Here is a 56,192-nt window from a genome sequence, read left to right as displayed (position 1 = left end):
CAGCACCGATATGGCCGCGGGCCGGGAGAAGGCGCTGGCATTCATCGCGGGCCGCCCGACCGCCGAACTGGCCGCCCTCGGCGAGGAGATCTACGACGAGATCATCGCCGACAAGATCTGGCCCGGCACAAGGGCTTTGGCGCAGATGCACCTGGACGCCGGACAGCAGGTATGGCTGGTGACCGCGACGCCGGTCGAGCTGGCACAGGTGATCGCGAAACGGCTCGGGCTCACCGGCGCGCTCGGCACGGTCGCCGAGAGCGTCGACGGAAAGTTCACCGGGCGATTGGTCGGCGACATCCTGCACGGACTCGGCAAGGCGCATGCGGTGCGCACGCTGGCGGTCCGAGAAGGCTTGAACCTCAAGCGTTGTACGGCCTACTCCGACAGCCACAACGATGTGCCGATGCTGTCGCTGGTCGGCACCGCGGTGGCGATCAATCCGGATTCGGACCTACGTGAGGTGGCGAAGAATCGCGGCTGGGAGATCCGTGATTTCCGCACCGGACGCAAGGCAGCCAAGATCGGCGTGCCGACCGCGCTGGCACTCGGCGCCGCCGGTGGCGCGGTCGCCGCGGCAGTCACCCGGCGCCGCGAACATTAACCGGTGAACGGGTTGCGGCGCTTGGTGAGCAGTTTGTAGAGGGTCTGCTGAATGGTTTCGCGGACCTGGTCGGTGACCTCGAACATGGTCATCGGATCGTCCGCGTCCTCGGCCTCGTAGCCGGTGGTCGCGATGGGCTCGCCGAATTCGATGTACCACTTCGACGGCAGTGGCAGCGCACCGAGCGGACCCAGATGCGGGAACAGCGGCGTCACCGGGAAATACGGCACATTGAGCAGCCGGGCGAGCGGCTTGATATCGGCCAGCTTCGGATAGATCTCCTCCGAGCCGACGATCGAGCACGGAATGATCGGCGTGCCGGTGCGCACCGCCGCCGCGACGAATCCGCCGCGACCGAAGCGCTGTAGCTTGTAGCGGTCGGTGAACTGCTTGCCGACGCCCTTGAAGCCCTCCGGGAACACGCCGGTCAATTCGCCTGCGCGCAAAAGCCTTTCGGCATCCGGATGGCAGGCCAGGGTGTGCCCGGCCTTGCGGGCGAGCACGCCGAGCACCGGCGTCTCGAAGAGGAGATCGGCGGCTAGCAGGCGTAGCGCACGTTCCTTCGGATGCCGGTCGTGGATCGCCAGTTGCAGCATCAGCCCGTCGAGCGGGATGGTGCCCGCATGGTTGGCGACGATCAGCGCACCGCCGGCCTCCGGAATGTTCTCGATCCCGTTGACCTGCACCCGGAACCAATAATCCGAGAGCGGGCGCAGCGCGGGCAGGATCAACGATTCGAGCAGATGCTCGTCGAAGCCGAATTCGTCCACCTGGTAGTCGCCGGTGACCCGACGGCGCAGGAAATCCGCGGTGGTGCGGATCTGCTTGCCGATGGCGCCGCGCAGCATGTCCGACACCGAATGTGGCGCCGGGGGTTCGGCGGCCGCGAGACGTTCGGTCAGCGACGTCACCACCTGGCTCGGCGCGACCTCGCCGCCCACCGGCTCCGGCCAGCGCCGCGGCGTGTTCCGCTGACGCGTTTCGATATTCAGATCGTGGAGTTGGATGACCTTCGCTACGTCATTCATGTATGTGCTCCCGTAGCGGCCCCGAGCAGGCCGAGCAGTTTATGTTCTGCGGCATCGATCCACGCTGGATCGATGACGGGCCGCGACGCTGCGCCCCCGATGAAGTCGTCGAATGCCTGCACCGTCGTCCAGCGCGGGACGAAACCGAGTTCGGTGCGCATACGGGTGGTGTCGAGGCCACAGCCGAAGTGGAAATAGTCGATCTGCTCACTGGTGAAGTCCCGCATGATCGGGCCCATGATCGCGCGGCCCGCGGTACGGAAGACCGACCACGGGATCGGCAGCTCGATCCGGCCCGCGCGCCGGATCGCCTGAGATAACACCAGTGCGCCGTCCCCGGCGATGTTGTAGGTGCCACCGGGCGCCTGCCGTGCCGCGTGCGCCATCGCGGCGATGGCGTCCTCCTCGTGCAGCAACTGCAGCCTGGCATCGCGGCCGAGAACCGTCGGAGCGACCGGCGAACGCAGATACTGCACACCGCGCCGGGCCAACCGCGGGCCGACAATGGGCGCCAAACGCAAAATCGAAGCGGCGATATCGGGACGCCGCCGCGCGAGTCCGCGGACGAATCCTTCGATTTCGATCATGTCGCGAGCAAACCAACCACTCGGTGGGGTTCGCGCGCTCATTTCTTCGGTGAATTTCGCGGGATCCTTCGCGCTGCATCCGTAGACCGCTGAGGTCGAGCGCACCACCACGCGCCGCACCGAAGGCGATTTCTGACAGACCGCGAGCAGCTGCATGGCGCCGAGCACGTTGAGATCCTTCATCACCGCCCGGCCACCACCGGCCGGTGGATGCGTGAGCATCGCGGCGTGCACGACGGTATCGACCTCATTGCCGCCGATCACCTTGCGAATCAAGGGATTTCGAATATCGGCGCGAACGAATTCGGCGCGGCCCATGCGTCGTTGCAGTTCACGACTCGGGGTCATGGTGTCGACGGCCAGGATGTGTTCGACGGTCTGATCCTGGGCCAAACGCGCGACCACATTGCCGCCGAAGAATCGGCTGGCACCGGTCACCATCACCACCTTGGGTGTATGTCCATCCCGTATTTCAGAACCCACCGCACCGGATCCCAACTGTGACAGCCCCCCAATTCCATTTGCTGCGGTACCAGAGTAACCGGTCGACTCCGATGCGCAGAGGGTATTAACCAGGATCTAACGATGACTTCAGTCACCCGATACATGAGCAACTTTCAAAATTCGCTGTTTCAAAAAGAAAAACCCGCCACCACTCGGTGACGGGCCTCTCAGCTAACGCGCAGCGAATCACTTGCCGAGTTTGCGCCGCTGAACACGCGTGCGGCGAAGCAGCTTGCGGTGCTTCTTCTTCGACATGCGCTTGCGGCGCTTCTTGATCACAGAACCCATAGGGTTGTCCTCGCGTTCTCTCTACTCGGCGCGCACGCCAATCACGTACGCCTATTTCAGTGCCCGCGCCGCCAGCTGGCACCGGACACCACAAAGCGGTGCCGCCGGCAGGCGCACACGAACCGAGGGTTCATCCTACCGGGACACCGTCAAGCTGATGAAACCGCCTCATCCAGCGTCGAAGTAGGACGTCTCCAAATAGTCGTGCACCGCCTTGGCATGCACCCGGAACGAACGACCGACCCGTACGGCGGGCAACTCGCCGGAGTGCACCAGCCGATAGACCGTCATCTTGGACACTCGCATGAGATTCGCGACCTCGGCGACGGTGAGGAACTGAGTACCTCCGCCGAGCACCGATTGCGTCGGAGTCCCCGAACCGCCCTGGGTCCGGGAATTAGCCCGGCCACCCGATGGTCCGGAACTTCCTGGCGACGTCCCTGAACTATTCGCAGACATCTTGTTAGACATCATCGCACCACTGACCTCCGGCACGTCCGCGCCGCCGGCTTCCCCACCGGCGGAACAGACACGCACGTGCTCCTTGAAGCTTAGCGGGACCAGTGGGATTACTGCGACGGGTGTGAGAAATCAGGTTTACACGCAGGGAACCGACCGGTCACCCCGTAGACGCGCGGTGTTTGATCAACTCCCACCCGAGACATCTCAGGAAGCGCTGCCGCCCGCACCGTCGTTGGCACCCTGTTCGACGGATCGTTGCTTCGCCGCGTGCAATGCCTCGAGGAAGGCCGAACGCACCCCACCACGCTCCAATTCACGCACCGCGGCGGCGGTCGTGCCCGCGGGCGAGGTCACGGCGGCACGCAGCTCGGCAGCGGTCTGCCCAGAGCTCTCGAGCAGGGCGGCCGAGCCGAGCATGGTCTGCACCACGAGGTCGGTGGCGACGTCGCGGGTCAGGCCGAGCCCGACACCGGCATCGACCATGGCCTCGACCACCAGGAAGAAGTACGCGGGTCCGGAACCCGAGACCGCGGTCACCGCATCCATCTGTGCCTCGGTCACGGTCGCCACCTTGCCGACCGCGGCGAGCAGCTCGGTCACCTGGGCCAGCTGTTCCGTCCGGGCGTAGCGGCCCGGCGCGAGCACGCTCATGCCCTGGCCGACCAGCATCGGGGTATTCGGCATCACCCGCACCACCGGGAAACCGGCGGGCAGCTTGTTCTCCAGCCGCGCCGTCGGCACACCCGCCGCCAGCGACACCAGGATCTGATCCCGGTCGGCATCGAGTTCGGCCTTGCCGAGCTGGGTCATGACCGTATCCACATCACCCGGCTTGACCGCGATGACCAGGACATCCGCACCGACGATCGCGTCCGCGATCGAATCGGTGACCCGCACGCCGAAGCGGTCGCCGATGAGTTCGGCCCGATCGGCATGCGTCTCCACGACGACCAGATCCTTCGCCGCCCGTCCGGATTCGAGCAATCCGGCGATCAACGCCTCCCCGATGCGACCGCCACCGATCACCGCAACTCTCGTCATGGGCCTTAAGGCTAGTCGCGCGACCATATCGGCTCGGCGCTGGGGAAGAGCCAGTGGTCCTATCGCCGCTGCGGCACCAGCGCGAGCTGACGGCTCTGCGCAACCACCGCACCGGTGGAGTCGAGAATCAGCTGGTCCTCGTCGAACATGCGCTCGCCGATCTCGTGGCTGGTCGCGATGATCCGCAGCCAACCGGGGGCCGGGCGACGGCGCAGGTAGGTGGTCATCTGAACGGTCGGGGCCCAGCCGGTCTGGCCGAGGTTCGCCGGGACCGGCGGACTCATATCGGCGGACATGATCGCGAAGTACATGGCGATATCCGGATCCTGCTGGTCGCCCTCGAACGGGCGCATCCAAAGACGCAGGCGCGGTTCGCCTTTCGCACCGTCGAGGAATCGGGCCCACTCGCGGTCGATGAACAGTTCGGCGCCGCGCGCCACATGGACGACCTTGCCCATCGACGAATCCCGGTAGCCGACGGCGTCGGCGGGCGGTTCGATCGGCATTTCCGCATGCCGCTGCGCGTAGATCGGATCGGCATCGTCGAGATGACCGAAGGTGAACGCGGTGCGCACCAGCGTGCGCCCGCTCTGGATCAGGTTCACATCGACCAGGCAGATCTGGCGACCGACCTTGCGGATGTGCACCTCGTACTCGACCTCGCCCGGCTCCGGTGCACCGAGGAAATCGGAGCTCGCCGCGATGGGCGCCATGGCCACCAGGGCCGGATCGGAGGCGCGCAGCCAGCGGGTTGCCGCGGCGGCGCTGGTCGCGACCATGGTGCCGCCGTGCACCTTCGGCCCGATGGTCCAGATTTTGTCGATGATGCCCAGGTAGCGGCCGGTATCCGGATTGGCCGACAGCAGTTCGGTCAGTGTGCACACCCGGCTGAAGGGTGCGTCCGTCGTGATGGCCTGCTCGAGATCGGCGGTCAACTCCGGCATCGTCACTCCTATCGTCGGTCGGCCGCGTCGGCGGGACGCGGCGTTCGTACAGCGTAGAACGAAGCGGTTCGGGGTTCGAATTCCCCTCTGCCGACAGATCGGTGCGGCGTCACACCTGGTTGGCGTGCGTCGGGGCGGGAGCGGGTGCGTTGAGGTGTGCTCTGGCGAAGTCCAGCGTCCGGTTCAGCATGCCCGTGCGGCCCTGGGTGGTACGGGCATTCTGGGTATTGATCTCGGCGACCGCGTGACCGGCGAAACCGGAGCGCAGCAGTGCCGCGCAGAGCTCGACACACGGCTGCGTGCCGTCGCCCGGCACCAGATGCTCGTCGTGCGCCGCACCGCGGCCGTCGGCGAGATGCAGGTGCGCGAGGCCGGTGCCCATCCGCGCGGCCAGCGCCAGCGGATCGGCGCCCGCGGTCGCGGTATGTGAGATATCGAGGGTGTAGTGCCGGAATCCGGTATCGGTCGGATCATAGGACGGGCTGAAGGCGGTCAGGCCGGGACCGGGACCGCCGCGGCGCTCCAGCCGCTTCGCCGACCCGGTTTTGCGGCCGAAGAGGGTGTCCGCGCGCATGGGGAACATATTCTCCACCGCGACGATGACGTGGCTGTGCTCCTCCAGCTCGGCCACCTGATCGGCGAAGCCCTGCGCATACCTGCGCTGCCAGCGGAACGGCGGATGCACCACCACGGTGCCCGCGCCGAGCGCCTCGGCCGTGCGCACACTGCGCTCGAGTTTGGCCACCGGATCCGAGCCCCACACCCGCTGCGAGATCAGCAGGCACGGCGCGTGGATCGCCAGTACCGGCACACCGTATTTGCGCGAGTACGCCTGGACGGCGGCGATGCTCTGGCTGGCCGGCTCGGCCCAGACCATCAATTCGATACCGTCGTAACCGATTTCGGCCGCGTATCGGAAGGCCGCCTCGGTGTTCTGCGGATAGACCGAGGCCGTCGAGAGACCGACGAGGATCTGCTGACCGCCGGATCCAGCGGCCGCTTCGACCGGCGAATCGGGTTCGGCACGCACGTCGGGATCGGGAGCGAGCCCCTTGGCCACGCTCGCCGTTCTGGTGTCGTCCGCCTGCCCGATGTTCCCCACAGCCTGCTCCCTGCTCAGTTCGTACTGAGTAGAAAGGCTAGCGGTCCCAGGGTGACAAAGATGCCGACGACGACGGCTATCACCGTGCTGAGGATGTCATCGGTGCGCCGCAGTATTCGCACCAGCGCCACCAAGCCCAGGATCACGATCATCGCCAGGCACAGCGCCACCCAGGGCAGCATTTCCCACATGCGCTCGAAGCCCTTGAAGAGCAACATTCCGGCGACCGCGGCGCCGGTGCTCTGACCGCCGAGAATCATCCACTGGCGGCGATTGGCGTCGTACTCCGACCTGCGTGCGACCCGCGAGCGCGCGCGTCTCGAAGACAGGCGGGAGGCGAACGAATGATCCGAATCGACATCGTCGCCGTCGAAATCCTCGTCGTCGAGAACATCACCGGTCGGGAACGGTTCGTACACATCGGTCAGACCGTCGTACACATCCGGCTCGGCGGGCTGCGATCGGCCACGTCGCCCACGCCCGTTGCGTTCGGCAGCGCGCCCGTTCGCCCGCTCGGCCTCGGCACGTTCGACTTCGTCGCGCAGCAGGTCGCCCGCCACGGTCTGGCCGGAGACGAGCTGCTGATCCTGACTTGCCAGCGACCACGCAGCGGTGGGGATGCTCTCGGATTCGGGCGCGTTGCCCTTGGGCGGTACATGTCTTCGCACCGACCAGGCAGGCAGACCGCCATCGGCCGGACCGTCCGATCGTGCGGATCTTCGCTGATCCGGCGGCTCGGGATGGGCGCCACGCGCCGGACCGTCCGGCCGCGGGGGCATCGGCAGCGGCGCGGACTCCGGTGCGAAACCACTGGTGGACGGCGACCACGGCGCGGTCGAGGGTCCGGCGTTATTGGCTTCGGCTTCGGCCTCCGCCGCGCGTCGCCGGGCGGCCCGGCCGCCGGATCTCGATCCGTTCGGCGGGCTTTCGGGCGGGGCGCCGATGCCGCGGCCGAGATCGCGCAGCGGCTGTACGTCGGTGGTCTCTTCCTCCGGTTCGGCATGCCGACGTCTGCGGCCGGTCCGTCCGGAGCCGACCGCGCCGTCTGCAAGCGGGTCCCGCGCATACGGATCTGGTGCCGGGGCGTACGGATCCGGGGCCGGGGTGTATGGATCCGGTGCCGGGGCATACAGATCGGATATCGGCGCGGACAGCGGATCCGCGGGTGCGGAATGCCGCGACGAATCCGCGCCCGGCATTTCCCGCCCCGGCATGATCCGACTCGAATATCCCGGCGCGGGCAGCGGATCGGCGGGCGCCGCCGGAGCGGCGTAGGTCGAGAGTGGGTCGTATCGGGTGATCGGCCCCGACATCGGCGAGTAGTTCGGTAATTCGGGTGCGGCGTACGGCGCCGGATCCGGCGCGGCGTACGAAGTGGGTTCCGGCGCAGGCGTTTCGAATCCGGACCCCGCGTATCCGCCGGACTGGAAACCGGAGGGTTGGTAACCCGACGCGTCGTACCCGTTGGCCTCGTACCCGCTGGCCTCGTACCCATTGGATTCGTACCCATTGGATTCGTACGACGGCGGTTCGTACGCCGGTTCGTCCTCCTCAGGTGCGGCGTGCGCCGAATGGCCACCGCCGCCAGCCGGAATGGCGGGCAGATCACCGGTCAGCTCGGCGACCGAGATGCCGCGGCCACTGCGCCGCCGCCGCCCGCCGCCACCGGGCGATGCCGCGCCCTGCTGGCCGTTGCGTGCCAGCAGCTCGGCAACCGATAGCTGCTTGGAATCCTCACTCATGACGACACCGTTTCGATCGGGCCCGATAGACCGCCGCCGGGCACCGGCTTACCGCTCGTTTCCGCGACGGAACCCGGCAATGCCGTAGCCCTCGGTCCGCCGTTCATATCGGTATCCAGTTTGCGCAGGATGAGCCCCTCGCGCAGTGCCCACGGACAAATCTCGAGGGTATCCAGCGATAGTGCCCGCATACTCGCCTCCGCGACCAGTGCGCCAGCCACCAATTGCTGTGACCGATCGGAACTTACGCCTTCCAATTCTGCACGGTCCGCCGCCGTCATTCTCGAGATGAAGGCAATCAGTTGGCGCAGACCTGAGCTGGTGAGTGTACGGCGCACCCGCAGCCCGGCCGAAGAGGGTGCCGCTCCGGTCAACCGGGCAAGCGACCGAAACGTCTTCGATGTGCCGACCGCGAGATCCGGTTTACCCACGTCCAGCAGCTGTTTCGCGGGTGCGACGAGTTCCGCGTCGAGCCAATCGCGCAGCACCGCGACGCGGCGTTTGCCCGGTGGATCCTCGCGCAGCCATTCTCTGGTCAATCTTCCGGCGCCGAGTTGCAACGAGAGCGCGACATCGGGTTCCTCATCGCCGCCGTTGGTCATTTCCAGTGAGCCGCCGCCGATGTCGAGATTGAGGATCCGGCCCGGGCTCCAGCCGTACCACCGACGCACAGCGAGGAAGGTGAGCCGGGCCTCGTCGACACCGGAGAGCACCTGCAGTTCGACGCCCGTATCGGTGCGGACCGTGGCGAGCACCTCATCGGAATTCGCGGCTTCACGCAGCGCCGAGGTCGCGAACGGCATCAGTTCGACGCACCCGGAAGTCTCGGCGATACTGGCGAATTCGGCGACCGTCGCGATCAGCCGTTCGGCCCCCTGGACGGTGATGCGGCCGTCGGAATCCATGTTCTCCGATAGCCGGAGAGTGGCCTTCGTCGAGCTCATCGGCATCGGGTGACCACCGCGATGGGCGTCCACCACAAGCAGGTGGACGGTATTGCTTCCGACATCGAGTACCCCAAGCCGCACATGAATACGGTACTGGGTGAACCGGCCCTTTAGCCCAGGCGACTGAACTGTTAGCGTCCTGAAGTGTGACGGTAGGCGCAGCAGTGAGTGAGCGCAGCGAACGAACCAGCAGGCACAGCGCGGCGCCGCGCACGACGGAGCCGAGCGCTAGCGAGGCGCAGTCGTGAGCGGCTCCAAGAGGCCCCCACCAGCGCGGAAGATCGATCCGGCGCCGGAGGTCGATCTCGACTTTCCCCGTGAATGGATCGAGTTCGTGGATCCAGCAAACGACGAGCATGTGATCGTCGCGGATTTGACCTGGCTGCTGTCGCGCTGGACGTGCGTCTTCGGAACTCCGGCCTGTCAGGGAATACTGAGCGACCGCCCCGATGACGGCTGCTGCTCGCACGGCGCGTTCCTCTCCGACAAGGACGATCGCAAGCGCCTGACCAATGCTGTGAAAATGCTCACACCGAGCGACTGGCAGCTGATGGACGAGGCGACCGACGCCGAGGGCAAGATCACCAAGAAGGGCTATCTGGAGCTCGACGAGCTGGAGGACGAGCCCGCCCTGCGCACCCGCCGCTTCGACGGCGCCTGCATTTTCCTGAACCGCCCCGGCTTCGAGGGCGGCGTCGGCTGCGCGCTGCACACCATGGCGTTGCGCAAGGGCATCGAGCCGCTCGAGGTGAAGCCGGATGTGTGCTGGCAGTTGCCGATCCGGCGCACCCAGGACTGGGTGGAGCGCCCGGACGGCGTGCAGATCCTGAAGACCACCATCACCGAATACGACCGGCGCGGCTGGGGTCCCGGCGGCGAGGACCTGGACTGGTACTGCTCCGGCTCCCCCGACGCGCATGTGGGCGCCCGTCCGGTATGGCAGTCCTACGCTCCCGAGCTGAAGGAATTGCTCGGTGCACCCGCCTACGAAGAGCTGGCCAGGCACTGCAAGCGGCGCGAGGGACTCGGCCTCATCGCGATCCATCCCGCGACCGTGCATGCCGATCGGATGAAATCCGACCAACCCATCGCCGACCAGCCGGCGTGAGGTTTGCATAGCGGGCGATTCACCTGCCCGCCATGCACGCTTTACTCATATGCGGTTGGATGTGCGGTCATGTTGAAGAAAGCCCTGACCCTGACTGCCATCGCGCTCGGCGCCACCGCCGCACTGACCGGTGCCGCGCACGCCGAACCCAATGGCGACCCGGCCAAATACGCCGATTTCACCGCCGACTTCCTGCCCGCCAACACCCCCGAGGCGATCGACGCCCAGGCGAACGGCAAGAACCTGATCATGAGCCCCTATGGCGTCACCCACACCATCGCGTGCCGCGGCACCAGCGCGGCCGACGTCTACGAATGCATGCAGGAAGACGATCTCGGCTGGATCACCCTGCACAAGCAGGACGTCCCCGGCCTCGGCCCCACCTGGGTCTACCTGCCCTGATTCGGACGCACGCAGCAGACGCCGAGGTTGTCGGGGCCTCGGCGGCTGCGCTTTGCAGGAACTTTTAGTGTGCGCTGACGGTCAAGCCTCGAGTTTGTAGCCGAGGCCGCGGACGGTGACGAGGTGCTCCGGCTTGGCCGGGTCACCCTCGATCTTCGAGCGCAACCGCTTGACGTGCACGTCGAGGGTCTTGGTGTCGCCGACGTAGTCGGCGCCCCAGACCCGGTCGATCAGCTGGCCCCGGGTGAGCACTCGCCCGGAATTGCGCAGCAGATATTCGAGCAGATCGAATTCCTTCAACGGCAGGGTGACCTGCCTGCCGTTGACGTGCACGGTGTGGCGGTCGACATCCATCCGGACCGGTCCGGCCTCGAGCACACCGCTCTCGTTGCCGCCGTCCAGTTCATCGCCAGCGCCGCGGCGGAGCACGGCCCGGATGCGGGCGATCAGTTCGCGCGCCGAGTACGGCTTGGTGACGTAGTCGTCGGCGCCGAGCTCCAGGCCGACCACCTTGTCGATCTCGCTGTCGCGCGCGGTGACCATGATCACCGGGACGCCGCTGCGGGTGCGCAGCTGTTTGCACACGTCGGTGCCGCTCATGCCGGGCAGCATGAGGTCGAGCAGCACGATATCGGCGCCGGAGCGGTCGAATTCGGCGAGCGCGGACGGTCCGTCACCGACCACGGTGACCTCAAATCCCTCCTTGCGCAGCAGGAACGCGAGCGGATCGGCCAGCGACTCCTCATCTTCGACGATCAGAACACTCGTCATCTGCGTGCCTCCACACCATTCGGTCTGCCCGGCCCCGTGGGGCGCGGGTGTGTTTCTCTCATGCTCACCGCGGAACCGTCGACCTCTTCTTCGCCGTCGGCTTCATGGTGGGCAGGTATTCGCAGGGTGAACGTCGATCCGGTGCCGAGCTTGCTCCACAGGGTGATTTCACCGTTGTGGTTGGCCGCCACATGCTTGACGATAGCCAGGCCGAGCCCGGTACCACCGGTGGCACGCGAGCGCGCCTTATCGGATCGGAAGAATCGTTCGAAGACCCGCTCCTGGTCTTCCTTGGCGATACCGATGCCGCGATCGGTCACGGCCATCGCGACGTGATCGCCGCGCAGTGAGCGGCTCACCGAAACGTGGGAGCCCGCGAGTGAGTACGCGATGGCGTTCTCCACCAGGTTGGACAGTGCGGTGACGAGCAGGGTTTCGTCGCCGAGCACCTCGAGTCCGCTCGGGCGGTCGGTGCTGACGGTGATGCCCGCGGCCTCGGCGGCGGTACGGGAGCGATCGACCGCCTGCGTGACCACGGAGTCGACGTCGACCACCTCGAGCTCGGGTAGCTTTTCCGCGCCCTGTAGTCGCGAGAGCGCGATCAACTCGGTCACCATCTTGCCCAGCCGCCGGGATTCACCGAGTACGCGCTGACCGAAGTGCCGGACCGCGTCGGGATCTTCGGCGGATTCCAGCATGGCCTCGGCGAGCAGGCTCATCGCGCCGACGGGAGTCTTGAGTTCGTGGCTGACATTGGCGACGAAGTCACGGCGGGTGGCCTCCATGCGGGCCTGCTCAGAATCGTCGTCGGCGAACAGCACGGTGAAACTGGTCTCTTCGCGCGATAGCTGTCTGGCCACTCCGCGCACCGCGATCCGGGCGCGGCCGGGCAGCGGCTTCTCCGCGGTGAGATCGAATTCACTGGATTCGCCGGTGGCGAGCACCTTCTCCACCGCGGCCCAGGCGCGTTCGTCGAGCAGCCGGTTGCGGACCAGGCCCAGTTCCTCGGCGCGCGGGTTGACCAGCACCACATCGCGGTATTCGTCGACGACCGCGATTCCGCTCTCGGAGGCGAGCACGATCAGGTCGAGCACCTGGGACATGGTCAGACCGGAATCCGCCTGTCTGCGGGCGGCCTGCCTGGCGTTCACGAACGGGATCAGTAGCCCACCGACTGCCAGGCCGACGACAGCCGCGAGGACTGCCAGTAGGACGGCCTGGGGAACACTCACACTTGAATCGTACGGTCGCCGACCGACAACCCAACTCGGGGTACGCGAAGTTTCGCGCAGGTCATAGGCACTTCCAGCACCGTTAGCCGCTTGTTTACGCGTTGTTCGCGCGACGGAGTCCGGATCGTTTTTACTCCGGCGAATCCGACATTGCCGACCGCACCGAGTCGCCGTGGCGGTCGACCCATTCGCCGAGGGCGTAGATCGGGATGAGCAGATCGCGTCCGGCTTCGGTCAGTTCGTATTCGACGCGGGGCGGAGCCTCGGCGTAGCGGTGGCGCTCGATGAGGGTCATGGTCTGCATGCGACGCAGCGTCTGGGTGAGCATCTTCTGGCTGATGCCGCCGATGGCCATACGCAGGTCACCGGGACGCATCGGGCCGTCGCGCAGCATATAGACGATGACCGAGAGCCAGCGGTTGCCGAACAGGTCGACGCCGAGGCGGGCCGGACAGTCGGCCTCGTAGTCGCCATAGGGCGCGAATTCCACGGGTTCGGCATGTTCGACCGTCATGACACCAGCCTGCCATCGTCATTGCGCACCTTCGGGTGCCTATCGAAATCCCTAGCGTCGGTGCCGAATACATCCCGAACCAGGAGTTGATATGCGAATCGGAATCATCGGGGCGGGCGCGATGGCGAAGGCACTCGGCGGCGGCTGGGCCGCGGCCGGGCACGAGGTCGTCATCGGCGCTCGGTCCCGTGCGGCCGCGGATGCGCTGGCAGCAACAATCGAGCACGGAGCACGGGGCGGAAGTGTCGGCGCGGCTGCCGAATTCGGGGCGGTCGTGCTGTTGGCACTGCCGGTAAGTGCCCTTGACGAAGTACTGGGTGAAATCAGCGGAGAACTAGCCGGACGGACGGTGATCGACTGCACCAATGCGTTCCTCCCGGACGAAGCCGCGCCGCAAGGAGTTCTGGCTTTCGTATTGTCCGAGGACGCGGTCGCCGCTCGCATCGCGGCGACGGTTCCCGAGGCGAACGTGGTGAAAGCGTTCAACGTGTGTGCCGCCGAGGTGTGGGAATCACCGGCCCGCGTCTTCGAGGACCGCAGGCTGGCGGTGCCTCTCTGCGGTGACGACGCTGCCGCGGTGCAACAGGTCGCCGCACTGGCGGAAGATCTCGGGCTGCAACCGATTTCGGCGGGCGGACTGCATCGCGCCAAATATCTCGAGGCCACCTCGGTCTTCACCGTCGGCCTCTGGTTCGGCGGCGCGGATGCCCGCGCGGTCTTCCCGCCGTTGGAAGCGGCATTCGCCGTGGCCGACTAGCGACCGGACCCGGTCCGAGCGTGCACGACCGCCCATACCCCGCGGATTCGAGCTTGAATGCGCGAGAGGTGCACGCTCGGGCCGGATACGGCTTACCAGCCCGGGTTGCCCCGCACCGGAAGATTCACGAAACTCGGCCGATTCGGATCCAGTTGCACGTGTTGCGGTTTCAGACCCGTATCGATCAGCATCGGCAGAACCGGCAGGCCCTTGGGGAAGTTGCCCGCGAAGACATCCACGCGCAGGCGATGGCCTGGCTGCAGGATCGCCTCGGTGGCGGGCAGGGTGATATCGAGGGTCGTCTCCTCCCCCGGCACGGTCGGCTGACGCAGGTCCAGCGATGTGTAGGGCCGCGGATCGGTGTAATCGCCACTGGCGGAACGGGTGCTGTTCGCCTCGTCGATCTGACGCAGCGAGGCCATCAACTGGCCGGAGGAGAGCACGGTGGACTGGCCGTCCGGCGCGACGTCGTTCACCGTGACCACCCAGTAGCCGTCGGTCGCATCCTGAACGGTATCGAGGTGCGCGGCGATTCGGCCGGAGATGGTGGTCGGCTCGGCGACCGGGTCGCTGGTGAAGGTCAGCCCGTTCAGCTCGGCGATGCGGGAGTCCTTGGCGCAACCATCGATGATCGAGAGGAAACCCGCACTACCCTGCGCTGCGTCGTTGGAGCACAGGGTAGTCAGGCCTGGCGCGACGGTGAGCCGCGCCGAGTCCGGGCTCGCGGTGGCGAGCAACGAGCCGTCGTTCAGGCTGTTCGCGGTGCCACTCCGGTTGGCGGACAGGTACATCCGGCGGTATTCGGCATCCTGGGAGCCGGTCCGTGGATCGGCGAACGAGTCGGTGGTGATCCAGCCGCCGCCCTGCTGCCGCAGGGTGATCGGGCCGTACTCATCGATGCCGTTGTCGATTCCCTTGAGCCACTTGTCGAACCACGCGCGCTGCAGCACATCCAGGCGTGGCGGCAGGCCCGGCTTGCCGTATTCATTGCCCGAGCTGATGTGGTACGTATTGCCCATCAGCAGCTGTTTCTGGCCCGCGGGCAGCGGAATCTCGTTGTAGATCTTGGATTCCGAGTAGGTGAACAGATCGTGCCAGCCACCGGTGACGAAGGTGGGCACCTGGATCTGGCTCGGATCGCTGAGCCAGGCCGCGCGCGCCGCCGACGAACCGGTCAGCAGTTCCTCGGCGCGCGGGTCCAGATCCTCGATCCGGGTGGTGCTGTAGACATTGAGCAGCACATCCATGAAGGTGAACGGATCCTTCGCGCGATCCGCGAGCCACGTCATATCGAACTGCCCGTTGAGCATCGACGCCACATCCGGAACCAGCTTGAGGCCGTTGATGGCGGACAGCCACAGCGGAATGAAGTTGAAGCCGAAGCCGCCGCCGGGCGCGAGCACATCGTTGATCAGGTCGCTGCCGGGCACCACCGGGAAGATCGCCTTCAGCGCGGGCGGACGCATCGCGGCCACCTGTATCTGGTTGATGCCCGAATAGGACAGGCCGTTCATGCCGATGCGGCCGTCGGACCACGGCTGACGCGCGGTCCAGTCGATCACCTCGTAGGTGTCCTGCTGTTCGCGCTGGCGCAGCATGTCCCAGGTGCCCTGGGAGAAGCCGGTGCCGCGCACGTCGACCACGACCTGGGTGTAGCCGCTTGTGATGAGCTGACGGTCGACGGCGAAGTTGCGCAGTTCGCCGCCGCCGAAGGATTTGGTCAGATCGGTGACGCCGGAGAGCGGGGTGCCGCCGAGGTCGATCCGGCGGAACAGTTCGATCAGCGCATCGGACAGACCCGGAATGGACATGGCGCTGTCGGCGATGTTCGAGACCAGTTTGGTGTACGGGGTCAGATTCACCACTGTGGGCGTCGGGGTGGCGATCGGGCGACCCGCGGCATCCGCCGGACGGTACACATTGCCTTTCAGGACGGTGCCGTCGCTCATGGTGATCGGCACATCCCACTGGATATTCACATTCGGGTACTGCTGGGGTCCGTCCTCGGTCGCGGCCCAGGCGGCACCGGCCGCGCCACCGTCGGGACCGGACGGCGCCGACGCGGCGATCGCGCTCTGGGTGACGAATGGAATGAGCACCGCCGTGGCGACTGCCGCCACGGTGGCACGCAACATTGTCTGCATCAGGGGTGATCCGCCTCTCGGACTGGTCGAACGACCAGAGCTTACATACCGACGAGTAGGTTCGAACTCGAGGCTACTTAGATCGCGCGGTGAATGTCGGTTCACATATAGCAGCTGGCCTCGCATAATGCCTGCACAAGGCTGGAATAAATCACGCCAACCTGCAGAATTCACACTAACCCAGATGGTCACAGCTAACTGACCGCGACCCGCGCACCAGCCCATTTCCGATCGAGACGAACGCGGTACCACCGTCGCGACCTCGCAAGCGGATCAGCTGTGTCCTACCGAGAAACGACAACGCGCCGCGACCGAGGCCGGTCGCGGCGCGTTTGTATCGAGGTAGGTGCTTATTTGCCGCCCTGGCTGGCGACGGCCGCGGCACCCGCGGCGGCGGCCTCGGGGTCCAGGTATTCGCGCGGACGAACCGGGCGCAAGTTCTCGTCCAGCTCGTAGCGCAGCGGAATACCGGTGGGGATGTTCAGCCCGGCGATATCGTCATCGGAGATCCGGTCCAGGTGCTTGACCAGCGCGCGCAGCGAATTGCCGTGTGCCGCAACGAGAACGGTCTTGCCCGAGAGCAGGTCCTTGGAGATGGTCGACTCCCAGTACGGGACCATCCGGTTCACCACGTCGAGCAGGCATTCGGTCTTGGGGACGTCGATGCCGTCGTAGCGCGGATCGCTCTCCTGGCTGTACTCGTTCGACGGGTCGATCGGCGGCGGCGGAGTGTCGTAGCTGCGCCGCCACAGCATGAACTGGTCGTCGCCGTACTGGTCGCGGACCTGCGCCTTGTTCTTGCCCTGCAGATCGCCGTAGTGGCGCTCGTTGAGGCGCCAGTCGCGCACGACCGGGATCCAGTGCCGGTCGGCGGCGTCCAGCGCGATATTCGCGGTGCTGATCGCGCGCCGCAGCACGGAGGTGTAGACGATATCGGGCAGAATGCCGTGTTCGGCCAGCAGTTCCCCGGCGCGCTTGCCCTCGGCGATGCCCTTATCGGTCAGGTGCACATCCACCCAACCGGTGAAAAGGTTCATGGCATTCCATTCGCTCTCGCCGTGGCGCAGCAACACGAGGGTGTACGTCATGCAGGCCATTCTGGCATGTACGCAAACCGGGCTCGCATCCGTTCCCACTGCTCAGGAGATGGCATCGGCCGTATCGTGGCCCGCGGCGAGCACACCCGCGCCAACCAGGGTGGCGCCATTGGTGATTCGCGACGGCACCACCTGCAGCTCGCGCAGGAAGTCCAAACCCGCGTGCCGGGTCAGCGCCGCGCGCAGCGGTTCCCACAGCGGTTCACCCGATTGTGCGAAGCCGCCGCCGATCACCACCCGATCGATATCGAGCGTCGAGGCCGCAGAGGCGATAGCCGTGCCGAGGGCGGTTCCGGCCCGATGCAGCGCGGCGAGTGCGATCTCGTTGCCGGTGTGCGCGGCCTTCGCCAGCCCGGCGCCGGTCTCACCGCGCCAACCCTGTTCGCGCGCCCAGCGCACCGATGACATACCGCTGGCGATCGCCTCGACGCAGCCGACGCCACCGCATTCACAGGGCACGTCCCAACCCGGCACCACGATATGGCCGACGTGTCCGGCATTGCCGGTGCGCCCGAGCACGACCCGACCGTCGGCGATGATGCCGCCGCCGATGCCCGAGGAGACCGTCATGGCCAGGCCGTTCGGAATGCCGCGCAGCGCGCCGACGTGATGTTCGGCCAGCGCAAGGCAGGCGCCGTCGATGGCGAATCGCACTGCGGCGGAGGGGAACAGCCGCTGCACCTCGGCCACGATCGGGAAGCCCGGCCTCCATTCCGGAATGTTCAGCGGACCTGTGACGCCGGTGCGCACATCGACCGGTCCGGCCGATCCGATCCCGATCGCCGAGACCGTCGCGTCACCGGCCACCTCCAGCAGCAGGTCGCGGCACGCCGACCACACCGACTCCCGAGGCACATCGACCCGCCGTACATCGCGTACCTTCCGGCCCCCGTAGACGACCCCGGCGGCGAATTTCGTCGCACCGATGTCCAGAGCAAGAACCATCATCGCCGGGCTGCCTTCCTGTACCTCGCGGCCCATTGCCACAGCGCGATTGTCGCCTACTCCGGGCGCGGATACTCCAGCCTTCGTCTCTACACCTCTCGGCGCAGGCTCATACCCGCGATAGGCGATGTGCCGGTTCAGGGCTGGTCTGCGGCCTCGACCAGATGCTCGAAGGCGAGCAGGTTCTGCAAGGATTCGCCGCGCGATACGCGCCACTTCCATTCCCGGCGAATGGATTCGGCGAAGCCGAGTTCCAGCAGGACATTGAAGTCGGCGTCGACGGCCTCGAGGATCTGGCCGAAGATCCGGTCCAGTTCGTCCGGGGTGACGGCGTGGGTGGCCATGCGGCCGACCAGATAGATATCGCCGACGCGGTCCAGGGTGTAGGCCACACCGTAGAGGCGGCGGTTGCGACGCAGCAGGAATTTGTAGACGCCATCGAAGTTCTCGTCGGGCTTGCGGCAGACGAACGATTCGATCCGCAGTCCGTGCTTGCCGACGGTGAGCATCACGGTGGTCTTGAGTTTGCGCTCACCGGGCAGGATGACGACGAACGTCTCCTGACTGGGATGGGTGTACTCGATTTCGCGCTCGCGCAGCGTTTCATCGATCAGCTGTGCGGTCGCGGCTGCCGTGCTCATCGGTGCGCTCCCGTCCGGCGCCGCCACAGCGCCCGCGATCTGGCCTGACTGGTCTCGCCGAGGAGAACAGCACTGCGTTCACCCGTGAGGCTAGTGCGTTCCTCCGGCAGCTCGGCCCGCGCGGCCTCGAAGACCTTGCGGCGGCCCGCGCCGAGACCGGCGCGCACCGCACGGAAATCGGCCAGCGCCGCCGAATAACTGGCGAGCAGTCCGTCCGCGGTGTGCTCCCAGGAGAAATGCCCGGCATGCCCGACCGCGCGCACACCCATCCGACGTAGTCGCTCACCGTCGTCGAGCAAGTGGCCGAGTGCGTCGGCCCAGTCCGGCGTCCGGTGTCCGGGGACGAGCAGGCCGGTCTCACCGTGACGCACGGCGGTGCCGAGTCCGCCGACATCGGCCGCGAGTACCGGGGTGCCACTGGCCTGCGCCTCGATGGCGACCAGACCGAAGGATTCGTTGTAGCTGGGCACCGCGACCAGGTCGGCGGCGCGATACACCTGGACCAGGCGATCCGGCGGCTGCGGCGGCAGGAAGGTGACGTGCTCGGCGATGCCGAGCGCGGCCGCGAGTTCGATCAGTGAATCGGGGCGCTCCAGTCCGGTGCCGGACGGTCCGCCGACGATGAGCACCCGCAGCTTGCGCGCCGGGTCGCGGTACAGCAGCTCGGCCGCCGCGCGGACCAGCACATCCGGGGCCTTGAGCGGCTGGATGCGGCCGATGAACGCGACGATCCGCTCGTCGGTGGCCAGCCCCAATTCGGCTCGGGCCGCGGCCTTTTCGCCGGGACAGTAGCGAGTCAGATCCGCGCCGGGCGGCACCACATCGATGCGCTCGGGCTCGGCGCCGTACAGCTCGACGAGCTGGCGCGCCTCCTCCGCGGTATTGGCGACCATGCGATCGGCCTCGGCGATCACCTGCTTCTCGCCGATCTCGCGGGTCGCGGGCTCGGGGCAGTCGCCCTCGGCCAGCGCCGCGTTCTTCACCGCCGCCAAGGTGTGCGCGGTATGCACCAACGGCACCCGCCAGCGGTCGCGCGCCAGCCAGCCGACCTGACCGGATAGCCAGTAGTGCGAATGGACCAGGTCATAGTGTCCGGGCTGGTGTCTGGCCTCTTGGCGCAGCACCTCGGCCGTGAACGGGCACAGCTGGGTCGGCAGGTCGTGCTTGTCCAGCCCCTCGAACGGGCCCGCCACCACATTGCGCACCAGAACGCCCGGGGCCGCCTGCTGCACGGGCGGGACGTTCGAGGAGGTGGCCCGGGTGAAGATCTCGACCTCGGTGCCGCGTCGGGCCAGCTGAATGGCGGTTTGCAGGACATAGACGTTCATGCCGCCCGCATCGCCGGTACCCGGTTGAGCAAGTGGTGAGGTGTGCACCGATAACACGGCGATCCGATTCGGCCGTAGGTCCGGGCGTTGACTCACACCATCCATAGTGCACGTTGAATTGCCAAACCCAGACGCCGTAACCGGGCCGAGTGACAGTCGTCACAGCAGTTTCGTGAGGGTTCTCACGCGCGGTGCAAATATCTGCCCGGCGCTGATCTCGGCACCGGGACACGACAAGTCTGCTCGAGCCGAGCATGCGGCGCCAGCGAATTTCGGACGGCTAATTCAGACTGTCGACGAACGCGCTCACCTCGGCGACGAAGCGGGCGCGATCCTCGATGAACAGCCCGTGCTGCGCGTCCTCCCAGAACGAGCCGCGGCCGTCGGGCACGGCATCGAGGATGTAGCGCCCGTTCTCGATCGGCACGACCGGATCCTTGGTCCCGTGCAGGACCAGCACCGGAATGTCCAGGGCACGTAGCGTTTCGGTGTTGTCGACGGTCCGGTAGAACAGCGCCTTGCGCACCCGGGGCGGCGTGCCGAGGCTCGCACCGAAGATGCGCTGCGCATCAACGCCTTTGTCCGGACCGGGTCCGGTATTCGCATTGCCAAAGGCGCCGAACGCGCGCAACGCCCTGCCCGCGCTCTCCTCGAACACACCGGGAATGGCCTCCTGCATGGCCGAACCGGTCTCCGCACCGGGTGCGCGACCGATATTGGCCATCGAACCCGAGTAGATGACGCCCGCGACCGCGCCGGTGCCGTAGGCGGTCAGGTAGTCGCTGATCACGATGCCGCCATAGGACCAGCCGAGCAGGACCGCATCGGATCGGATGCCTTCGGCGGCGAGCACCGCGGCGATATCGGCGGCCCAGTTCTTCGGATCGTCGTAGCCGGTTTCCGGGGCCCCCGAGTAGCCGTGGCCGCGCAGATCGACGGCGAGCACCCGGAAGCGCTCGGCCAGCTCGTCCGCGGCCGCGCCCCAGCACTGCAGATTGGCCGACCAACCGTGTACCAGCACCAGTGGCCTGCCGTCGGCCGGGCCGCCGACCCGATAGACGATGCTCGTTCCGTCCGCACTGACCGCTTCCCGAATAGCCATGCCACCGAGGCTAACGGCGGCCGGTCCGATGCGCTGATCCGGGCAACAGCCGGGCTCACCAGCAAACGGCGCCGTAGCGACTGCTTGCAGGTCGCTCGAAATGGTCGGCAGCGACTGCGCGCAGGTCGCTCGAAAAGGTCGGCACTTAGGATCGGGATCATGAGCATTCGCACTGCCGTCGTCACCGGAGCCAGCTCGGGAATCGGGGAAGCCACCGCCCGGGAACTCGCCAAACAGGGCTATCACGTGGTCGTCGGTGCGCGCAGGCTCGATCGGCTGCGGCGTCTCGCCGACGAAATCGGCGGCACCGCACTCGAACTCGATGTGACCTCGGACAATTCCGTCCGCGCGTTCACCGATGCGATCGAGAACGCCGATGTGCTCGTCAACAACGCGGGCGGCGCGAAGGGTCTGACACCGGTGGCCGAGGCGGATCTGGACGACTGGCGCTGGATGTGGGAAACCAATGTGCTCGGCACGCTGCGGGTGACCAAGGCGTTGCTGCCGAAGCTGATCGCCTCGGGCGACGGGCTCATCGTCACCATCACCTCGGTCGCCGCCTTCGAGGCCTACGACAACGGCTCCGGCTACACCTCGGCCAAGCACGCGCAGGCCGTACTGCACCGCACACTGCGCGGCGAACTGCTCGGCCAGCCGGTGCGGCTCACCGAAATCGCGCCCGGCGCAGTGGAAACCGAGTTCTCGCTGGTGCGATTCGCCGGAGACGAGGAGCGCGCGGCCAAGGTGTACGAGGGCATTGATCCGCTGTTCGCGCAGGACATCGCGGAGATCATCGGGTTCGTGACGTCACGACCGTCACATGTGAATCTGGACCAGATCATCGTCAAGCCCCGTGACCAGGCCGGTCCGGGACGCTTCGCTCGCCGCGGCTGACGGAATCGGCGATACTCCATCCGATCGACCGTTTCTCGATTGCTGTGAATTCGCTCCTACGTGGTGCGGACATTAGCATCGGGTGTTTGGCACGCAGATAGACCAGATTGGAGTAGCTCGCCTCATGCTCAAGGGTTTCAAAGATTTCCTGATGCGCGGGAATGTCATCGACCTCGCCGTCGCGGTGGTCATGGGTACCGCGTTCACCTCGGTGGTGACGGCGGTGACAAAGGGAATCATCAATCCGCTGCTCGCGGTATTGGGTAAGACCAATGAGCTGGGACTCGGCGTTCAGCTGGTCTCGGGTAAGCCTGCCACCTTCATCGCGATCGGGCCGATCATCACCGCGCTCATCGACTTCGTGCTGGTCGCCGCAGTGCTGTACTTCGTGCTGATGGTGCCGATGAAGACGCTGAAGAACCGCTTCGGCACCGCCAAGGTGGCCGAACCTTCCGAGATCGAATTGCTCATCGAGATTCGCGATCTGCTCGCCGCGCAGCAGAAGGATTCGGTCGTCGACACCGAATCGTTCGGCAAGGACGGTTCGCTCGTCAAGGAGAACGCGCGGTAATTGCCACGCGCCGAATGTGTTTCGCCCCCGCACGGTTCTGCCGAGCGGGGGCGATTTTCATTCAGGCGCCGACGTATGCCGCCAGGTGTTCGCCGGTGAGGGTGGCGCGCTCGGCGACCAGGTCGGCGGGCGTGCCCTCGAAGACGATCTTGCCGCCGTCGTGGCCCGCACCGGGACCGAGGTCGATGATCCAGTCGGCATGGGCCATTACTGCCTGGTGGTGCTCGATGACAATGACCGATTTACCCGAGTCGACCAGCCGGTCGAGCAGGCCGAGCAGCTGTTCGACATCGGCGAGATGCAGACCCGTCGTCGGCTCGTCGAGGACGTAGACGCCGCCCTTGTCCGCCATGTGGGTGGCCAGCTTGAGCCGCTGCCGCTCGCCGCCGGACAGCGTGGTGAGCGGCTGGCCGAGGGTGAGGTAGCCGAGCCCGACATCGGCGAGCCGGTCCAGGATCTTCTCCGCGGCCGGTGTGCGCGCCGCGCCGTCGCTGAAGAACTCCTGCGCCTCGGTCACCGACATCGCGAGCACCTCGCTGATATCGCGGCCGCCGAGGTGGTACTCGAGCACTGCGGCTTGGAATCGCTTGCCCTCGCATTCCTCACAGGTGGTGGCGACACCGGCCATGACCGCGAGGTCGGTGTAAATGACGCCCGCGCCGTTGCAGTTGGGGCACGCGCCCTCGGAGTTGGCGCTGAAAAGCGCTGGCTTGACGCCGTTTTCCTTCGCGAATGCCTTGCGGATCGGGTCGAGCAGACCGGTGTAGGTCGCCGGGTTGCTTCGGCGGGAGCCGCGGATCGCGCCCTGATCGACCGACACCACATCTGCGCCCGCGGGGATCGAGCCGTGCACGAGCGAGCTCTTTCCCGAACCCGCGACGCCGGTGATGACGGCGAGCACGCCGAGTGGAATGTCGACATCGACATCCCGCAGGTTATTGGTCGACGCACCGCGAATCTCCAACGCGCCGTTGGGCTTTCGGACCGTCTCCTTCAGCGCGGCGCGGTCGTCGAAGTGACGGCCGGTAATGGTGCCACTGCCGCGCAGCCCATCTACGCTGCCCTCGAAGCAGACGGTGCCGCCGCCCGTACCCGCGCCAGGACCCAGGTCGACGATGTGGTCGGCGATGACGATCGTCTCCGGCTTGTGCTCGACGACGAGCACCGTATTGCCCTTGTCCCGCAGCCGCAGCAGCAGTTCGTTCATCCGCTGGATGTCATGCGGATGCAGCCCCGCGGTGGGCTCGTCGAATACGTAGGTGACGTCGGTGAGCGAGGAGCCGAGGTGGCGGATCATCTTGACGCGCTGCGCCTCACCACCCGACAGCGTGCCCGCGGGCCGTTCCAGCGACAGGTAGCCGAGTCCGATCTCCACGAACGAGTCGAGGGTGTGCCGCAGCGAGTTCAGCAGCGGCGCCACGGACGGTTCCTTCAGCCCGCTGACCCATTCGGCCAGATCACTGATCTGCATGGCGCAGGCGTCGGCGATGCTGATGCCCTTGATCTTCGACGATCGCGCCAGTTCGCTGAGCCGGGTGCCGTCGCATTCGGGGCAGATCTGGAAGGTGACCGCCCGCTCCACGAAGGCGCGGATATGCGGCTGCAGCGCGTCGACGTCCTTGGACAGCATCGACTTGCGGATCCGCGGAATCAGGCCCTCGTAGGTCAGGTTGATGCCATCGACCTTGATCTTGGTCGGCTCCTTGTAGAGCAGATCGTTGAGTTCGCGTTTAGTGAACTTACAGATCGGTTTGTCCGTATCGAAGAAGCCGCAGCCGGTGAAGATGCGGCCGAACCAGCCGTCCATGCTGTAGCCGGGGATGGTGAGCGCGCCCTCGTTCAGCGATTTCGTGTCGTCGTACAGCTGGGTCAGATCGATGTCGTTGACCGAACCCCGGCCCTCACAGCGCGAACACATGCCGCCGGTAATGCTGAAGCTACGACGCTCCTTGACCGTCTTCCCGGCGCGCTCGATCGCGACCGCACCCGCGCCGCTGATCGAGGCGACATTGAAGGAGAACGCCTGCGGCGAGCCGATATGCGGCTTGCCGAGTCGGCTGAACAGGATGCGCAACATGGCACTGGCGTCGGTGGCGGTGCCGACCGTGGAGCGCGGGTCGGCGCCCATGCGCTGCTGGTCGACGATGATCGCGGTGGTCAGCCCGTCGAGCACGTCGACATCGGGCCGCGCCAGCGTGGGCATGAAGCCCTGCACGAAGGTGCTGTAGGTCTCGTTGATCAGCCGCTGCGACTCCGCGGCGATGGTGTCGAATACCAGCGAACTCTTGCCCGAGCCGGAAACACCGGTGAACACGGTCAATCGGCGCTTCGGGATTTCGATGCTGATGTCTTTGAGGTTGTTCACGCGCGCGCCGACCACGCGGATCAGATCGTGGCTGTCGGCAGCGTGCAGGGCTTGCGTGTCCGTCTTCTCGGCCATAACTGATCGGTTCTCCATCTGGTTGCGCGGGCCGCATGCGCGGTCTCCGTCGGAGTCGACTGGCTCGATCTAATCAGCTTCGAGCAGTGCGTTCGGTACTTCTTCGGCAGCGGTCGTGGCAATTTGGGGTCGACACCGGTGGCCTGCGGCAGCCACCGGCGTCGAGCGCGGCGATTGCCCGAAGGCTCAGCTCAGCTGCTGGATACGGACCATGTTTCCGGCGGGATCGCGGAAAGCGCAATCGCGAACCCCATAGGGCTGATCGGTCGGCTCCTGGACGACCTCGGCATTGGTGGCCTGCACCTTCTCGAAGGTGGCGTCGACATCCTTGGTAGCCAGCAGGATGCTGGCGTAGGTGCCCTTGGCCATCATCTCGGCGATGGTGCGGCGCTCGTCGTCGGTGATGCCGGGGTCGGCGGCCGGCGGGTGCAGGACGATGGATGTGCCCGGCTGGTCGACCGGGCCGACGGTGAGCCAGCGCATCCCGTTGAATCCGACGTCTTTGCGCAGCTCGAAGCCGAGTGCGTCGCGGTAGAAGGCGAGGGCGGCCTCCGGGTCGTCCTGCGGGAGGAAGCTCGCTTGAATGATGATGTCCATGGCATTCACGCTAGTTGCCCCTAGTTGACCGGCGCTTCTCGATTCCTGATCGGTCTCGTCACCCGTTTCACGACGAGCGTCGGCAGATCCACCGTGGCGTGCTCGGCCTGCTCCCGGTAGGCGCTCGGCGGTATTCCGACCAGCTCGGTGAACCGAGTGCTGAAGGTGCCCAGCGACTGGCAGCCGACCGCGAAACAGACCTCGGTCACGCTGAGATCGCCACGCCGCAACAGCGACATCGCGCGCTCGATGCGCCGCGTCATCAGATAGGAGTACGGCGACTCGCCGTAGGCGAGCTTGAACTGGCGGCTCAGGTGACCGGCCGATATGTGCTCGTCGCGGGCCAGCCGCTCGACGTCGAGCGGCTGCGCGTACTCCCGGTCGATCCGGTCGCGGACACGACGCAGGCGCGCGAGCTCGCGCAGGTTGTCCTCGGTGGCTGGTCTGCTGGTCACCTGACCGATCGTCGCATGTCGCGGCGGGTTTGCCTAGCTCAGCGACCACCGGCGGGCAGCGGCGGCACCGGTGTCGCGGACACCGGATTCTTGGGTTCGCCCTGCAATGCCGACAGCCCGGTCCAGGTGTTCCAGTCGATGGTCCAGTCGTAGAGATCGCCATCGGCGGCCGACAGCGCGATCGACGTGCCGGTCACCTCGACCGGATCGCCGTAGAGCGCGGTCGGGAAGTAGGCCTGTGCGTCACTCGGCGACAGGTTGATGCAGCCGTTGGTGACATTCGAAGAGCCCTGTGCCGAAAGGGATTCCGGATTGGCGTGAATGAATTCGCCATTGTTCGAGATGCGTACGGCCCAGCGTTCGCGAACATTGGTGTAGAACGGCGGATTCGACATCATGAAGTCTTCGTACTTCTCGGTGACGACGTGCACACCGGAGCGGGTGACGTTGCGCGCCTCATTGCCCTCGCCATAGCTGACCGGGATATCGACGACGACCTGTCCGTCGCGCACGACCTGCATGCGATGGCTCGGCGCGCTGGCCTTGACGATCTGGCTGCGGCCGATGCGGAAATCCGAAGTGAGATCGGAGTATCCGTAGTTTCCGCCGCCGAGATCCAGGCCGTAGAGCTTGGCCGCGACGTGCACGGTGGTGCCGGGCGCCCAGTAATCCTTCGGCCGCCAGTGCACGCGCGAGCCGCCGTTGTCGTCCGGGAACCAGGCCCACGCGCCCTCGGTCGGCGGATTGGTGGTGATGGTGAGCGCCTTCTCCACCGCGGCCTTGTTCTGCACAGATCCCTTGAACTGCAAGATGATCGGGGCGGCGATGCCGACTTCCTGGTTATCGGCGATATTGAGCGTCGCGGGGAAGGTGTTCTTCGGTGCCAGCGTGGTGAAGGCGCCGTCGATCGGGACCGGCTTGTGGTCGATACCGACCACGGTGCCGGACCAGGTGTATTTGGCGTCGTAGCCGAGCGGTTCGGTGGTCTGGTAGCTGTGCTTGTCCGCGGCGATTTCGCCGGTGACCTGCTTGCCGTTGGCGTTGGTCAGCGCGATCTGATCAATGGTGCCGTCGGTGACGGTGACCGAGATCGGTGCGGTCGGATTGACGTTCTTGGCGTCGGCGCCGGGTGTCAGCGTGACCTTCGCGACGGGGGTGTTGTCTTTGGCGGAGTTGCTATTTCCGCCTTTGTCGGACGTGCATCCGGCCACCAGCGCCACTACCACGAGCAGCACAGCGGAGACGGCGGCGGCCGGTCTGTAGATGACTGGACGATGGCTCACTTCATCGAATTTACGCGGCGAAAACCATCCGACCGGCCTGCGAAGCGTGTGGTGTCCGTTTCACCGTTTAAAGAGCGACTCCGATGGGTACCGGCTCCGGTTCCAGCCGGATACCGAATCGCTCGGCGACACCGTCGCGGACGGTGCGGGCCAGTGCGACCAGATCGGCGGCGGTCGCGCTGCCGCGGTTGGTCAAGGCCAGCGTATGTTTCGTGGACAGCCGGGCCGGGGCATCGGGACCCGGAAAACCCTTGGCGAAGCCCGCCCGCTCGATGAGCCAGCCCGCGGAGAATTTGACGCCGTCGGGAGCCGGATAAGTCGGGATCGTGACGTCGCCCACATGGGCGATGATCGCAGCCTTCACTGCCTCGACGCGGTGCACCGGCACGACCGGATTGGTGAAAAACGAGCCCGCACTCCAGGTGTCGCTATCGGCGGGGTCGAGCACCATGCCCTTGCCCGCGCGCAACTTCAGCACCGCCGCCCGGACCTGATCGGCGGGCCGGGAGTCGCCGTTGCCCGCGCCCAGTGCGTTCGCGAGTTCGCCGTAGCGCAGCGGTGCGCTCGCGCCGTCGGGATCGAGTGCGAAGTCAACCGCGAGCACCACGGCGGTATCGCGATGTTTGAGTGCGCTGGTGCGGTAGCCGAAGCCGAGTTCGGCCGGTTCGACCCAGCGGATCTCGCCGCTCGCCCGATCCAGCAGGCGCACGCGGCGCAGCAGGCTCTCGACCTCCACGCCGTACGCCCCGACGTTCTGTACCGGCGTCGCACCGGCCGATCCTGGAATGCCCGACAGGCATTCCAGCCCGCCGAGACCGGCCTCGATCGTGGCCGCGACCACCGCGTCCCAGTTCGCGCCCGCCTCGGCGACCACACCGTGCGCGCCGATCTCGACCGCCTCGTTGCGCACCAGGACTACGACACCGTCGAAGCCGTCGTCGCCGATGAGCAGGTTGGATCCACCCGCGAGCAGTAGTAGCGGAATGCCCGCGGTGTCCAGCGTCCGGACCGTCGCGACCAGCGCTTCGGTCGTCGCGCATTCCGCGACGGTGGCCTGACCACCGACCCGCAATGTGGTCAGCTCGGCCAGCCGCACCGATTCGCGCAGCCGCGCACCGCTATCGACCAGCAGCTCGCGCAGCTGGTCCGCCGACACCACCCGTGAAGTTCGCACGCCCCAGACGGTAGCGTGTTCGACCATGGCTACACCCCTGGCGTACACGGCTCGCTACTCGCATCCGGCTGCCGCCGTACGCGCGGCCTTCACCGATGAGCAGTACTGGAAGGACCGCATCGCCGAGGTGGGTGGCGATAATGCCCGGCTGGATTCGGTCACCGTCGACGGCGACCAGGTCAAGGTCGAGATGGTGCAGGTCATCGCCGCCGAGCTGCTGCCCGCCGCGATCACCGCGGTGCGGCCCGGCGATCTGATCATCCCGCGCACCGAGAGCTGGACCGGCGATTCGGCCACCTTCACCGCACGCGTGGAGGGTGCGCCCGCCGAGGTGCACGGAACCATCGAGCTCACGGCCGACGGCTCCGGTTCGGTGACCGAGACCAAGGGCACCATCGAGGTGAAGATTCCGCTGTTCGGCGGGAAGATCGAGGCCGCGATCGCGGAGCGGTTGACCGAACTGCTGGCGAACGAGGAAGAGTTCACGAACAAATGGCTCGCCGAGCACTGAGCTCGGTCGGCAGGGCCTCTGGTGCGACTGGCAGCCACCAGCGATTCGATGCGAGTCCGGCGAGCAAGGCTCCGGTCGCGTTGACGAGGACATCGTCGACAGACGAGTGGCGGCCGATGCCCAGTACGAACTGCGATACTTCCACGACGCTGGATAGCACAGCGCCGACCAGCAGCAACCGCCATGGGTTGGCGAACCATGCCCAACGCATCGGCAGCAGAAGGCCGAGCGCGGCGAATACCAGCAGATTTCCGCCGAGCTGCTCGACGACTCGATCGTCGCGCAGCTGATCGATCAGATCGCGCAGCGGCACCGCATTCACCGAACGGCCGGTGCCCGCCGGGGTGAGGACCATCCACAACCACGGCGCGGTGCCGACCACAATGCCCACCTCGCACAGGGCATTGCGCCACGAACCCCGCCGCCGCGCCAGCCACCACGCGACCGCAACGGCGAGCGGAAGTGCCGCGATCGTCGCCGTGATCACTCCGCCCCACGCCTCCCACGTCCTGTTCATACTGCGATTCTGTCCGGACGATGTGCGGATTCCGCGTGGCGTGGGTGTGGCGATTGTGCGAATCCCCAGACCTACCGCCGAGCGATGCGGCGGCAGCCGGTCCCGGTAACGTAACCCCTCATGGCCCGCCGACTGGACTATTCAGCCCGCTTCCCGCTGCACACCACCAAGGAGCTGTACGCGGCGCTGTCGACCCGGGAGTACTGGGACGACCGGTGCGCGGAGATGTCGAAATTAGCGCCGGGCAGCGAGGTCGTCAGCCTCGATGTCAGCGATTCCGGTATCGACGTCGTGCTCAACCACATCCTGCCGCGCGACATGCTCCCGGAGATCGCGCAGGCGGTCATGCGCAAGGACATGGTCATCACCCGCAAGGAGAGCTGGGGACCGTTCGACGAGAACGAGTCCGTCGGCAAATTCTCGGCCTCGATCCCGGCCGGGCCGGGCAGCCTCGGCGGCACCATTCGCCTGTTCCCCACCGATACCGGCTGCACCATGCGGTTTTCCTCCGAGGCCAAGGTGTTCATCCCGATGGTCGGCCCGCGACTCGAACAGCTGATGCTGGTCAACCTGGTCGACCTGTTCCGCGGCGAGGCCGAGCAGACCGTGAAGTGGCTGGAAGAGCAAAACCCGACCCGCTGAGACCGGTCGGCACCATCACCAGGGGCACCACCGGTGTCAACCGATTACGACGCAGCGACCGCTGGCTGATCCACGACGAACTGGTCACCGGTCGACTGCGCAGTGCGGCCGATCCGCTGGTCGTCGATCTCGGCTACGGGGCGAGTCCGTGGACCACGCTGGAGTTGGCGGTCCGGCTGCGCACGGTCCGCGCGGATGTGCGGGTGGTCGGGCTGGAGATCGATCCGGAACGGGTCGTGCCCAGCCGCGACGGCGTGACCTTCGCGCGCGGCGGATTCGAATTGGCGGGGCTGCGACCGGTGCTGGTGCGCGCGTTCAATGTGCTGCGGCAATATCCGGAAACCGCCGTTCCCGATGCGTGGGCCACCATCCTGTCCGGGATGGATCCGGACGGTTTACTCGTCGACGGCACCTGCGATGAGCTGGGCAGACGCTGCGCCTGGGTGCTGCTGGATCGATCAGGACCGCGCTCACTCACCCTGGCCTGGGATCCGTTCACGGTCGAGCGTCCATCCGATATCGCCGAGCGTCTGCCGAAGGTGTTGATCCACCGCAACATTCCCGGCGAGCCGATCCACGCGCTTTTGACGGCCGCTGATCGCGCATGGGCCCGTGCCGCCCCGCTCGCCCCCTTCGGCCCCCGAGTGCGCTGGCGCGCGGCAGCACAGTACTTGCGCCAAGAGGGCCTCCCGGTGCGCCCCTACCGCCGCCGCATGCGCGACTGCGTCCTCTCGGTGCCCTGGTCCACCGTGGCACCCGACACAACCCTTTAGATCAAGATCAGGTGGCACTGGTGGCGGGGCCTCGAACGATGCCGCCAAGGAATCCACCCGATCTTGAAATGGGGGCGAGGAGGGCGCGGAGGTGGCCGGTTAGGGCTGCGATTGGGAGGATCGAGGTGGGCTCGAAGGGCTGGCGCCAGAGGCCGCCGTGGGCCGCGCCTGCTACGAATATGCGCTCGGGGTTGGTGGTGTCGGTGGGGGTTTCGGGTGGGGCGAAGAGGTCGGCGACGAGCTTGGCCGCCAGGAGGGGGCGGGCGGTGTCGGGGTCGAAGACCTCTATGCCGAAGTGGCGGGCGCCGCGGTAGGAGGCGGCGAGGGAGCGTTGGGTGCGGAGGGATTTCGTCCTGGCGGGTGGTGCGACGGCGCATGAGACCGTGCGGCCCGCGGTGTGCGCGAGGACGGTGCGCCAGCGCAGGAGGCGTTGGGCCAGTGCGTGATTCGGGCCTTGGACCGGCAGCAGTGCATCGGCGACGCTCCAGATCGCGCCGAGGTGGTCCGGATTCGTGGTGCGGTAGTTGGGCCGGTACAGGGCCGATGCGGTGAGCACGCGCAACACCTGCGGCCCTGCACCGCGCTCGCGCAGGCGGGCGTGCGCGTCGGCGATGACGTCCTCGGGCACGGCATAGCAGTCGGTCGGCGAACCGAGGTATGCGATGGCCGCGTCATCGCGGTGCTCGAGCAGATCCTCGACGAGGACATCCAGCGCGGCGGCCAGTCGAACCCCTTGCGGTCCGGGACCCTTCGCGTACAGACCGAATACCGGGCGGGCGTCGTGGTCGTACTGCGCGCGAATCCAGTGCACCAACGCCGGGAACTGCCTGGTGATGTCCGCACCGGGTCCGACCGTGACGGGATAGCGCAGTCGTCCCGCTCCCGCCTTCGCGATGTCCGAGATCTCGCGCCACCGCTCCGGTCCGGGCAGGTCTATCGCGAGAACGTCGGCACCCCATCGCAGTAGCGGCCGCAGCGGGGCGAGTTCGGCCGCCGCCCCGGTGACGATCACCCGGAAACCGGGCAGCGACAACCACTCCGGATGATCGATCACCCGCTCCACTGCCGCCGCGAAGGCGGGCTCGACAATGCCGCGGCGACGCCAGTCGGTGAGCTGCTGCCACAGCGCCTCCTCGGCCAATAGCGCTCCGCGGAACGGAATTTCGAGTCGCGGCGCGGGTTTCGCGGTCCCGTCGATCCGGCCGGTCTGGAGTCCGTCGGGCGTGGCGATCGCATCGAGGTCGACGCTGTGCAGCGGCGCGATCGTGTGCCCGGTCACGAAACGCAGCAGCTGGCGTGCTGCCCGCAACCCGTCGGTCGCGATCCCCACCGACACCGCGGGCGAGCTCGCGGCCAGGGCGGTCAGGCCGCGGAAGACGCCGCGGTAGTCGCAGTGCCAGTCCCGGCAGGTTTCGACCTGTTGTGCGAGGTCGGCGTCATATCTGCGGACCGCGTCGGCGACCACGGCGGTGGCGAACATATCGCCGATGCGCTCGGGCGCTCCGGACGGAAAGACGAGATCCCAACTGCCCTGACCTACCGTCCCCATGGTCAGTCACCCTGCCATGATTGCGCGCCGGGCAAAACCGGAGATCGAACGAATTGATAGCCGAATCGGATCATTCGCGACTTCACCGGGCCGGTCACGCGGCGGTGAGGGCCCGGTGCACGCGAGCCGCCGCACGCGGGGGAAGTCGCACACTCGCGGAACGGATTTCATCGATACCGCAACGGTGGATGGCTACCGCGTCGCCCACCACCTCATCCAATGCGGATTGCCCGATAGCGGCCTCGGCCAGATCGAGCACCGTGCGCACGGGCGTGGTCACCAGAAATCCGCCCGCAGGTTCGAGATCGGCCGGAATCAAAGGGCGGCGCAGCACCACCAGTCGCGGGGTGATCGGCGGCCGTCCCGCACCGACCGACATGTGCAGGAATCGCGGCTGTAGTCGACCGAGTCCGTGCAACTCCGCAGCACTCTGATGCGATACCGCGGCGGCCCCGTCGAACCAGGCCGCCCACATGGCGTATTCGTCGAGCGGGCCGGTGGGCCAATCGGCCAACCGCAGCAGCCCGACCCCGGCCCGCGTCACCGAGCCGTCGCCGAGACCGGCGCGAACGTGGGCCTCACATCCGGTGCGCAGCACCTGCCTGGTAGTAAAGAATCCGGCATGGCGCCCGGCCAATCGCCGCAGCACACGCCACCCGTGCTCGGCGGAATCGAGTGCGCGGCCCGCCGCATCGCCAGCCATGTCGACCAGGCTACGCTCGAACTCTGTGTCACATGTCACAATCGAACCCCTCACAGCGCCCTCAGAGCGAGCACAGAAACGTGGGGAAGAATCGACCACATGAGTACGAAGAGCCCATCCACCCTGAAGGTCAACCGGCGCGCCCTGGTGATCGCCCTCGTTGTGGTAGCGATTCTGCTCGCTACCGTGCTGGTCGGCGGGGAGGCATACGCGCGATACCAGGTTTCACGGTGCATCAGCACACAATTCGAGAAGGATATGGGTTCGAAGATCGATGTGAGCTTCGGAGCCAAGCCCATGCTGATCACCTGGATCGACGGGAAGGTCGATCAGGTGAAGGTGGACAGCGACGATTCCAAGTTCGGTCCGGCCGTCGGCATGGTGGTGCACGCCAGGTTCAACAATGTCGAGGTCAGCAGTAGCGGCAGCGGCAGCACCGTCGGCAGCTCGTCGGCCGATGTCACCTGGGGCAACGACGGCATCCGGGAAACGCTCGGCGGCCTGGTCAGCGGCGTGTCGTCCTCCGCGTCGACCGGGATGCTGACCCTGGATGTGCTGGGCGGGCTCGCGCAGTTGCAGGTGAAGCCCGAGATCAAGGACGGCACCGTGCAGGTCGAGACGAAGTCGGCCGCGCTGCTCGGGATGGGGATTCCGACCGATCTGGTGTCGGGCATCGTCGACGTGTTCACGCAGAGTCTGCAGAGCTACCCGCTCGGCCTGAAGGCCACCGAGGTCAAGGTCACCGATAACGGCGTCGCGGTGAAGCTGTCGGGTGGGCGGACCGAACTGCCCGCCGCGCAGGACAGCAGCGTCAGCTGCTGATCCGGCTCTCAGGTCCGCGCGTTGTGCCGGACCTGAGAGCTTTCCGGGGCGAAATGGCTATCCAGGTAGGCATTTCCATAGCCAGTTGTCGAATCCACAGCCCCGATTGTCGGGCTCGGGATCAGGCGGGGAATCCCTCCAGCACCGCACGGGATTTCGAGAGTCCGAGTCGGGTCGCGCCCGCGGCGATCAGCTCCGCGGCGGCCTCGGAGGTGCGGATACCGCCGCTGGCCTTCACACCGAGACGTCCGCCGACGATCTCGGCCATGAGCTGGACCGCGTGCACGCTGGCACCACCGGAGGGGTGGAATCCCGTGGAGGTCTTCACGAAATCGGCCCCGGCACGCTGGGCGGCGCGGCAGACCTCGACGATCGCGGCATCGGACAGCGCCGCCGATTCGATGATCACCTTGAGCACCGCGCGATCCCCCATCGCCTCGCGCACCGTCACGATGTCGGACAGCACAGCGCCGTAATCGCCTGCGCGCGCGGCTCCGACATCGATCACCATATCGACCTCGGCCGCGCCCTGTTCGACCGCGAGGCGCGCCTCGGCGCCCTTGACGAGCGAATGGTGCTTCCCGGAAGGGAATCCGGCGACCGTCGCGACCACCACGCCGGAGGCTCGAATCGGCAACATAGACGGCGATACGCAGATCGCGTACACGCCGAGTTCGCGTGCCTCCGTGACCAAAGCGTTCACCTCCGCGGCCGTCGCCTCCGGCGCCAGCAGCGTGTGATCGATCATGGCGGCCACTTCGGCCCTGGTCAGCGACGCGGAATTTGCCACAGGGTGAGAGTCTGGCATACCGGTGGCGAATTCCATTGCGCGCCTGGCGACACATCGCGCACACTCGATACTGTCGGTGGAGCTACGGACATCGCTTTGCGACTGCCCAGCCGACTGTTGCGCAGTTGCGGATGGCCCCATTCGTTCAGGAGGAGACGACACCGTGCTGATCCGTCGCGAACGCGCCGACGATGCCGCCGCGATCGCGGCCGTCCACCGCAGCGCCTTCGGACCGCAGTACGTGAATACCGATAAGAACCGGGAGACGGCCGAATTCACCGACGACAGCGCGGCGGACCCACCCGAGGTCGACCTCGTCACCCGGCTGCGCAGCGATTCCGGCTGGATCCCCACCCTCTCGATGGTCGCGGTCGAATACGACACCGTCATCGGCCACGTCTGTCTCACCCGCGCGGGCGTCGGCCCGTTCCCAGTGCTCGCCCTCGGCCCGATCGGCGTCCTGGCCGAACATCAGGGCAATGGTGTCGGCGCGGCCATGATGCACGCCGTCCTCGGCGCCGCCGACGCCCTCGACGAACCCCTCATCGGCCTGGCCGGAAGCATCGACTACTACCCCCAATTCGGCTTCACCCCCGCCGCCCGCCTCGGTATCACGCCGGATGAACCGGCCTGGGTTTCCCACTTCCAAGTGCGGGCATTGTCTGCGTACGACTCGCAGATCACCGGCGAATTCCGTTACGCGGAGCCGTTTTACGAACTGTAGGTCCGGCTGAGCCAGGAGCCAGGAGCCAGGAGCCAGGAGCCAGGAGCCAGGAGCCAGGAGCCAGGAGCCAGGAGCCAGGAGAGCCTAACGGGAGTTGGGGATGCCAGCGAGAGCCGGGGACACCAGCGAGAGTCGGAAATCCCCGGCGGGATTGGGGATGTCAGCGGGAGTTGGAGACGCCAGCAGGAGTTGGGGATGTCAGCGGGAGCTGGGAATCCCCAGCGAGAGTCGGAGACACCAGCGAGAGCTGGGAATCCCCAGCGAGAGTCGGGGATGCCAGCGAGAGTCGGGGATGCCAGCGAGAGCCGGGGACACCAGCGAGAGTCGGAAATCCCCGGCGGGATTGGGGATGTCAGCGGGAGTTGGAGACGCCAGCAGGAGTTGGGGATGTCAGCGGGAGCTGGGAATCCCCAGCGAGAGTCGGAGACACCAGCGAGAGCTGGGAATCCCCAGCGAGAGTCGGGGATGCCAGCGAGAGTCGGGGATACCAGCGAGAGTCGGAAATCCCCGGCGGGATTGGGGACACCAGCGGGAGTTGGAGACGCCAGCAGGAGTTGGGGATGTCAGCGGGAGTTGGGGATGCCAGCGAGAGCCGGGGACACCAGCGAGAGCTGGAAATCCCCAGCGAGAGTCGGAGACACCAGCAGGAGTTGGAGACACCAGCAGGAGTTGGGGATGTCAGCGGGAGTTGGGAATCTCGGCGGGAGCCGGGGACACCAGCGAGAGTCGGGGATGCCAGCGAGAGTCGGGAATCTCGGCGGGATTGGGGACACCGGCGGGAGTCGGGAATCTCGGCGGGAGTTGGAGACACCAGCGAGAGCTGGAAATCCCCAGCGGGAGTCAGAGACACCAGCGAGAGCTGGGAATCCCCAGCGGGAGTTGGAGATCTCGGCGGGATTGGGGACACCAGCAGGAGTTGGAGACGCCCGCAGGAGTTGGGGATCCAGGCGATGTCGGGGGCGGCCCGGTCAGCGGGAGTTCCAGGTGGGGGTTGGCAAGCGGGGGTTGGGAGGCGGCGCCAGGAGCGCCGAGGCTTGGAATTCACGCAACAGCTCACCGGGTGGCGCTTCCGATGCCATCAGGGCGGCCGACTTAAAAATCACCATGTGCTGGTGGAGGCAACGTCGAGAGTGGCGCTCCAGGAATACATTCTCGGGGGGTCAGGGGTGGTGGTGCATGTCGTAGACGTAGGAGCGTTCGTGTTTGCGGGAGACCCAGGCGCCTTCGGGTGGGAGGGGGCCTTGGCCTGGGTCGTCGAAGGGGCGGCTCAGGACTTCGCCGGAATCGGTGCAGATCGACCAGCCGAAGTCCGGGAGGCGGCGGCACCAGAGGTCGTGATCGATTCGCTTGTAGGAGGGGTAGCCGTGGGCCCAGCCGTCGCGGACGAATTCGTACGTCAGCCCATCGAGCTGTCGTACGAACTTCACACGCGTCACTTTTCCATTGTCGGCTTTCGCGCCACCTTCGCTCAACACCTGCCCGGGGCAGGGTGCCGCAGGTGCACATAGTCGACCTGGGAGGATTAGCGCATGAGTTCCGCTCCACCTGTCCTGGACGACCGACGTTTCGTGCTCACCCTCGGGTGCCCGGACCGTCCCGGCATCATTGCCAGGATCACCTCCTTCATCGCCGAGTTCGGGGGGTCCATCGTGGAGGCGGGCTACCACTCCGACCCGGATATCGGCTGGTTCTTCACCCGTCAGGCGATCAAGGCCTCGACGGTGCCGTTCGGTATCGCGGAACTGCGCGACCGGTTCGCCGGGGTCGCGGCCGACTTCGGCACGGAGACCGAGTGGCAGCTGCTCGACTCCGGTGAGCGTCGCCGGGCCGTGCTACTGGTAAGCAAGGACGGCCATTGCCTGCACGACCTGCTCGGACGCGCCGCGAGCGGTGAACTGCCCGCCACCATCGAAGCGGTGATCGGCAATCACCCGGACCTCGCCGGGATGACCGAGGCGCACGGTGTGAAGTTCCACCATGTGCCGTTCCCGAAGGATCCGGCCGAACGCGGCCCGGCCTTCGAGGAGGTGCGCGCCCTGGTCGATGCGCACGATCCGCACGCCGTCGTCCTGGCCCGCTTCATGCAGGTGCTGCCCGCCGAACTGTGCGAGCACTGGGCGGGCAAGGCGATCAATATCCACCACAGCTTCCTGCCGTCGTTCGTCGGCGCTCGGCCCTACCATCAGGCCTTCGCCCGCGGCGTCAAACTGATCGGCGCGACCTGCCACTACGTCACCGCCGAACTCGACGCGGGCCCGATCATCGAACAGGACGTCATCCGTATCGACCACGCCGACGAGGTCCGCGATATGGTCCGCCAGGGTCGCGACATCGAACGAGTGGTGCTGGCACGGGGTCTGCGCTGGCATCTCGAGGGCCGAGTGCTGGTTCACGGCCGCCGAACCGTGGTCTTCTCCTAGATACCTACCCCGCTGCTTTGGCTGGCTGACGTACCGAATCGAGGACCAACTCCAGCTCCTCGTTGAACCGCTCGTACATCTCGGTATTTCCCAGATGGCCCTGCGGGAGCACCTCGTACTTGACCAGACTGCCTGTTTCCCTGAGCATTTCGGCGATTCGCTCGGCGTGCACCGGCGGCGTCATATCGTCGAACTCGCCGGCCAGGATTGTGGTCGGTACGACGAGGTTGCGCGCCGATTCGCCGAGATCCAGTTCGGCGAGCAGGATTCCGAATTTCGCACGGACGCGGGCGGGGCAGGAGCGGACAACAGCGAGGCTGTAGTCGACCACGTCGCCGGTGGAGCGCAGGCTCATGATCTGCCGGGTGAAGGCCCACTTCACCGGGGCGAGCGGCGGGAAGACGAGCGGGGAGCCGAGGCCTAGGCGGCCGATCTTGTGCGGCAGCTGAATTCGCCGGTTGAGCAATGGGAGTGGTGTATTGAAGAACGGCAGGACAGTCGTCTCGGCGATCAGTCGACTCGGCGCCGTGTTGGTCAACAGCACCGCGCACGCCTGCTTCGCGACTCGGTCCGGATAGCGTCCGGCCCAGGCCTGCAGGGTCATGCCGCCGAGACTGTGGCCGACCACAACCGCCCGCTCGCCCGGGCGCAGTGTGGCGTCGAGCACCGTGGCCAGATCGTCGGCGAGCAGATCGGTGGTCAGATGGCTGGAGCCGAGTTCGCTCTCACCGTGACCACGCACGTCGTAGACGACCACGCGGTATCGATCGGCGAACTCGTTGATCTGCGCATTCCAGTATTCGATGGCGCAGGTCCAACCGTGTACCAGCACGATCGTCTGCGCATGGGCCGATCCGTAGACGTGTACACGCAAACGCGCACCATCGCGGGTGACGACCGGAACGACCTCATGCAGCGCGGTCGGCGGATTCAGCGCCGCGGTCGCATAGGTACGCGATCGCAGATCGGCGCGGTGTGTGTGAAGCAAACCCCGGACCCGACCAGGGACGTCCACCAGTGCAGGCGGCATTGCACGCATCGGACACTCCTTTGTGTAACTCTCCGATACACTAATTGCAAACCGCCGTGCTAGCTAGAGCAAGCAGCCTAAAAGTTATCCCAACTTCTCCCCATCCCCGTTTGTGAACGATCCCAAAGCAAGCTCGAACCAGCCAGTCGCCGGAAGGTCGAAACCAGCCGTCAACAGCACAGACCACCGCTGTGAACGCTGCCGAACCGCCGCCGAATCGCGTCTCCGGTCACCCACCGGATCGCACAAAGTCGACCGAAGATCCAGCAACAAGGCACGCTGGCCCGTCGCGTCGATAGCGACCAGCGCACGCAGACAGCGAGATACGCACCACGCCATCCCCAACCGCTGCCGCGACCAGCTCAGCCACGCAGCTTGACGGGCATGGAGCGGTAGGCGTGCAGATTGCGCAGGGGATGCGGGATCGGCGGACCGTCCAAGGCCAGATCCGGGTACCGCTCGAACAAGGCCCGCAGCGCGATCGAGCCCTCCAATCGAGCCAGCGTGGCGCCCAAGCAGCCGTGTACCCCGCTGCCGAACGCGAGATGATCCGCGGCGTTGGCCCTGGTCACATCGAATCGTTCGGGCTCAGGGAAGACGGCGGGGTCGTAGTTGGCGCCCGCCAACGACAGCAGGACCAGGGAACCGGATTCGACGCGCTGATCGGCGAGGTCGACCTCGCAGTTCGTGACTCGGCCCGTCATCCGCACCGGACCGTCGTAACGCAAGACTTCCTCGACCGCACGTGGCCACAGCTCCGGCTGCGCCGCCAGCAGTTCCAGCTGGTCCGGATGGCTTGTCAGCAGGGCGATTCCGTTGCCGAGCATATTCACCGTCGTCAAGAATCCAGCGTCCAGCAGCAGCGCCGCATTGGCCATCTGCTCGCGACGGGAGAGCTCGCCACCTTTCACCAGCATGCTGAGCACGTCGTCCGCCGGTTCGGCGGTGAGCGCGTCGAGGTGTTGATCGAAGTACTGCCGCACCTCGGCCAGGTCTTCGATGGCATGGCGGTAAGTGCTCCAGCTCAGGCCGCGTTCGAGCAGCGGTGCACCGGAATCTCCCCACTTCAGCAGGGTCGAATGCATGTGGGCGGGCAGCCCGAGAATCTCGGCGATGATCGCGACCGGCAACTGTGCGGAAAAGTCGACGATCAGATCCGGCCGCGGCTTCGATTCCAGGCGTTCGAGCAGTTCATCGGTCACTTCGACAACCCGCTCACGCAGTTTGGCGATCGCCTTCGGAGTGAATGCCTGCCCGACCAGGCGACGGTAGCGGGTGTGGTCCGGCGGATCGGTTACCAGCATCGAGGGCGGTTCCGCGAGGTTGGGCAGCCCCGGATCTGTTTTGGTCATCACCCAGCGGATCGGCTTCGGCAGGGCCGGATGGTTGGGCCTGACCACGCTGAAGCGACGGTCTCGCAGGATGAGTCGGCACAGTTCGTAATCCGCGGTCACGCGCAAACCCGAAATCCTGGGTATCCGGCCCCGCTGCCGGATCTCCTCGATGTACGGCGACGAGCCGAGCAGACGATCCGCACCGACCGCGATCTGCCCAAGGGGATCGCCCCGACGCGCCGCCCATAGCAGGTAGAACCGTGGCAGGCCATGCATCATCAGCCACCGGATCCATACGCGTATCAAGATCTCGTCACCTCCCACTCCTCCTTTCCATATGATAGATAGCCGCTATCGGCGCAGGTTGCTATCGGCGCCGATAGAGCGACCTTCGGATCAGGTGAGAGGCACCATGGACAGGCGCTGTTTCGTCAAGGGCGCTGGCCTGGCGACGATGCTGGGTCTTGCGAGTGGAAGCACGTTTGCGGCGTGGGCCGACGATTACAGCCCGAGCCCGAAATCACCGGTGTACCGCACGCTGGTGCCGGAAATCTTCGCGCCGCTGCCGGATCCGGCGGATCACGTGCCCGCGATCGTCATCGGATCAGGGTTCGGGGCGTCGATCACCGCGCTGCGTCTCGCGCGGGCCGGGATCCAGGTCGCGGTACTCGAGCGAGGGTCGCGCTGGCCGAACGATCCGTGGCGCAATATCTTCGCCAACGACACGGTTCCGGATGGCCGCGGCTTCTGGCATCGCACGACCTTTACCGGCGCGAACAGGCTCACGGTGCAGATCGATCCGTTCGGCGGAGTTCTCGACGTTTCCAGTTACCCGGGCATGGACGTATGGCGCGGTGCGTGTGTGGGCGGTGGCTCGGTGGTGTTCACCGGGGTGATGATCGAGCCGGAGCAGCGGTTCTTCGACCACGTCTTCCAGGGCGTGGTCGACTACCGCGAGATGCACGACGTCTACTACCCCAGGGTCCGAAACACGTTGCGGCTGAGCCCGATACCGAACGACATCTACGACTCCTTCGCGTTCACCCACGCACGGGGCTGGGACGAACAATTCCGCGCGGCCGGCTATACACCGCAGCGCATCGACGGCAGCTGGAATTGGGACGTCATCCGCGACGAGCTGACCGGACGATCGACGCCGTCGGCCACGGTCGGCTGTTCGAACCTCGGCAATTCCAACGGCGCGAAATTCGATCTGAACCAGAACTACCTGCGTTATGCCGAGGACACCGGCCGTGCCCAGATCTATCCCGGCCATCGCGTGGATGCCATCGGCGAGGAGTCGGAGCGCTATACCGTCGCCGTTACCAAACTCGCACCTACCGGCGAGGTGCTCCGCATCCGGACGCTGACCTGCGACAAGCTGTTCCTCGCCGCGGGCTCGGTCGGCACCTCCGAACTGCTGGTGCGCGCGCGGGCGACGGGCGCGCTACCGAATCTGAACGAGCACATCGGCGAAGGCTGGGGCGGCAACGGCGATGTCGCATTGGCGCGGCCCGCCAGCTCGCTCGAGATAGGTACGCAGGGCACGCCGTCCGCGAGCCGAGTTCTGGACGAGACGGGCGCACCCGTATCGCTGGAGAACTGGTTCGTCCCCGGCACCACGCCCTTCGACGTCGGCATTGTCGCGTCGTTGGGCATAGTCCTCGACGACACCCGCGGCCGGTTCGTCTACAACCCGGCCGACGGGAGCGTGAACCTGCTGTGGCCACCCGACGGTGCCGCCGGCTACCTGGCGCACGCGCGGGAAGTCAACAACAAGGCGACCTGCAACTGCCCGTCCAACGCCCAACCAGCCTTGGAGGCGGATGCCTCGTTCACCTCACATCCATTGGGCGGCGCGGTGATCGGACGCGCGACGGACCCGTACGGTCGGGTGCGCGGCTATCGAGGCCTGTACGTGATGGACGGCGCGGCGGTGCCGGGCAGCAGCGGAACGGTGAACCCGTCGTTGACGATCAGCGCGCTGGCCGAGCGCAATATCGAAGAGATCATTCGTTCCGGCGAGTAGCCACTACCAGCGCGGCCCGCGCTGAATCTCATCCACCTTCGGCCGCACATCGGCCAGGTACACGCCGGTCGCGATAATCGACACCAGCGCAAGCAGACTCGTGACGCTCAGTGAGAGCAACAGGAACAGCAACGCCGCACCGAGGATGGCGATCCAGATCGGTTTGGTCAGCTTGTCGACCGCGGTGAAGGCGTCGGGGCGCTGGCGGATGGCGTGAATGAGCGCGAAAATCGTCGCGCCGAGCGCCAAGAGCCGCAGCCCGTACAAGATCCAGCTGGCCAATCCGTGCGCTGTGTCCACCAGCCCATCATAGAAGCAACGACCCCGCACACGTCGGTGTGCGGGGTCGTCAGCGTGGAGAAGGGAAGGGCCTCAGGCCTTCTTGGGAGCCGCCTTCTTGGCCGGAGCCTTCTTGGCGGCGGGCGCCTTCTTGGCCGGAGCCTTCTTCGGGGCGACGCCGTCGGCGACGGGCTCGGTCTCGGTGGTCACCTCGAGGACCTCCGCTTCGACGACCTGCTCGACCTCGGCCTCTTCTTCTTCCTTGGCCGGGCGGCCGATCAGGTCGTTGACCTTGGCGAGCGCATCCTCGGCGCGGCTGGCCGCATCCTTGTACAGCGTCTCGACGCGCTCGATCTGATCCTCGACCAGGTGGTTGGCGCGCAGCCGCTCGACGGTCTCCTCGCCGCGCACGGCCAGATCCGCGTACAGGTCCAGGACCTGGGTGTAGTACTTCTCGGCGAGCGCCTTCAGCTCCTCCGGGGTGAACTTCTCGCGCAGCTCGGCGAGGTCCTCCGGCAGCTCCGAGGGCAGGCCGGACAGCCGCTCGCGCAGCGTCTCGAACTGGGCCCGGACATCGGCGGGGACGTTGGCGAAGCGCTCGCGGGCCTCTTCCACTCGACCGCTGACATCGGTGGAGGCGGCGCGCTCACGCACCTGGGTGACCGCGTCGACAACCGCGGCGTACACGGCGTCACCGGCACCGACGGTTGCGAACAGTGGCTTGATGGTTGCGTTTTCGGTCATTCTTCGCTCTCCTGGCGTGGCGGAGTTGGTGATGTACTCGGAACGTCGCTGTCCCACTCGTTCCCCCCTGGTTCGCTTCCTCCGTTTTCCCGGCGAAACGATTCATAGATGTCCAGCAGCACCTGCTTCTGCCGTTCGCTGATCGACGTATCGGCAAGCAGGGCATCCCGGACCGGACTGTGCGGCCGCTGCTCGAGATAGCCAGCCCGTACGTACAACACCTCCGAAGAGACCCGCAGTGCCTTGGCGATCTGCGCGAGTACTTCGGCGGACGGATTGCGCAATCCGCGCTCGATCTGACTGAGATACGGATTGCTCACTCCCGCGAGGGTGGCGAGCTGACGCAACGAGACCTGCGCGGCTTCTCGCTGTGCCCTGATGAAACCTCCGATGTCGTGTGCCGCGTTGGCCACACGCGCCGCCTTTTCGCCGACGCCGCTGGATCTCTCCTGCGAATCGTCGGTGTACTCGGCGGAACCTTCGGGCTGGTCTGCCATCACTCACCTTCTGGCGGTTGTACGTTTCCAATTCTAAAGCAGGGTGCTAGCTATTGCAAGCACGCTGTAAGCACCACTCCAGCAAACATTCAGCGCGCTCTGCTCAGCCGCCGAACATCAAATGCGAAATCGTGTAGATCGCCAGCCCTGCCAGCGACCCTACGACCGTGCCATTGATGCGAATGAACTGCAGATCACGCCCGACCTGCAATTCGATCTTCTTGCTAGCTTCCTCGGCATCCCACCTGGCAACCGTGTCGGTGACCAGAGTGGTGATCTCCCCCGCATAGTTTTCCACCAGATACCGCGCGCCGCGATCGATCCAATCGTCGACTTTGGCGCGCATCTCGGCATCGTCGCGCAGCCGCTCCCCGAGCTGCTGCACATTCTCGGCGACCTTGCGCCGCAGCGTGGAGTTCGGATCGTCGGCCGATTCCAGGATCAGCCGCTTGGCCGCACGCCAGGTCGCCTCGGCCATGCCGGTGATCTCCTCGCGACCCATGATCTGCGCCTTGATCCGCTCGGCCTTCTTGATCATGGCGTCGTCGTGCTGGAGGTCGTAGGCGAATTCCTCGAGGAACCGATTCGCCGCGAGCCGCACCTCGTGTTCCGGATTCGACCGCACCTTCCAGGTGAACTCGACGAGTTCCCGATAGATCCGTTCCGAAAGCAGAATGTTTACGAATTTCGGAGCCCATTGCGGCGCATCCCGCAAAACGATCCGGTCGATCGTTTCCTGCGAACCGAGCGCCCACTGGTGCGCACGCTCGGCAAGCATGTCGAGCAGCGGCAACTGCCGATTGTCGGCGAGCAGTTCGGCGAGCACCCGGCCGATCGGCGGACCCCACAGCGGTTCGGCGATCCGCTTGACGATGGTGTTGTCGATGACCTGCTCGACATCCTCGTCCCGCAGCACCCCGACCACCGCGCGCAGAATGGTCGAACTCTCCTGGGCCACTCGGCCCGCATGTCCGGGGTCGGCCATCCAGCGCCCCACCCGCCAGGAGACCTGCGCCGAATTCACCTTCGCCGAGACCACGTCCGGGGCAAGGAAATTCGAACCGACGAAGGCGCCGAGACTGGCGCCGAGCTGATCCTTCTTCTTCCTGATGATCGCGGTGTGCGGAATCGGCAGGCCGAGCGGATGGCGGAACAGCGCGGTCACGGCGAACCAGTCGGCGAGTGCGCCGACCATGCCCGCCTCGGACGCGGCCCGCAGGTAACCGACCCAATCATCGCCCGCCCCGCGCGATTCCAACCAGCGGCAGAACAGATAGACCGCCGTCGCGAACGCCAACAACCCGGTGGCCAGGGCCTTCATCTTGAACAGATCGCGGCGCTTGCCCGCCTCGTCGACGAAGGCCGCGAAACTGGTCGGTGGTGCGGACGTTGGCGCATCCAGCACCGCTGTATTGAATTGGCGGCGTTCGCGGGGCCCTTCGTGGTTACGCTCCGCTACCGCCTCCGGGCCCGTCGCTCGCGCCGCCGTGTTGCCGGGAGCTTTCTCCATGACACCCATTCTGCTGTGTGTTGCAGACCGACCTCCGAGCCGATCACAAGCGACACGCAACCGACGCCGAATGGCCCGATTATGTGCAACCTGTCGCAACCAACACCCAAACGCGCATGTCGGTCGTTGCCTGGACCTAAGCTGGTGGTCCACGAACCCATACAAACGAGGGAGTTCACGCTGTCCACCGATGACCTTGTCGATGTCGGCGAGCTTGCCGAACGACCGGCGGCGGTGCGCACCGGCCGGACGGACGGACGCAAGCGCCGATGGCGGCAGCACAAGATCGACCGCCGCGAAGAGTTGGTCGATGGCACCCTGGCGGCTATTCGCACGCGGGGCAGCAATGCGGGCATGGACGAGATCGCCGCGGAGATCGGTGTCTCCAAGACCGTGCTCTACCGCTACTTCTCGGATAAGAACGACCTGGTCCACGCGACCATGCAGCGGTTCATCGAGACCACGCTGATGCCGCGGGTGTACGAGGCGATCAGCCTCGACGCGGACGAGTACCACCTGGTGCGTTCGGCCCTGGCCGCTTACGTCGGCACGGTCGACGAGGACCCCGAGGTCTACCGATTCATCATGGGCAACGGCTCGACCGATCAGTCCTCGCTCGCCGAATTCGAGAAGCTCTTCGCCGACGTCGTCACCACGGTCATCATCGATCGCGGCGCCGAGCACGGCTTCGCGACCGAGGGCGCGCTGCTGTGGTCGTATGTGCTCGTGGGCGGCATCCAGTTGGCAACGCACTGGTGGACCACGGATAAGGCGATGTCGCGCGAGGAAGTCATCGACTACCTGACCATGATGGCCTGGAGCGCCATCGAGGGCATGGCGCGCGCGGGCGGCTCCCGGGCGATCTTCAACGCCCAGCCGCACATCCTGCCGGACCCGCCGCAGGCAGGCGCCTGAGCGCTAGCTCGTGATCGCCAACTGATCAATCGCTCGACTTCGCGCGCTAACAGGCCGCTAGCTGGGGCGCTAGCTGAAATAGTGACGGCGGTCTCGACATTGCCGCGAGTTTGGCTACTCTGAAGCCGAGCGGTACGCGGGTGTCCCACGTCACCGCCCCGCGCACTCCGCCGATGGCGGTCTGCGCGGGTCGCTACGTGGTTACGCAAGCTGCCGCCTGCGCGCCCGTCGCTCCGACCGCTGGCACCAATGGAGGTACCTCGATGGCGAAGCAAGTGCCGACTTCTCGGCTTGCTCGTGGCACCAAGCTGGGAGCGGTGGCAGCCAGTTCGGTCATCCGAACCCAGCGCACACGCCTATCCATGCGGGGCCGGTCGGCGGCCGTGCGCGCGAAGATGGCCGAGGAGTCCATGATCCGCACCACCGAGCAGGTAGTCATGGTCCTCGGGACCATGAAGGGCGTGGCCATGAAGCTCGGCCAGATGATGTCGGTGCTCGATCTCGATCTGGTGCCCGAGAGCCATCGCGAACGCTTCCAGAAACGACTCGCCGTGCTGCGCAATGCCGCCCCGACGGTGTCGTTCGAGTCGATGCGGCAGGTGATCGAGGAGGACTTCGGGCAGCCGCTGGACGCGGTATTCGCTGAATTCCAGCCCGAGCCGATTGCCGCGGCCTCGATCGGGCAGGTGTATCTGGGGCGGCTGCACGACGGACGTCAGGTCGCGGTGAAGGTGCAGTACCCGGGCATCGATGCGGCGGTGCGCGCGGATCTCAAGAATCTGGCCATGTTCCGGCGGGTACTGCAATCGGCGATGCCGTGGGTGACGCCCGCCGTACTCGACGAGTTGCGGCTGAATATGGAGAGCGAACTCGACTACCACGCCGAGGCCGATACCCAGCTCCAGATCGCCGATCTCTACGCCGGACATCCGTTCATCATGGTGCCGCGCTCACTGCCCGAACTCAGTACGACGCGGGTGCTGGTCAGTGAATATGTGGCGGGCAAGGGATTCGAGGAGATCCGGCAGTTGCCCGCGGCCGAGCGCAATCGGATCGGCGAGATCATCTATCGCTTCTATGTCGGTTCGCTGTTCAGCTTCAACGAATTCTGCGGTGACCCGCATCCGGGAAATGTGTTGCTGGCCAACGACGGCCGGATCGGCTTCCTAGATTTCGGCCTGTTCAACCGGATGGATCCCGAACATGTGCGGTTCGAGACGATCTGCCTGCGCGCGGCGGCCGAGGATCGGGCAGAAGACCTGCGGCAGTTGATGATCGAGCGCGGCGTCATCGACTCGCCCGATGAGATCGGCGCCGAGGAATGCCTGGAATACGTGCTCGCGGCCTCGGAATGGTGTCTGCTCGACGAGGAGCTGACCATTACCCCGGAACTTGCCAGCGGTGCGTTTCTGCTCGCGGTGGATCCGCGAGCCAGTGAATTCACCGGGATGAAGCAACAGAATCTGCCGCCTGAGCACCTGTTCTCGCGGCGTGCCGACTTCCTCACCTTCGGCATGCTCGGTCAGCTCGAATGCACCGCGAACTGGCACAAGATTTCCCGCGAATGGCTCTACGACGAGGCGCCGGTCACCGATTTGGGTAAGGCGCATCGGGAGTGGTTGATCGAGCGCAAACCGACGCCGACCAAGAAGCCGCGGGCGCGGGCGAAGAAACCGACCACGCGCGGTTCCGGTACCAAGTAATTCACCACAGCAGCTATCGAACGGAAGATCATGGCAGACAACCGAGAATTCGACCTAGTGCTGTTCGGCGCAACGGGTTTCGTCGGCAAGCTCACCGCGGAATATCTGCTCGGCGCGGCGCCCGCCGAGGCACGCATCGCACTGGCGGGACGCTCGCTCGACAAATTGACGACGGTCCGTGACGAACTCGGCCCGGCCGCCGCGAATTGGGGCCTGGTAGTTGCCGATTCGACCGACCAGGCCGCACTCGACGAACTCGCGGCGCGGACCACGGTTGTGGTGACCACCGTCGGCCCGTACCTGCGCTATGGCATCCCGCTGGTGGCCGCGTGCGCGAAGGCCGGGACCCACTACGCCGACCTCACCGGTGAGCCGCTGTTCATCCGGGACGCGATCGACCGGTACCACGAGCAGGCGGTGCAGACCGGCGCGAAGATCGTGAATTCCTGTGGCTACGACTCGATTCCGTCGGATGTGAGTGTGTACCAGCTGTACAAGCGCACCGTCGCGGACAATACCGGCGAGCTCGAGGACACCACCCTGATCGCGTCCCTGAAGGGCGGGGTCAGCGGTGGCACCATCGACTCGGGCCGGGCCATGATGGAGGCCATCGCGGCCGATCCGGCCAAGGGTTCGGTGATGAGCCACCCCTATTCGCTCAGCCCGGACAAGTCGATGGAACCGAATGTCGGCCGTCAGACCGATCAGGCGCTGCAGCGCGCAAGCAGCATCGACCCCAGCCTGGACGGGTGGGTCGGCACGTTCGTCATGGCCGCGCACAACACCAAGATCGTGCGCCGCACCAATGGTCTGCTCGGTTGGGTCTACGGCAAGAACTTCCGCTACCGCGAGGTGATGAACGCGGGCAAATCGGCTGCGGCGCCGCTGGTGGCCGCCGGTATGGCGGGCGGCATCGTGGCAACGATGGCGGCCGGTGCGGTGCTGTCGCGAGTCGCGGTGGGACGCAAGCTGCTCGACCGGATCCTGCCCAAGCCGGGCACTGGACCGAGCGAACAGGCGCGCACGAGTGGCTGGTTCAGCATGAAGACCTACGCGCGTACCTCCTCGGGCGCGAAATACGTGGCGACCTTCTCCGGCGCAGGCGATCCCGGCTACCAGGCCACCGCCGTCATGCTCGGACAGGCCGGACTGTGCCTGGCATTCGACGGTGCGAAGCAGCCCGAATCGGCTGGCATTCTCACCCCTGCGGCCGCGATGGGCGACGCACTCACCGACCGGTTGCGCGCCGCAGGCATGACTATCGAGGTCGAGCGCACGTAGCCGGGGACAAACCGAGGAGCTCGGATGAAGTCGCCGTCTGCGGACCCGAGGGCGGTGCGGTGAACCTCGCTCGACGCACCATGAACGCCCCCGCTCTCGCCGCGATCTATGAAAAGGCCTGGCGGCCTGCGCTGTGCAATACATCAGCGCTACCCGCCCGCTCCAGGGATCCACTTTGTCGTGCGCCACATCACATGGGTGCGGCGCTGTGGGAGGAGCACAAGCGGGTTACACCGGTCGGTACCGAACGGTAAAGTGCCCGCAAGCGGTGGGTGGACCGAACGTGAGGGGGCGACCCAGATGGCGGTGCCGGATACCGGTCAGCGGATGGCCAGGCAGTTGTATGCCGCCGCCACCGGAACCAGCGGCGGGGAACCCTTCGAGTTGGCCGAGGATGTCGCCGAAAACCTCGCCGCCGCATGCGACAAGCTCGTCGAGGATCTGCAAAAGGCAACGGCCACCGGACATCTCGTCACCGAGGTATCCGGTTTTCCCGACCTGCTGACGGGCCACGGACTGGCAAAAGGCTTCGGCGACAAGGGCACTCAATTCCTCGACACCGTCACCGCATTCCAGGAGACAGCCCTGCTGTACAAGGCCGCCTATCTGGCCGCGGGAAAGCGTTTCGAGGATGCCGAGGCCGCGAATCGTGCCGCCCTGCAATTGATCACCGATTACCTGGAGTCGCCGCGCGGCGAACAGACCGACGGAAACCACTGAGCCATGGCCGATTCCGTCACCAGGGCAGCCGCCGACGCCATCCGGGTCCAGCAGCGCGCCGTCGCCGCCTCCGCCGGATCGGCGAGCGGCGGAACCGATCCCCCGTACGCACCCGAGCGCGAACTGTTCGGCGCCTATACGCACCAGGAGATCTGGGATCTGGTGCACGAGGTCATCGATCCCGCGGCTCTGGGCCGGGTCGCCGATGCCTGGCGCGCCGATGCCACCGTGGTCGCAGAGGCATTCCAGGCCTTCTCCGATGCCACCAATCGCGAATTCGCGCACTGGTCGGGTCGTTCCGCCGATGCCGCGCTGCGCGCCACCCGCGATTTCGTCCGCGCCGGTACCGAGGCGCATGATGTCTGCCGCGCGGTACAGCGCCTGATGGAGCTCAATTCCGATGCGGCACAGGCCATCCGAGCGGCGATTCCGCCGCCGCCGCAGTATCGTGCTCTGGAAGATCCGGCCGCCGAAACGATCCACGGCGGACAACGCAGGATGGACCACGACATGGCCGCTGCTACGGCGCAGGCCGATGTCCAGGACACGATGACCTATGTCTACACCCCGATCATGCCCGCATCCGGCGACCGTGTCCCCCGATTCACCCCGCCGCCCGACGGCCCACAGATCGCGCGGCCGAATGCCGGCAGCGGGGGCGCACGGTGAAATGGGTATTCACCCCGGACGAATTCACGCATGTCTGGGAGAACGAAACGAGCCTGGACCGCCGCCCCTACCCGGTCAACCTGGCACCCGCCGCCACGGTCCGCACCGAATCCGAATACACCGCACTGCGACTACCCCAGCGCTTCGCCCGCCAGGCCGACGCCGATCTGGCGGCCGCGCTCATGCTGTGCGCCCGCTCCGATGCCACCACCATCACCGTTTCCGGTGAGTCGGGTGCCAAGCGGATCCTCGTTTTCGCCGCGGTGGTGCACAACCACGCGGGCATTCTGATCGCCGATATCGACAAGGTGACGGTGCGCATGTGCCACGTCCGCAGCCTCGGCAAACATCTGGTCGAGATCATCGGATCGGCCGAGCCGGGCAAGCTGGCGCCCATGCGGGAGCCGCAGGACGCGGTCCTGAACTCCGACGAAGGCGACAGCGCGACCAACGGCCATCGCCGCGCCGCCCGGTTCCGCCAGATCCTGCGAAAACCGGTGGACGGTCGCGGCTTCATCACCGTGACCGTGGAACCGGAAAACCCGATGTCGCCGCCCACCCGGCACCGCAGCTGGCTCGATTTCACCGGTGACGGACGCTATCTGCTCACCACCTCGCACGAGCTGACCCTGACCCCGGTCACCGACGAGGATTTCGCCGACCAATTGCTTCGGCTCGCCCAAATCCGCTGACTCGGAGCCGGGCAGTTGACAATCGGCACGTCGCAGCAATCCGCAACCACGACGGAGCGAGTCTTACGAGCGACCCGTTCGCGGCCCGTCTCGCGGCGGCCGCGAACACGCCGCGCCCGCGCGGCCACGAATTCAGCCATAAGATACATCGATGGCGAAGAAATGGTCTCTGCCGCCCATCGAGGCCCTGCGGGCCGATGGCTTGCGCATCGCTGATCTCGACGCCTCCGCTACGCCCGGATTCAAGGGTGACAAGAAGCAGGCCCAGAACCTGCTCATCGAACGCGCAGGCGTGCTCTCGGATCTGCAGGAGAAGCTCTACGCCAACGGCCGTTCCGGCGATACCCGCAGCGTGCTGCTGGTGCTGCAGGGGATGGATACCGCGGGCAAGGGCGGCATCGTCCGCCACGTCATCGGTTCGGTGGATCCGTCGGGCGTCGACCACGCCTCCTTCGGTGTTCCGACCGAAGAGGAGAAGAGCCACCACTACCTGTGGCGCATCCGCAAGGCACTGCCGCGCGCCGGTCAACTCGGCGTCTTCGACCGCTCGCACTATGAGGATGTGCTGGTCGTACGGGTGCACAATCTGGTGCCGCCGGAGGTATGGGAACCGCGCTACGGCGAGATCAACGCCTTCGAGCGGGAACTGGTCGACCAGGGCACCACGCTGGTGAAGGTCGCGATGTTCGTCTCCCTCGACGTGCAGAAGAAGCGGCTGCGCGAACGGCTGGACCGACCGGATAAATACTGGAAGTTCAATCCCGCCGATATCGACGAACGCGGCTACTGGCCCGCCTATCAAGAGGCCTACCAGGTCATGCTGGACCGCACGTCGACCGACTATGCCCCATGGCATGTGCTCCCGGCCGACCACAAGTGGTTCGCCCGCCTCGCGGTTACCGAACTGCTGATCGACGCACTCGACGGGCTGAAACTCGACTGGCCACCAGCCTTGTTCGATGTCGAGGAGCAGCAGCGCCGCCTCGCCGAAGCCTGACCAAGGTTCCTCTCAGGTTGACCACGGATGATGTGGCCGTGCCCGTCCACGCCCCGGGGGAGTTCCGGATCTACCATCGTGGCGGCAGGTAACCGGCAGGCAAGCGAAAGGCGTGGTGAACGCACGGTGAGCAATAAACCGGGTGGTAAAACGAATCCGCTCGCGGCGGCGGAGCGCGCCGACCGCAACCGCAAGATCCTGATCCAGGTGGGCGTGGCCGTCGTGCTGGTCGGGCTCATCGCGGCGATCGGCATCGGTATCGCGGTGAAGAACGCGGACAAGAACGATCTGGGCGCCACCCCGTCCATCGCCGCCGCCGTGAGCCAGCTGCCCAACGGCGCCACCGCGACCATCACCGACAACGGTGCGGTCCGCATCGGCAAGCCGGATGCGAAGGTGACCGTCCGGGTCGTCGCCGACCTGCAGTGCCCGGCCTGCAAGGCCTTCGAGGCCGCCAACGCCCAGGTCCTGAAGGACGCCGTCGACAATGGCACGGCCATCGTCGAATACAACATCATCTCGTTCCTGGACAAGGCCTCCACCACGAAGTACTCCTCGCGCGCCGCCAACGCGGCGTATTGCGTCGCCGAGGCGGATCCGTCGAAGTACCTCGGCTGGTTGGCCACCATGTACCAGCAGCAGCCCGCCGAGGGCAGTGCGGGTCTGACCGATGACCAGCTGATCACCATCGCGAAGGGCGCGGGCCTTCCCGATTCGGTCGGGCAGTGCGTCAAGGACAACAGCTACAACAAGTACATCGGCGCCAAGACCAAGGATGTGCTGAACAGCGGCGTCCAATCCACACCGACGGTCTTCGTCAACGGCACCCAGGTGAACAACCAGGACCTCGCCTTGTCGAACGGTCAGTTCAAGCCCGACGCGATGGCAGCGGTCATCGCGGCAGCCGCGGCCAAGTGAACAACACTTCTTCCAGGGCCGCCTGGGTGTTGCTGATCGGCGGGCTGGCCGGGTGGCTAGCCTCGGTCACGCTGACCATCGAGCGGTTCAAGCTGTTCACCGATCCGAACTACCGGCCTTCCTGCAGCATCAACCCGATCCTGTCCTGCGGCAGCGTGATGGCCACCGAACAGGCCGCCAAATTCGGATTTCCCAATCCGATCATCGGCATCGTCGGCTTCTCGGTGGTCGTCACCCTCGCGGTGCTGGCGGTCGCCAATGTGCGCTTTCCGCGCTGGATCTGGGGCGGACTGTGGGTGGGGACCGTGCTCGGCACGGCCTTCATCTGCTGGCTGATCTTCCAGAGCCTGTACCGGATCGGCGCACTGTGCCCGTACTGCATGGTGGTGTGGGCGATCATCACGCCGCTGCTCGCGGTGGCCACCGAGCAGGTGTGGGGTGGTGCGCGGGGGCCGATGCGGATCGTCGTCGAGTGGCGGTGGACGTTCGTCGCGGTGTTCTACGCCGTGGTGCTGCTGTTGATCTTCCTGAAGTTCCAGGATTACTGGCTGTCGCTGGTCTAGTTCGGTGTGCCCAGCGCGAGCACCACGGTGATCGTGCGTTGCGCTCCGCCTGCGCCGAGGACATCAAGCGCGACGGTGTCATCCGGCTTGTGCACATTGATCGCGGCCCGCAGCGCCTTCGCGGTGGTGATGTCACGGCCGTCGACCGCGGTGATGACATCGCCCTCGACGAGCCCCGCGGCGTAGGCCGGAAATCCGTACAGCGCGACATCGATCTTCGCCCCGCTCGGTTTCGCGTCCGAGATCAGTACGCCGAGCGTCGCGGTCGGCCCGATGTGCACAGTTTCTGTGGGCGTGCCGGAACGGATCTGGCCCACTACCCGCATCGCGGTGTCGATCGGCACCGCATAGCCGTTCGGGGTGCGCCCGACCTCGCGTGAGGTCTCCCCGGACGCGGCGGTGATCACGCCGACCACCGTGCCACCGGGATCGGCGAGCGCACCGCCGGACTGCCCCGCGGTGACCGGCGCCGCGATCTCCACCATCCCGGTCAGCGATTTGCGGGTCAGATCGGAGGCATTGAGCGCGACGATCGTGCTGTTCAGATCGGTGATATTGCCCTGGATGGAGGTCGGCGTGCCGCCCGCGCCGCCCGCATTGCCGATGGCGAGCACATCCTCGTGCACGCGCAGCTCTGCGGAGCGACCGATGCGTGCGATCGTCAGATCGGTGGCGCCGGTGAGTTCCAGCAGCGCGATATCCGCACCCGCGTCGTAGCCGAGCACCGTCGCGTCGTAGACGGTGCCGTTGCCGACATCGGTGACCGTCACGGTTTCGGCCCCCTTGACCACATGATGGCTGGTCAACACCTGTCCGTCGGTGGTCAGCACGATTCCGGTTCCGGCCGCGCCGAGTCCGAACGGCCGCGCGGACGTGCTGATATTCACCAGCGCCGGTTCGACGGCATGAGCGACCGCCACCGGGTCCAGCGGCGGCAGCGGCTCGAGCAGGGCAGGCGGGGAGTTGTCCGCACCCGAGGACGACGACCAGTCGGGCAGTTCACCGCGGAAACCGAAGAATGCGGCCACGGCGAGCAGGACGGCCGCGAACAGCGCCAACGCACGCCCGCCACCGTCTCGCTGCCGCTCGGGCGCGCGGTACCGCTCGTCGTCGTCCATGCCGCTCTCCCACCTCCGGCTGGGCCTTTGACCAAATTCCATTGTGGCCGGAGATCTTTATTCGGCGATGCGTTTGGCAAACCTCCGCCGCGGCGGTAGGCATGTACGCATGAGTGAACGCAGTGAGCGAATCATGTCGCAGCGCGCAACGCGCATGCCGAAGCCGAGCGCCAGCGAGGCGCAGGCATGAGCGTTGCTGCTGCGTATGCGATGTCCGCGCCCGACGGGCAATTCGAGAAGCTGACGATCGAGCGACGCGAGCTCGGACCGCGGGATGTGCTGATAGATGTCAAATACGCGGGCATCTGCCACTCCGATATCCACACCGCCCGCGGCGAATGGGGCGGCGCCAAATACCCGTGCGTGCCCGGCCACGAGATCGCGGGCATTGTCGCCGCGGTCGGTCCGGAGGTGACCAAGCATCGGGTCGGCGATCGGGTCGGCGTCGGCTGCATGGTCGATTCCTGCGGCGTCTGCGGTCCCTGTCTGGCCAATGAGGAGCAGTACTGCGACAACGGGGCCACCATGACCTACAACGCCGGGGTGGACTCGTCCATCCAGCCGGGTGGGTACACGATGGGCGGCTATTCGACCCAGGTCGTGGTGACCGAGAACTTCGTGCTCTCGATTCCGGAGGGCATCGGACTCGATGTCGCGGCGCCGCTGCTGTGCGCGGGCATCACGCTGTTCTCCCCGCTGCGGCACTGGAATGCGGGACCGGGTACGAAGGTCGCGATCATCGGCATGGGTGGACTCGGACACGTCGGGGTGAAGATCGCCGCGGCGATGGGGGCCGAGGTCACCGTGCTGAGCCATTCGCTCAGCAAGCAGGACGACGGCAAACGCTTCGGCGCGCACCACTACTACGCGACCGGCGATAAGCAAACCTTCCGCGAGCTGCGCAACCGCTTCGATCTGATCCTCAATACGGTCTCGGCCGATCTGCCGATCAACGACTACCTGCGCCTGCTGAAGCTGGACGGCACCCTGGTGATCCTCGGCCTGCCCGAGAACCCGTTGAGCGTCAAGCCTTTCACC

Annotated in this window: 58 protein-coding genes (2 of these 58 cut by a window edge); 23 read left to right on the top strand and 35 right to left on the bottom strand. The window is 66.2% G+C overall.

Features of this window, described 5'->3' with window-relative positions; all coding sequences use genetic code 11:
* Window positions 1-604, top strand: partial view of an HAD family hydrolase gene (locus ACQPZ2_RS05585; protein ID WP_157124690.1) — the 3' portion only. The gene continues 407 nt to the left of window position 1, outside the view; the window shows 604 of its 1,011 coding nt (coding positions 408-1,011); its start codon lies off the left edge, out of view; its stop codon occupies window positions 602-604.
* Here ACQPZ2_RS05585 and ACQPZ2_RS05580 read toward each other — a convergent pair.
* The 9 genes from ACQPZ2_RS05580 to ACQPZ2_RS05540 all read right to left on the bottom strand — a co-directional run bounded on the left by ACQPZ2_RS05580 (window position 601) and on the right by ACQPZ2_RS05540 (window position 9,330).
* Complete coding sequence (locus ACQPZ2_RS05580) at window positions 601-1,632, bottom strand: lysophospholipid acyltransferase family protein (protein WP_433524602.1); 1,032 nt, start codon at window positions 1,630-1,632, stop codon at window positions 601-603. The two genes, ACQPZ2_RS05585 and ACQPZ2_RS05580, sit on opposite strands and share 4 nt — an antisense overlap.
* Window positions 1,629-2,660 (bottom strand): NAD-dependent epimerase/dehydratase family protein, encoded by a 1,032-nt coding sequence (locus tag ACQPZ2_RS05575; RefSeq protein ID WP_174566288.1) that lies wholly within the window; start codon window positions 2,658-2,660, stop codon window positions 1,629-1,631. The genes ACQPZ2_RS05580 and ACQPZ2_RS05575 overlap by 4 nt, the downstream gene beginning before the upstream one ends.
* 249 nt (window positions 2,661-2,909) lie before the next feature.
* Window positions 2,910-3,011, bottom strand: coding sequence for a 30S ribosomal protein bS22 (locus tag ACQPZ2_RS05570; protein WP_003402602.1), 102 nt, complete (start codon window positions 3,009-3,011; stop codon window positions 2,910-2,912).
* Between the two features lie 168 nt (window positions 3,012-3,179).
* Window positions 3,180-3,470: a helix-turn-helix domain-containing protein gene (locus ACQPZ2_RS05565; RefSeq protein WP_245721189.1), complete on the bottom strand. Its 291-nt coding sequence runs from the start codon at window positions 3,468-3,470 to the stop codon at window positions 3,180-3,182.
* 207 nt (window positions 3,471-3,677) lie between these two features.
* A complete protein-coding gene (gene proC, locus ACQPZ2_RS05560) occupies window positions 3,678-4,514 on the bottom strand; it encodes a pyrroline-5-carboxylate reductase (RefSeq protein ID WP_433524601.1) in 837 nt (278 codons plus the stop codon).
* Between the two features lie 59 nt (window positions 4,515-4,573).
* On the bottom strand, window positions 4,574-5,458 hold the full coding sequence (locus ACQPZ2_RS05555; RefSeq protein WP_084509251.1) for a thioesterase family protein: 885 nt from the start codon (window positions 5,456-5,458) through the stop codon (window positions 4,574-4,576).
* Window positions 5,459-5,567: 109 nt separating this feature from the next.
* Entirely contained in the window at window positions 5,568-6,431 is an 864-nt protein-coding gene (locus ACQPZ2_RS05550) for a sugar phosphate isomerase/epimerase family protein (protein WP_433527332.1), read from the bottom strand.
* A 143-nt stretch (window positions 6,432-6,574) separates the two neighbouring features.
* Window positions 6,575-8,302, bottom strand: coding sequence for a hypothetical protein (locus ACQPZ2_RS05545; protein WP_433524600.1), 1,728 nt, complete (start codon window positions 8,300-8,302; stop codon window positions 6,575-6,577).
* Window positions 8,299-9,330, bottom strand: coding sequence for a hypothetical protein (locus tag ACQPZ2_RS05540; protein ID WP_433524599.1), 1,032 nt, complete (start codon window positions 9,328-9,330; stop codon window positions 8,299-8,301). Before ACQPZ2_RS05540 ends, ACQPZ2_RS05545 begins: the two co-directional genes overlap by 4 nt.
* 163 nt (window positions 9,331-9,493) lie before the next feature.
* On the opposite strand from ACQPZ2_RS05540, the gene ACQPZ2_RS05535 reads away from it, so the two are divergent.
* Together ACQPZ2_RS05535 and ACQPZ2_RS05530 are read left to right on the top strand one after the other, a co-directional pair.
* Entirely contained in the window at window positions 9,494-10,357 is an 864-nt protein-coding gene (locus ACQPZ2_RS05535) for a hypothetical protein (protein ID WP_433524598.1), read from the top strand.
* Between the two features lie 69 nt (window positions 10,358-10,426).
* Window positions 10,427-10,759, top strand: coding sequence for a hypothetical protein (locus ACQPZ2_RS05530; protein WP_433524597.1), 333 nt, complete (start codon window positions 10,427-10,429; stop codon window positions 10,757-10,759).
* An 81-nt stretch (window positions 10,760-10,840) separates the two neighbouring features.
* Here the strand turns inward: ACQPZ2_RS05530 and ACQPZ2_RS05525 are convergent, their stop codons facing one another.
* From ACQPZ2_RS05525 to ACQPZ2_RS05515, 3 genes are all read right to left on the bottom strand, one after another.
* A complete protein-coding gene (locus tag ACQPZ2_RS05525; RefSeq protein WP_040696229.1) occupies window positions 10,841-11,530 on the bottom strand; it encodes a response regulator transcription factor in 690 nt (229 codons plus the stop codon).
* Window positions 11,527-12,762 (bottom strand): sensor histidine kinase, encoded by a 1,236-nt coding sequence (locus tag ACQPZ2_RS05520; RefSeq protein WP_433524596.1) that lies wholly within the window; start codon window positions 12,760-12,762, stop codon window positions 11,527-11,529. Before ACQPZ2_RS05520 ends, ACQPZ2_RS05525 begins: the two co-directional genes overlap by 4 nt.
* Before the next feature lie 130 nt (window positions 12,763-12,892).
* Window positions 12,893-13,276 (bottom strand): winged helix-turn-helix transcriptional regulator, encoded by a 384-nt coding sequence (locus ACQPZ2_RS05515; RefSeq protein WP_063046071.1) that lies wholly within the window; start codon window positions 13,274-13,276, stop codon window positions 12,893-12,895.
* Window positions 13,277-13,367: 91 nt separating this feature from the next.
* Between ACQPZ2_RS05515 and ACQPZ2_RS05510 the strand changes: the two genes are divergently transcribed.
* Entirely contained in the window at window positions 13,368-14,033 is a 666-nt protein-coding gene (locus tag ACQPZ2_RS05510) for an NADPH-dependent F420 reductase (protein WP_433524595.1), read from the top strand.
* Window positions 14,034-14,125: 92 nt separating this feature from the next.
* Here the strand turns inward: ACQPZ2_RS05510 and ACQPZ2_RS05505 are convergent, their stop codons facing one another.
* The 6 genes from ACQPZ2_RS05505 to ACQPZ2_RS05480 form a co-directional block, all read right to left on the bottom strand.
* Complete coding sequence (locus tag ACQPZ2_RS05505; protein WP_433524594.1) at window positions 14,126-16,177, bottom strand: CocE/NonD family hydrolase; 2,052 nt, start codon at window positions 16,175-16,177, stop codon at window positions 14,126-14,128.
* A 350-nt stretch (window positions 16,178-16,527) separates the two neighbouring features.
* Window positions 16,528-17,265 carry a phosphoglyceromutase gene (locus ACQPZ2_RS05500; protein ID WP_063046068.1) on the bottom strand — a complete coding sequence of 246 codons (738 nt, stop codon included), beginning with the start codon at window positions 17,263-17,265 and terminating at the stop codon, window positions 16,528-16,530.
* Between the two features lie 51 nt (window positions 17,266-17,316).
* Window positions 17,317-18,222, bottom strand: coding sequence for an ROK family protein (locus ACQPZ2_RS05495; RefSeq protein WP_433527331.1), 906 nt, complete (start codon window positions 18,220-18,222; stop codon window positions 17,317-17,319).
* A gap of 134 nt (window positions 18,223-18,356) precedes the next feature.
* On the bottom strand, window positions 18,357-18,860 hold the full coding sequence (locus ACQPZ2_RS05490; protein WP_433524593.1) for a YbjN domain-containing protein: 504 nt from the start codon (window positions 18,858-18,860) through the stop codon (window positions 18,357-18,359).
* Window positions 18,857-20,293, bottom strand: a complete 1,437-nt coding sequence (mshA, locus tag ACQPZ2_RS05485) for a D-inositol-3-phosphate glycosyltransferase (RefSeq protein WP_433524592.1) — start codon at window positions 20,291-20,293, stop codon at window positions 18,857-18,859. The genes ACQPZ2_RS05490 and mshA overlap by 4 nt, the downstream gene beginning before the upstream one ends.
* Window positions 20,294-20,468: 175 nt before the next feature.
* Window positions 20,469-21,290, bottom strand: a complete 822-nt coding sequence (locus ACQPZ2_RS05480; RefSeq protein ID WP_433524591.1) for an alpha/beta fold hydrolase — start codon at window positions 21,288-21,290, stop codon at window positions 20,469-20,471.
* 159 nt (window positions 21,291-21,449) lie between these two features.
* On the opposite strand from ACQPZ2_RS05480, the gene ACQPZ2_RS05475 reads away from it, so the two are divergent.
* Window positions 21,450-22,184, top strand: coding sequence for an SDR family NAD(P)-dependent oxidoreductase (locus ACQPZ2_RS05475; RefSeq protein WP_433524590.1), 735 nt, complete (start codon window positions 21,450-21,452; stop codon window positions 22,182-22,184).
* Window positions 22,185-22,308: 124 nt separating this feature from the next.
* Window positions 22,309-22,755, top strand: coding sequence for a large conductance mechanosensitive channel protein MscL (gene mscL / locus ACQPZ2_RS05470; RefSeq protein ID WP_433524589.1), 447 nt, complete (start codon window positions 22,309-22,311; stop codon window positions 22,753-22,755).
* Window positions 22,756-22,816: 61 nt separating this feature from the next.
* Here mscL and ACQPZ2_RS05465 read toward each other — a convergent pair whose 3' ends face one another.
* From ACQPZ2_RS05465 to ACQPZ2_RS05445, 5 genes are all read right to left on the bottom strand, one after another.
* A complete protein-coding gene (locus ACQPZ2_RS05465; RefSeq protein ID WP_433524588.1) occupies window positions 22,817-25,195 on the bottom strand; it encodes an ATP-binding cassette domain-containing protein in 2,379 nt (792 codons plus the stop codon).
* Between the two features lie 186 nt (window positions 25,196-25,381).
* Window positions 25,382-25,792 (bottom strand): VOC family protein, encoded by a 411-nt coding sequence (locus tag ACQPZ2_RS05460; RefSeq protein WP_364472274.1) that lies wholly within the window; start codon window positions 25,790-25,792, stop codon window positions 25,382-25,384.
* Window positions 25,793-25,812: 20 nt separating this feature from the next.
* A complete protein-coding gene (locus ACQPZ2_RS05455) occupies window positions 25,813-26,247 on the bottom strand; it encodes a helix-turn-helix transcriptional regulator (RefSeq protein WP_433524587.1) in 435 nt (144 codons plus the stop codon).
* 38 nt (window positions 26,248-26,285) lie between these two features.
* Entirely contained in the window at window positions 26,286-27,530 is a 1,245-nt protein-coding gene (locus tag ACQPZ2_RS05450) for a L,D-transpeptidase (RefSeq protein WP_433524586.1), read from the bottom strand.
* A 67-nt stretch (window positions 27,531-27,597) separates the two neighbouring features.
* Entirely contained in the window at window positions 27,598-28,704 is a 1,107-nt protein-coding gene (locus ACQPZ2_RS05445) for a UDP-N-acetylmuramate dehydrogenase (protein ID WP_433524585.1), read from the bottom strand.
* A gap of 25 nt (window positions 28,705-28,729) precedes the next feature.
* Here ACQPZ2_RS05445 and ACQPZ2_RS05440 point away from each other — a divergent pair, with 25 nt between their 5' ends.
* On the top strand, window positions 28,730-29,215 hold the full coding sequence (locus ACQPZ2_RS05440; RefSeq protein WP_433524584.1) for a DUF2505 domain-containing protein: 486 nt from the start codon (window positions 28,730-28,732) through the stop codon (window positions 29,213-29,215).
* Here the strand turns inward: ACQPZ2_RS05440 and ACQPZ2_RS05435 are convergent.
* Entirely contained in the window at window positions 29,187-29,732 is a 546-nt protein-coding gene (locus ACQPZ2_RS05435; protein ID WP_433524583.1) for a VanZ family protein, read from the bottom strand. The two genes, ACQPZ2_RS05440 and ACQPZ2_RS05435, sit on opposite strands and share 29 nt — an antisense overlap.
* A 120-nt stretch (window positions 29,733-29,852) precedes the next feature.
* On the opposite strand from ACQPZ2_RS05435, the gene ACQPZ2_RS05430 reads away from it, so the two are divergent.
* Window positions 29,853-30,374 (top strand): DUF2505 domain-containing protein, encoded by a 522-nt coding sequence (locus ACQPZ2_RS05430; RefSeq protein WP_387294316.1) that lies wholly within the window; start codon window positions 29,853-29,855, stop codon window positions 30,372-30,374.
* Complete coding sequence (locus ACQPZ2_RS05425) at window positions 30,344-31,147, top strand: class I SAM-dependent methyltransferase (RefSeq protein WP_433524582.1); 804 nt, start codon at window positions 30,344-30,346, stop codon at window positions 31,145-31,147. Before ACQPZ2_RS05430 ends, ACQPZ2_RS05425 begins: the two co-directional genes overlap by 31 nt.
* A 7-nt stretch (window positions 31,148-31,154) precedes the next feature.
* Here ACQPZ2_RS05425 and ACQPZ2_RS05420 read toward each other — a convergent pair whose 3' ends face one another.
* Window positions 31,155-32,696, bottom strand: coding sequence for a hypothetical protein (locus tag ACQPZ2_RS05420; RefSeq protein ID WP_433524581.1), 1,542 nt, complete (start codon window positions 32,694-32,696; stop codon window positions 31,155-31,157).
* 94 nt (window positions 32,697-32,790) lie between these two features.
* Window positions 32,791-33,399: a type IV toxin-antitoxin system AbiEi family antitoxin domain-containing protein gene (locus tag ACQPZ2_RS05415; protein ID WP_433524580.1), complete on the bottom strand. Its 609-nt coding sequence runs from the start codon at window positions 33,397-33,399 to the stop codon at window positions 32,791-32,793.
* A 99-nt stretch (window positions 33,400-33,498) separates the two neighbouring features.
* Between ACQPZ2_RS05415 and ACQPZ2_RS05410 the strand changes: the two genes are divergently transcribed.
* On the top strand, window positions 33,499-34,221 hold the full coding sequence (locus ACQPZ2_RS05410) for an LmeA family phospholipid-binding protein (RefSeq protein WP_433524579.1): 723 nt from the start codon (window positions 33,499-33,501) through the stop codon (window positions 34,219-34,221).
* Window positions 34,222-34,342: 121 nt separating this feature from the next.
* Here the strand turns inward: ACQPZ2_RS05410 and deoC are convergent, their stop codons facing one another.
* The gene (deoC, locus tag ACQPZ2_RS05405) at window positions 34,343-35,029 is read right to left on the bottom strand and encodes a deoxyribose-phosphate aldolase (protein WP_433524578.1); all 687 of its coding nucleotides are present in this window, start codon (window positions 35,027-35,029) and stop codon (window positions 34,343-34,345) included.
* A 145-nt stretch (window positions 35,030-35,174) separates the two neighbouring features.
* Between deoC and ACQPZ2_RS05400 the strand changes: the two genes are divergently transcribed.
* Window positions 35,175-35,735: a GNAT family N-acetyltransferase gene (locus ACQPZ2_RS05400; protein WP_433524577.1), complete on the top strand. Its 561-nt coding sequence runs from the start codon at window positions 35,175-35,177 to the stop codon at window positions 35,733-35,735.
* Between the two features lie 1,160 nt (window positions 35,736-36,895).
* On the opposite strand, the gene ACQPZ2_RS05395 is transcribed toward ACQPZ2_RS05400, so the two are convergent.
* Window positions 36,896-37,171 carry a hypothetical protein gene (locus ACQPZ2_RS05395; protein WP_433524576.1) on the bottom strand — a complete coding sequence of 92 codons (276 nt, stop codon included), beginning with the start codon at window positions 37,169-37,171 and terminating at the stop codon, window positions 36,896-36,898.
* Window positions 37,172-37,264: 93 nt separating this feature from the next.
* On the opposite strand from ACQPZ2_RS05395, the gene purU reads away from it, so the two are divergent.
* Window positions 37,265-38,155: a formyltetrahydrofolate deformylase gene (gene purU / locus ACQPZ2_RS05390; RefSeq protein WP_433524575.1), complete on the top strand. Its 891-nt coding sequence runs from the start codon at window positions 37,265-37,267 to the stop codon at window positions 38,153-38,155.
* A gap of 4 nt (window positions 38,156-38,159) precedes the next feature.
* On the opposite strand, the gene ACQPZ2_RS05385 is transcribed toward purU, so the two are convergent.
* Both ACQPZ2_RS05385 and ACQPZ2_RS05380 read right to left on the bottom strand, forming a co-directional pair.
* Window positions 38,160-39,194 carry an alpha/beta fold hydrolase gene (locus ACQPZ2_RS05385; RefSeq protein WP_433524574.1) on the bottom strand — a complete coding sequence of 345 codons (1,035 nt, stop codon included), beginning with the start codon at window positions 39,192-39,194 and terminating at the stop codon, window positions 38,160-38,162.
* A 353-nt stretch (window positions 39,195-39,547) separates the two neighbouring features.
* A complete protein-coding gene (locus ACQPZ2_RS05380) occupies window positions 39,548-40,798 on the bottom strand; it encodes a cytochrome P450 (RefSeq protein WP_433524573.1) in 1,251 nt (416 codons plus the stop codon).
* 133 nt (window positions 40,799-40,931) lie between these two features.
* Here ACQPZ2_RS05380 and ACQPZ2_RS05375 point away from each other — a divergent pair, with 133 nt between their 5' ends.
* Window positions 40,932-42,548, top strand: coding sequence for a GMC oxidoreductase (locus ACQPZ2_RS05375; RefSeq protein ID WP_433524572.1), 1,617 nt, complete (start codon window positions 40,932-40,934; stop codon window positions 42,546-42,548).
* A 3-nt stretch (window positions 42,549-42,551) separates the two neighbouring features.
* On the opposite strand, the gene ACQPZ2_RS05370 is transcribed toward ACQPZ2_RS05375, so the two are convergent.
* The 4 genes from ACQPZ2_RS05370 to ACQPZ2_RS05355 form a co-directional block, all read right to left on the bottom strand.
* Complete coding sequence (locus ACQPZ2_RS05370) at window positions 42,552-42,848, bottom strand: DUF2516 family protein (protein ID WP_040696344.1); 297 nt, start codon at window positions 42,846-42,848, stop codon at window positions 42,552-42,554.
* 72 nt (window positions 42,849-42,920) lie between these two features.
* Entirely contained in the window at window positions 42,921-43,571 is a 651-nt protein-coding gene (locus tag ACQPZ2_RS05365; RefSeq protein WP_433524571.1) for a heparin-binding hemagglutinin, read from the bottom strand.
* Entirely contained in the window at window positions 43,568-44,068 is a 501-nt protein-coding gene (locus tag ACQPZ2_RS05360) for a helix-turn-helix domain-containing protein (protein WP_063046043.1), read from the bottom strand. The genes ACQPZ2_RS05365 and ACQPZ2_RS05360 overlap by 4 nt, the downstream gene beginning before the upstream one ends.
* Window positions 44,069-44,171: 103 nt before the next feature.
* A complete protein-coding gene (locus tag ACQPZ2_RS05355; RefSeq protein WP_433524570.1) occupies window positions 44,172-45,578 on the bottom strand; it encodes a DUF445 domain-containing protein in 1,407 nt (468 codons plus the stop codon).
* 234 nt (window positions 45,579-45,812) lie between these two features.
* Here ACQPZ2_RS05355 and ACQPZ2_RS05350 point away from each other — a divergent pair, with 234 nt between their 5' ends.
* From ACQPZ2_RS05350 to ACQPZ2_RS05310, 9 genes are all read left to right on the top strand, one after another.
* Window positions 45,813-46,493 carry a TetR/AcrR family transcriptional regulator gene (locus ACQPZ2_RS05350; RefSeq protein ID WP_433527330.1) on the top strand — a complete coding sequence of 227 codons (681 nt, stop codon included), beginning with the start codon at window positions 45,813-45,815 and terminating at the stop codon, window positions 46,491-46,493.
* A gap of 263 nt (window positions 46,494-46,756) precedes the next feature.
* Window positions 46,757-48,196 (top strand): ABC1 kinase family protein, encoded by a 1,440-nt coding sequence (locus ACQPZ2_RS05345; RefSeq protein ID WP_433524569.1) that lies wholly within the window; start codon window positions 46,757-46,759, stop codon window positions 48,194-48,196.
* Between the two features lie 27 nt (window positions 48,197-48,223).
* Complete coding sequence (locus ACQPZ2_RS05340; protein WP_433527329.1) at window positions 48,224-49,477, top strand: saccharopine dehydrogenase family protein; 1,254 nt, start codon at window positions 48,224-48,226, stop codon at window positions 49,475-49,477.
* Window positions 49,478-49,732: 255 nt separating this feature from the next.
* Window positions 49,733-50,197, top strand: a complete 465-nt coding sequence (locus tag ACQPZ2_RS05335; protein WP_433524568.1) for a hypothetical protein — start codon at window positions 49,733-49,735, stop codon at window positions 50,195-50,197.
* Between the two features lie 3 nt (window positions 50,198-50,200).
* The gene (locus tag ACQPZ2_RS05330) at window positions 50,201-50,866 is read left to right on the top strand and encodes a hypothetical protein (RefSeq protein ID WP_433524567.1); all 666 of its coding nucleotides are present in this window, start codon (window positions 50,201-50,203) and stop codon (window positions 50,864-50,866) included.
* Window positions 50,863-51,558, top strand: a complete 696-nt coding sequence (locus tag ACQPZ2_RS05325; protein ID WP_433524566.1) for an ESX secretion-associated protein EspG — start codon at window positions 50,863-50,865, stop codon at window positions 51,556-51,558. Before ACQPZ2_RS05330 ends, ACQPZ2_RS05325 begins: the two co-directional genes overlap by 4 nt.
* Window positions 51,559-51,709: 151 nt before the next feature.
* A complete protein-coding gene (locus tag ACQPZ2_RS05320) occupies window positions 51,710-52,555 on the top strand; it encodes a polyphosphate kinase 2 family protein (RefSeq protein WP_433524565.1) in 846 nt (281 codons plus the stop codon).
* A gap of 126 nt (window positions 52,556-52,681) precedes the next feature.
* Window positions 52,682-53,473 carry a DsbA family protein gene (locus ACQPZ2_RS05315; RefSeq protein WP_433524564.1) on the top strand — a complete coding sequence of 264 codons (792 nt, stop codon included), beginning with the start codon at window positions 52,682-52,684 and terminating at the stop codon, window positions 53,471-53,473.
* Window positions 53,470-54,036 (top strand): vitamin K epoxide reductase family protein, encoded by a 567-nt coding sequence (locus ACQPZ2_RS05310; RefSeq protein WP_433524563.1) that lies wholly within the window; start codon window positions 53,470-53,472, stop codon window positions 54,034-54,036. Before ACQPZ2_RS05315 ends, ACQPZ2_RS05310 begins: the two co-directional genes overlap by 4 nt.
* On the opposite strand, the gene ACQPZ2_RS05305 is transcribed toward ACQPZ2_RS05310, so the two are convergent.
* Window positions 54,033-55,154: a S1C family serine protease gene (locus ACQPZ2_RS05305; RefSeq protein ID WP_433524562.1), complete on the bottom strand. Its 1,122-nt coding sequence runs from the start codon at window positions 55,152-55,154 to the stop codon at window positions 54,033-54,035. The genes ACQPZ2_RS05310 and ACQPZ2_RS05305 overlap by 4 nt on opposite strands.
* A gap of 186 nt (window positions 55,155-55,340) precedes the next feature.
* On the opposite strand from ACQPZ2_RS05305, the gene ACQPZ2_RS05300 reads away from it, so the two are divergent.
* On the top strand, window positions 55,341-56,192 hold the 5' portion of the coding sequence (locus ACQPZ2_RS05300) for an NAD(P)-dependent alcohol dehydrogenase (RefSeq protein ID WP_433524561.1). 201 nt of this gene lie beyond the right edge of the window; the window shows 852 of its 1,053 coding nt (coding positions 1-852); its start codon is at window positions 55,341-55,343; the stop codon falls past the right edge of the window.

This window comes from Nocardia pseudovaccinii, assembly GCF_050942345.1.
Lineage (GTDB): Bacteria > Actinomycetota > Actinomycetes > Mycobacteriales > Mycobacteriaceae > Nocardia > Nocardia pseudovaccinii.
The sequence above is the reverse complement of the archived record's forward strand: the minus strand, read 5'-3'. Positions and strand labels throughout refer to the sequence as shown.

Coding starts and splice junctions, on each gene's coding strand:
- mscL (WP_433524589.1), top strand. CDS start 22,309: ATGCTCAAGGGTTTCAAAGATTTCCTGATGCGCGGGAATGTCATCGAC.
- ACQPZ2_RS05490 (WP_433524593.1), bottom strand. CDS start 18,860: ATGAGCACGGCAGCCGCGACCGCACAGCTGATCGATGAAACGCTGCGC.
- ACQPZ2_RS05480 (WP_433524591.1), bottom strand. CDS start 21,290: ATGGCTATTCGGGAAGCGGTCAGTGCGGACGGAACGAGCATCGTCTAT.
- ACQPZ2_RS05475 (WP_433524590.1), top strand. CDS start 21,450: ATGAGCATTCGCACTGCCGTCGTCACCGGAGCCAGCTCGGGAATCGGG.
- ACQPZ2_RS05410 (WP_433524579.1), top strand. CDS start 33,499: ATGAGTACGAAGAGCCCATCCACCCTGAAGGTCAACCGGCGCGCCCTG.
- ACQPZ2_RS05330 (WP_433524567.1), top strand. CDS start 50,201: ATGGCCGATTCCGTCACCAGGGCAGCCGCCGACGCCATCCGGGTCCAG.
- ACQPZ2_RS05435 (WP_433524583.1), bottom strand. CDS start 29,732: ATGAACAGGACGTGGGAGGCGTGGGGCGGAGTGATCACGGCGACGATC.
- ACQPZ2_RS05380 (WP_433524573.1), bottom strand. CDS start 40,798: ATGATGCATGGCCTGCCACGGTTCTACCTGCTATGGGCGGCGCGTCGG.
- purU (WP_433524575.1), top strand. CDS start 37,265: ATGAGTTCCGCTCCACCTGTCCTGGACGACCGACGTTTCGTGCTCACC.
- ACQPZ2_RS05415 (WP_433524580.1), bottom strand. CDS start 33,399: ATGGCTGGCGATGCGGCGGGCCGCGCACTCGATTCCGCCGAGCACGGG.
- ACQPZ2_RS05555 (WP_084509251.1), bottom strand. CDS start 5,458: ATGCCGGAGTTGACCGCCGATCTCGAGCAGGCCATCACGACGGACGCA.
- proC (WP_433524601.1), bottom strand. CDS start 4,514: ATGACGAGAGTTGCGGTGATCGGTGGCGGTCGCATCGGGGAGGCGTTG.
- ACQPZ2_RS05440 (WP_433524584.1), top strand. CDS start 28,730: ATGGCTACACCCCTGGCGTACACGGCTCGCTACTCGCATCCGGCTGCC.
- ACQPZ2_RS05430 (WP_387294316.1), top strand. CDS start 29,853: ATGGCCCGCCGACTGGACTATTCAGCCCGCTTCCCGCTGCACACCACC.
- deoC (WP_433524578.1), bottom strand. CDS start 35,029: ATGCCAGACTCTCACCCTGTGGCAAATTCCGCGTCGCTGACCAGGGCC.
- ACQPZ2_RS05575 (WP_174566288.1), bottom strand. CDS start 2,660: ATGGTGACCGGTGCCAGCCGATTCTTCGGCGGCAATGTGGTCGCGCGT.
- ACQPZ2_RS05320 (WP_433524565.1), top strand. CDS start 51,710: ATGGCGAAGAAATGGTCTCTGCCGCCCATCGAGGCCCTGCGGGCCGAT.
- ACQPZ2_RS05360 (WP_063046043.1), bottom strand. CDS start 44,068: ATGGCAGACCAGCCCGAAGGTTCCGCCGAGTACACCGACGATTCGCAG.
- ACQPZ2_RS05385 (WP_433524574.1), bottom strand. CDS start 39,194: ATGCGTGCAATGCCGCCTGCACTGGTGGACGTCCCTGGTCGGGTCCGG.
- ACQPZ2_RS05305 (WP_433524562.1), bottom strand. CDS start 55,154: ATGGACGACGACGAGCGGTACCGCGCGCCCGAGCGGCAGCGAGACGGT.
- ACQPZ2_RS05355 (WP_433524570.1), bottom strand. CDS start 45,578: ATGGAGAAAGCTCCCGGCAACACGGCGGCGCGAGCGACGGGCCCGGAG.
- ACQPZ2_RS05460 (WP_364472274.1), bottom strand. CDS start 25,792: ATGGACATCATCATTCAAGCGAGCTTCCTCCCGCAGGACGACCCGGAG.
- ACQPZ2_RS05420 (WP_433524581.1), bottom strand. CDS start 32,696: ATGGGGACGGTAGGTCAGGGCAGTTGGGATCTCGTCTTTCCGTCCGGA.
- ACQPZ2_RS05580 (WP_433524602.1), bottom strand. CDS start 1,632: ATGAATGACGTAGCGAAGGTCATCCAACTCCACGATCTGAATATCGAA.
- ACQPZ2_RS05345 (WP_433524569.1), top strand. CDS start 46,757: ATGGCGAAGCAAGTGCCGACTTCTCGGCTTGCTCGTGGCACCAAGCTG.
- ACQPZ2_RS05505 (WP_433524594.1), bottom strand. CDS start 16,177: ATGCAGACAATGTTGCGTGCCACCGTGGCGGCAGTCGCCACGGCGGTG.
- ACQPZ2_RS05465 (WP_433524588.1), bottom strand. CDS start 25,195: ATGGCCGAGAAGACGGACACGCAAGCCCTGCACGCTGCCGACAGCCAC.
- ACQPZ2_RS05375 (WP_433524572.1), top strand. CDS start 40,932: ATGGACAGGCGCTGTTTCGTCAAGGGCGCTGGCCTGGCGACGATGCTG.
- ACQPZ2_RS05515 (WP_063046071.1), bottom strand. CDS start 13,276: ATGACGGTCGAACATGCCGAACCCGTGGAATTCGCGCCCTATGGCGAC.
- ACQPZ2_RS05565 (WP_245721189.1), bottom strand. CDS start 3,470: ATGTCTGCGAATAGTTCAGGGACGTCGCCAGGAAGTTCCGGACCATCG.
- ACQPZ2_RS05545 (WP_433524600.1), bottom strand. CDS start 8,302: ATGAGTGAGGATTCCAAGCAGCTATCGGTTGCCGAGCTGCTGGCACGC.
- ACQPZ2_RS05365 (WP_433524571.1), bottom strand. CDS start 43,571: ATGACCGAAAACGCAACCATCAAGCCACTGTTCGCAACCGTCGGTGCC.
- mshA (WP_433524592.1), bottom strand. CDS start 20,293: ATGGATGGTGTGAGTCAACGCCCGGACCTACGGCCGAATCGGATCGCC.
- ACQPZ2_RS05495 (WP_433527331.1), bottom strand. CDS start 18,222: ATGATGGTTCTTGCTCTGGACATCGGTGCGACGAAATTCGCCGCCGGG.
- ACQPZ2_RS05510 (WP_433524595.1), top strand. CDS start 13,368: ATGCGAATCGGAATCATCGGGGCGGGCGCGATGGCGAAGGCACTCGGC.
- ACQPZ2_RS05500 (WP_063046068.1), bottom strand. CDS start 17,265: ATGACGTACACCCTCGTGTTGCTGCGCCACGGCGAGAGCGAATGGAAT.
- ACQPZ2_RS05570 (WP_003402602.1), bottom strand. CDS start 3,011: ATGGGTTCTGTGATCAAGAAGCGCCGCAAGCGCATGTCGAAGAAGAAG.
- ACQPZ2_RS05530 (WP_433524597.1), top strand. CDS start 10,427: ATGTTGAAGAAAGCCCTGACCCTGACTGCCATCGCGCTCGGCGCCACC.
- ACQPZ2_RS05525 (WP_040696229.1), bottom strand. CDS start 11,530: ATGACGAGTGTTCTGATCGTCGAAGATGAGGAGTCGCTGGCCGATCCG.